General features: G+C 70.2%; 67 protein-coding genes. 54 read left to right on the forward strand and 13 right to left on the reverse strand.

Annotated features, from left to right (window positions below; all coding sequences use genetic code 11):
• Positions 1-93: 93 nt before the first annotated feature.
• The 33 genes from STRBO_RS43660 (at position 94) to truA (ending at position 18,653) form a co-directional block, all read left to right on the forward strand.
• Positions 94-240, forward strand: coding sequence for a hypothetical protein (locus STRBO_RS43660; protein WP_005481235.1), 147 nt, complete (start codon positions 94-96; stop codon positions 238-240).
• 40 nt (positions 241-280) lie between these two features.
• Positions 281-568, forward strand: a complete 288-nt coding sequence (locus STRBO_RS43380; RefSeq protein ID WP_005481234.1) for a hypothetical protein — start codon at positions 281-283, stop codon at positions 566-568.
• Positions 569-977: 409 nt separating this feature from the next.
• Positions 978-1,286, forward strand: coding sequence for a 30S ribosomal protein S10 (gene rpsJ / locus STRBO_RS0104700; protein ID WP_003948644.1), 309 nt, complete (start codon positions 978-980; stop codon positions 1,284-1,286).
• A 17-nt stretch (positions 1,287-1,303) separates the two neighbouring features.
• Positions 1,304-1,948: a 50S ribosomal protein L3 gene (gene rplC / locus STRBO_RS0104705; RefSeq protein WP_005481233.1), complete on the forward strand. Its 645-nt coding sequence runs from the start codon at positions 1,304-1,306 to the stop codon at positions 1,946-1,948.
• Between the two features lie 7 nt (positions 1,949-1,955).
• A complete protein-coding gene (rplD, locus tag STRBO_RS0104710; RefSeq protein WP_005481232.1) occupies positions 1,956-2,615 on the forward strand; it encodes a 50S ribosomal protein L4 in 660 nt (219 codons plus the stop codon).
• Entirely contained in the window at positions 2,615-3,034 is a 420-nt protein-coding gene (gene rplW, locus STRBO_RS0104715) for a 50S ribosomal protein L23 (protein WP_005481228.1), read from the forward strand. Before rplD ends, rplW begins: the two co-directional genes overlap by 1 nt.
• A gap of 38 nt (positions 3,035-3,072) precedes the next feature.
• Positions 3,073-3,909 carry a 50S ribosomal protein L2 gene (gene rplB / locus STRBO_RS0104720; RefSeq protein ID WP_005481225.1) on the forward strand — a complete coding sequence of 279 codons (837 nt, stop codon included), beginning with the start codon at positions 3,073-3,075 and terminating at the stop codon, positions 3,907-3,909.
• Between the two features lie 12 nt (positions 3,910-3,921).
• Positions 3,922-4,203 (forward strand): 30S ribosomal protein S19, encoded by a 282-nt coding sequence (gene rpsS / locus STRBO_RS0104725; protein WP_005481224.1) that lies wholly within the window; start codon positions 3,922-3,924, stop codon positions 4,201-4,203.
• Positions 4,204-4,245: 42 nt separating this feature from the next.
• Positions 4,246-4,593, forward strand: a complete 348-nt coding sequence (gene rplV / locus STRBO_RS0104730; protein ID WP_004571827.1) for a 50S ribosomal protein L22 — start codon at positions 4,246-4,248, stop codon at positions 4,591-4,593.
• Positions 4,593-5,426: a 30S ribosomal protein S3 gene (gene rpsC / locus STRBO_RS0104735; protein WP_005481221.1), complete on the forward strand. Its 834-nt coding sequence runs from the start codon at positions 4,593-4,595 to the stop codon at positions 5,424-5,426. Before rplV ends, rpsC begins: the two co-directional genes overlap by 1 nt.
• 5 nt (positions 5,427-5,431) lie before the next feature.
• Positions 5,432-5,851: a 50S ribosomal protein L16 gene (rplP, locus tag STRBO_RS0104740; RefSeq protein WP_004927269.1), complete on the forward strand. Its 420-nt coding sequence runs from the start codon at positions 5,432-5,434 to the stop codon at positions 5,849-5,851.
• Entirely contained in the window at positions 5,851-6,075 is a 225-nt protein-coding gene (gene rpmC, locus STRBO_RS0104745) for a 50S ribosomal protein L29 (protein WP_005481220.1), read from the forward strand. The genes rplP and rpmC overlap by 1 nt, the downstream gene beginning before the upstream one ends.
• The gene (gene rpsQ, locus STRBO_RS0104750; RefSeq protein WP_005481219.1) at positions 6,075-6,362 is read left to right on the forward strand and encodes a 30S ribosomal protein S17; all 288 of its coding nucleotides are present in this window, start codon (positions 6,075-6,077) and stop codon (positions 6,360-6,362) included. Before rpmC ends, rpsQ begins: the two co-directional genes overlap by 1 nt.
• Positions 6,363-6,495: 133 nt before the next feature.
• A complete protein-coding gene (gene rplN, locus STRBO_RS0104755; protein ID WP_003992364.1) occupies positions 6,496-6,864 on the forward strand; it encodes a 50S ribosomal protein L14 in 369 nt (122 codons plus the stop codon).
• Between the two features lie 2 nt (positions 6,865-6,866).
• On the forward strand, positions 6,867-7,190 hold the full coding sequence (rplX, locus tag STRBO_RS0104760) for a 50S ribosomal protein L24 (RefSeq protein WP_005481217.1): 324 nt from the start codon (positions 6,867-6,869) through the stop codon (positions 7,188-7,190).
• Entirely contained in the window at positions 7,190-7,747 is a 558-nt protein-coding gene (gene rplE / locus STRBO_RS0104765) for a 50S ribosomal protein L5 (protein ID WP_005481216.1), read from the forward strand. The genes rplX and rplE overlap by 1 nt, the downstream gene beginning before the upstream one ends.
• Positions 7,748-7,752: 5 nt before the next feature.
• The gene (locus tag STRBO_RS0104770) at positions 7,753-7,938 is read left to right on the forward strand and encodes a type Z 30S ribosomal protein S14 (protein WP_003948630.1); all 186 of its coding nucleotides are present in this window, start codon (positions 7,753-7,755) and stop codon (positions 7,936-7,938) included.
• Between the two features lie 215 nt (positions 7,939-8,153).
• A complete protein-coding gene (gene rpsH, locus STRBO_RS0104775) occupies positions 8,154-8,552 on the forward strand; it encodes a 30S ribosomal protein S8 (protein WP_013001411.1) in 399 nt (132 codons plus the stop codon).
• Positions 8,553-8,576: 24 nt separating this feature from the next.
• Positions 8,577-9,116, forward strand: a complete 540-nt coding sequence (rplF, locus tag STRBO_RS0104780) for a 50S ribosomal protein L6 (RefSeq protein WP_020113855.1) — start codon at positions 8,577-8,579, stop codon at positions 9,114-9,116.
• A 3-nt stretch (positions 9,117-9,119) separates the two neighbouring features.
• Positions 9,120-9,503, forward strand: coding sequence for a 50S ribosomal protein L18 (rplR, locus tag STRBO_RS0104785; RefSeq protein WP_005481210.1), 384 nt, complete (start codon positions 9,120-9,122; stop codon positions 9,501-9,503).
• A gap of 39 nt (positions 9,504-9,542) precedes the next feature.
• Positions 9,543-10,151: a 30S ribosomal protein S5 gene (gene rpsE / locus STRBO_RS0104790; protein WP_005481208.1), complete on the forward strand. Its 609-nt coding sequence runs from the start codon at positions 9,543-9,545 to the stop codon at positions 10,149-10,151.
• Complete coding sequence (gene rpmD, locus STRBO_RS0104795; protein WP_005481207.1) at positions 10,151-10,333, forward strand: 50S ribosomal protein L30; 183 nt, start codon at positions 10,151-10,153, stop codon at positions 10,331-10,333. Before rpsE ends, rpmD begins: the two co-directional genes overlap by 1 nt.
• 2 nt (positions 10,334-10,335) lie before the next feature.
• The gene (gene rplO / locus STRBO_RS0104800; protein WP_005481206.1) at positions 10,336-10,791 is read left to right on the forward strand and encodes a 50S ribosomal protein L15; all 456 of its coding nucleotides are present in this window, start codon (positions 10,336-10,338) and stop codon (positions 10,789-10,791) included.
• Between the two features lie 243 nt (positions 10,792-11,034).
• Entirely contained in the window at positions 11,035-12,348 is a 1,314-nt protein-coding gene (gene secY, locus STRBO_RS0104805) for a preprotein translocase subunit SecY (protein ID WP_005481205.1), read from the forward strand.
• Positions 12,348-13,010: an adenylate kinase gene (locus STRBO_RS0104810; protein WP_005481204.1), complete on the forward strand. Its 663-nt coding sequence runs from the start codon at positions 12,348-12,350 to the stop codon at positions 13,008-13,010. The genes secY and STRBO_RS0104810 overlap by 1 nt, the downstream gene beginning before the upstream one ends.
• Positions 13,011-13,121: 111 nt before the next feature.
• On the forward strand, positions 13,122-13,958 hold the full coding sequence (gene map / locus STRBO_RS0104815) for a type I methionyl aminopeptidase (protein ID WP_005481203.1): 837 nt from the start codon (positions 13,122-13,124) through the stop codon (positions 13,956-13,958).
• 261 nt (positions 13,959-14,219) lie between these two features.
• Positions 14,220-14,441 (forward strand): translation initiation factor IF-1, encoded by a 222-nt coding sequence (gene infA, locus STRBO_RS0104820; protein ID WP_003948620.1) that lies wholly within the window; start codon positions 14,220-14,222, stop codon positions 14,439-14,441.
• Positions 14,442-14,511: 70 nt separating this feature from the next.
• Positions 14,512-14,625 carry a 50S ribosomal protein L36 gene (rpmJ, locus tag STRBO_RS0104825; RefSeq protein WP_003998809.1) on the forward strand — a complete coding sequence of 38 codons (114 nt, stop codon included), beginning with the start codon at positions 14,512-14,514 and terminating at the stop codon, positions 14,623-14,625.
• A 208-nt stretch (positions 14,626-14,833) separates the two neighbouring features.
• Positions 14,834-15,214, forward strand: a complete 381-nt coding sequence (rpsM, locus tag STRBO_RS0104830; protein ID WP_005481202.1) for a 30S ribosomal protein S13 — start codon at positions 14,834-14,836, stop codon at positions 15,212-15,214.
• 70 nt (positions 15,215-15,284) lie between these two features.
• The gene (rpsK, locus tag STRBO_RS0104835) at positions 15,285-15,689 is read left to right on the forward strand and encodes a 30S ribosomal protein S11 (RefSeq protein WP_003956432.1); all 405 of its coding nucleotides are present in this window, start codon (positions 15,285-15,287) and stop codon (positions 15,687-15,689) included.
• A gap of 238 nt (positions 15,690-15,927) precedes the next feature.
• Positions 15,928-16,950, forward strand: a complete 1,023-nt coding sequence (locus STRBO_RS0104840) for a DNA-directed RNA polymerase subunit alpha (RefSeq protein WP_003966937.1) — start codon at positions 15,928-15,930, stop codon at positions 16,948-16,950.
• A gap of 180 nt (positions 16,951-17,130) precedes the next feature.
• Entirely contained in the window at positions 17,131-17,637 is a 507-nt protein-coding gene (rplQ, locus tag STRBO_RS0104845; RefSeq protein WP_005481201.1) for a 50S ribosomal protein L17, read from the forward strand.
• A gap of 149 nt (positions 17,638-17,786) precedes the next feature.
• Entirely contained in the window at positions 17,787-18,653 is an 867-nt protein-coding gene (gene truA / locus STRBO_RS0104850; protein ID WP_005481200.1) for a tRNA pseudouridine(38-40) synthase TruA, read from the forward strand.
• A gap of 22 nt (positions 18,654-18,675) precedes the next feature.
• Here truA and STRBO_RS0104855 read toward each other — a convergent pair whose 3' ends face one another.
• Positions 18,676-19,410 (reverse strand): hypothetical protein, encoded by a 735-nt coding sequence (locus tag STRBO_RS0104855; protein ID WP_005481199.1) that lies wholly within the window; start codon positions 19,408-19,410, stop codon positions 18,676-18,678.
• A 454-nt stretch (positions 19,411-19,864) separates the two neighbouring features.
• On the opposite strand from STRBO_RS0104855, the gene rplM reads away from it, so the two are divergent.
• From rplM to glmM, 3 genes are all read left to right on the forward strand, one after another.
• Positions 19,865-20,308, forward strand: a complete 444-nt coding sequence (rplM, locus tag STRBO_RS0104860) for a 50S ribosomal protein L13 (protein WP_013001400.1) — start codon at positions 19,865-19,867, stop codon at positions 20,306-20,308.
• 41 nt (positions 20,309-20,349) lie between these two features.
• Complete coding sequence (gene rpsI / locus STRBO_RS0104865) at positions 20,350-20,877, forward strand: 30S ribosomal protein S9 (protein ID WP_005481197.1); 528 nt, start codon at positions 20,350-20,352, stop codon at positions 20,875-20,877.
• A gap of 284 nt (positions 20,878-21,161) precedes the next feature.
• The gene (gene glmM, locus STRBO_RS0104870) at positions 21,162-22,520 is read left to right on the forward strand and encodes a phosphoglucosamine mutase (protein ID WP_005481196.1); all 1,359 of its coding nucleotides are present in this window, start codon (positions 21,162-21,164) and stop codon (positions 22,518-22,520) included.
• A 131-nt stretch (positions 22,521-22,651) separates the two neighbouring features.
• Here glmM and STRBO_RS0104875 read toward each other — a convergent pair whose 3' ends face one another.
• Entirely contained in the window at positions 22,652-23,581 is a 930-nt protein-coding gene (locus tag STRBO_RS0104875) for a DUF389 domain-containing protein (RefSeq protein ID WP_005481195.1), read from the reverse strand.
• A 31-nt stretch (positions 23,582-23,612) separates the two neighbouring features.
• Positions 23,613-24,602, reverse strand: a complete 990-nt coding sequence (coaA, locus tag STRBO_RS0104880) for a type I pantothenate kinase (RefSeq protein WP_005481194.1) — start codon at positions 24,600-24,602, stop codon at positions 23,613-23,615.
• Between the two features lie 207 nt (positions 24,603-24,809).
• On the opposite strand from coaA, the gene STRBO_RS0104885 reads away from it, so the two are divergent.
• Positions 24,810-25,052: a hypothetical protein gene (locus STRBO_RS0104885; RefSeq protein WP_005481193.1), complete on the forward strand. Its 243-nt coding sequence runs from the start codon at positions 24,810-24,812 to the stop codon at positions 25,050-25,052.
• 51 nt (positions 25,053-25,103) lie between these two features.
• Here STRBO_RS0104885 and STRBO_RS0104890 read toward each other — a convergent pair whose 3' ends face one another.
• The 3 genes from STRBO_RS0104890 to glmS form a co-directional block, all read right to left on the reverse strand.
• Complete coding sequence (locus STRBO_RS0104890; protein ID WP_202499720.1) at positions 25,104-26,546, reverse strand: NAD(P)H-hydrate dehydratase; 1,443 nt, start codon at positions 26,544-26,546, stop codon at positions 25,104-25,106.
• 310 nt (positions 26,547-26,856) lie between these two features.
• Positions 26,857-27,228: a holo-ACP synthase gene (locus STRBO_RS0104895; protein WP_028796463.1), complete on the reverse strand. Its 372-nt coding sequence runs from the start codon at positions 27,226-27,228 to the stop codon at positions 26,857-26,859.
• A 29-nt stretch (positions 27,229-27,257) separates the two neighbouring features.
• Entirely contained in the window at positions 27,258-29,105 is a 1,848-nt protein-coding gene (gene glmS, locus STRBO_RS0104900) for a glutamine--fructose-6-phosphate transaminase (isomerizing) (RefSeq protein WP_005481187.1), read from the reverse strand.
• Positions 29,106-29,320: 215 nt separating this feature from the next.
• Here glmS and STRBO_RS0104905 point away from each other — a divergent pair, with 215 nt between their 5' ends.
• The 5 genes from STRBO_RS0104905 (at position 29,321) to STRBO_RS44410 (ending at position 33,794) form a co-directional block, all read left to right on the forward strand.
• On the forward strand, positions 29,321-30,226 hold the full coding sequence (locus STRBO_RS0104905) for a L,D-transpeptidase (protein WP_020113858.1): 906 nt from the start codon (positions 29,321-29,323) through the stop codon (positions 30,224-30,226).
• An 85-nt stretch (positions 30,227-30,311) separates the two neighbouring features.
• Positions 30,312-31,472, forward strand: a complete 1,161-nt coding sequence (gene alr, locus STRBO_RS0104910) for an alanine racemase (protein ID WP_005481185.1) — start codon at positions 30,312-30,314, stop codon at positions 31,470-31,472.
• Between the two features lie 227 nt (positions 31,473-31,699).
• On the forward strand, positions 31,700-32,947 hold the full coding sequence (locus tag STRBO_RS0104915) for an alpha/beta fold hydrolase (RefSeq protein WP_005481182.1): 1,248 nt from the start codon (positions 31,700-31,702) through the stop codon (positions 32,945-32,947).
• Positions 32,913-33,437, forward strand: a complete 525-nt coding sequence (tsaE, locus tag STRBO_RS0104920; protein WP_078531463.1) for a tRNA (adenosine(37)-N6)-threonylcarbamoyltransferase complex ATPase subunit type 1 TsaE — start codon at positions 32,913-32,915, stop codon at positions 33,435-33,437. Before STRBO_RS0104915 ends, tsaE begins: the two co-directional genes overlap by 35 nt.
• 162 nt (positions 33,438-33,599) lie before the next feature.
• On the forward strand, positions 33,600-33,794 hold the full coding sequence (locus STRBO_RS44410) for a hypothetical protein (RefSeq protein WP_078531462.1): 195 nt from the start codon (positions 33,600-33,602) through the stop codon (positions 33,792-33,794).
• A 124-nt stretch (positions 33,795-33,918) separates the two neighbouring features.
• Here STRBO_RS44410 and STRBO_RS0104925 read toward each other — a convergent pair whose 3' ends face one another.
• The gene (locus STRBO_RS0104925; protein WP_028796464.1) at positions 33,919-34,479 is read right to left on the reverse strand and encodes a hypothetical protein; all 561 of its coding nucleotides are present in this window, start codon (positions 34,477-34,479) and stop codon (positions 33,919-33,921) included.
• Between the two features lie 124 nt (positions 34,480-34,603).
• On the opposite strand from STRBO_RS0104925, the gene tsaB reads away from it, so the two are divergent.
• Genes tsaB through STRBO_RS0104945 form a run of 4 tightly spaced genes read left to right on the forward strand, consistent with a single transcriptional unit; the run spans position 34,604 to position 37,167 of the window.
• The gene (gene tsaB, locus STRBO_RS0104930) at positions 34,604-35,269 is read left to right on the forward strand and encodes a tRNA (adenosine(37)-N6)-threonylcarbamoyltransferase complex dimerization subunit type 1 TsaB (RefSeq protein ID WP_005481177.1); all 666 of its coding nucleotides are present in this window, start codon (positions 34,604-34,606) and stop codon (positions 35,267-35,269) included.
• A complete protein-coding gene (gene rimI / locus STRBO_RS0104935) occupies positions 35,266-35,766 on the forward strand; it encodes a ribosomal protein S18-alanine N-acetyltransferase (RefSeq protein ID WP_020113860.1) in 501 nt (166 codons plus the stop codon). Before tsaB ends, rimI begins: the two co-directional genes overlap by 4 nt.
• 4 nt (positions 35,767-35,770) lie before the next feature.
• Positions 35,771-36,916 carry a tRNA (adenosine(37)-N6)-threonylcarbamoyltransferase complex transferase subunit TsaD gene (tsaD, locus tag STRBO_RS0104940; RefSeq protein WP_005481174.1) on the forward strand — a complete coding sequence of 382 codons (1,146 nt, stop codon included), beginning with the start codon at positions 35,771-35,773 and terminating at the stop codon, positions 36,914-36,916.
• A complete protein-coding gene (locus STRBO_RS0104945) occupies positions 36,913-37,167 on the forward strand; it encodes a hypothetical protein (protein WP_005481173.1) in 255 nt (84 codons plus the stop codon). Before tsaD ends, STRBO_RS0104945 begins: the two co-directional genes overlap by 4 nt.
• Here STRBO_RS0104945 and STRBO_RS0104950 read toward each other — a convergent pair.
• The gene (locus STRBO_RS0104950) at positions 37,121-37,840 is read right to left on the reverse strand and encodes a PH domain-containing protein (RefSeq protein ID WP_005481172.1); all 720 of its coding nucleotides are present in this window, start codon (positions 37,838-37,840) and stop codon (positions 37,121-37,123) included. The genes STRBO_RS0104945 and STRBO_RS0104950 overlap by 47 nt on opposite strands.
• A 15-nt stretch (positions 37,841-37,855) precedes the next feature.
• Between STRBO_RS0104950 and STRBO_RS41370 the strand changes: the two genes are divergently transcribed.
• Positions 37,856-37,957, forward strand: coding sequence for a DUF397 domain-containing protein (locus STRBO_RS41370; RefSeq protein WP_078531480.1), 102 nt, complete (start codon positions 37,856-37,858; stop codon positions 37,955-37,957).
• 6 nt (positions 37,958-37,963) lie between these two features.
• Here the strand turns inward: STRBO_RS41370 and STRBO_RS0104955 are convergent, their stop codons facing one another.
• From STRBO_RS0104955 to STRBO_RS0104970, 4 genes are read right to left on the reverse strand one after another with little or no spacing between them, the layout of a single operon-like run.
• Positions 37,964-40,282, reverse strand: coding sequence for a beta-xylosidase/alpha-l-arabinosidase (locus tag STRBO_RS0104955; RefSeq protein WP_005481170.1), 2,319 nt, complete (start codon positions 40,280-40,282; stop codon positions 37,964-37,966).
• A 52-nt stretch (positions 40,283-40,334) separates the two neighbouring features.
• Positions 40,335-41,237, reverse strand: a complete 903-nt coding sequence (locus STRBO_RS0104960; RefSeq protein ID WP_028796466.1) for a carbohydrate ABC transporter permease — start codon at positions 41,235-41,237, stop codon at positions 40,335-40,337.
• A 4-nt stretch (positions 41,238-41,241) separates the two neighbouring features.
• Complete coding sequence (locus STRBO_RS0104965; protein WP_005481167.1) at positions 41,242-42,147, reverse strand: carbohydrate ABC transporter permease; 906 nt, start codon at positions 42,145-42,147, stop codon at positions 41,242-41,244.
• Positions 42,144-43,508 (reverse strand): ABC transporter substrate-binding protein, encoded by a 1,365-nt coding sequence (locus STRBO_RS0104970; protein WP_005481166.1) that lies wholly within the window; start codon positions 43,506-43,508, stop codon positions 42,144-42,146. Before STRBO_RS0104970 ends, STRBO_RS0104965 begins: the two co-directional genes overlap by 4 nt.
• A gap of 131 nt (positions 43,509-43,639) precedes the next feature.
• On the opposite strand from STRBO_RS0104970, the gene STRBO_RS0104975 reads away from it, so the two are divergent.
• The 5 genes from STRBO_RS0104975 to STRBO_RS0104995 all read left to right on the forward strand — a co-directional run bounded on the left by STRBO_RS0104975 (position 43,640) and on the right by STRBO_RS0104995 (position 49,517).
• Positions 43,640-44,704, forward strand: a complete 1,065-nt coding sequence (locus tag STRBO_RS0104975) for a LacI family DNA-binding transcriptional regulator (RefSeq protein WP_005481165.1) — start codon at positions 43,640-43,642, stop codon at positions 44,702-44,704.
• 418 nt (positions 44,705-45,122) lie between these two features.
• Positions 45,123-46,505 (forward strand): glycoside hydrolase family 10 protein, encoded by a 1,383-nt coding sequence (locus STRBO_RS0104980; protein ID WP_005481160.1) that lies wholly within the window; start codon positions 45,123-45,125, stop codon positions 46,503-46,505.
• 68 nt (positions 46,506-46,573) lie between these two features.
• Positions 46,574-47,662 (forward strand): LCP family protein, encoded by a 1,089-nt coding sequence (locus STRBO_RS0104985; protein ID WP_005481159.1) that lies wholly within the window; start codon positions 46,574-46,576, stop codon positions 47,660-47,662.
• A 138-nt stretch (positions 47,663-47,800) separates the two neighbouring features.
• Positions 47,801-48,157, forward strand: a complete 357-nt coding sequence (locus STRBO_RS0104990; RefSeq protein ID WP_005481157.1) for a YciI family protein — start codon at positions 47,801-47,803, stop codon at positions 48,155-48,157.
• Between the two features lie 43 nt (positions 48,158-48,200).
• Positions 48,201-49,517, forward strand: a complete 1,317-nt coding sequence (locus tag STRBO_RS0104995; protein ID WP_005481154.1) for an RNA polymerase sigma factor — start codon at positions 48,201-48,203, stop codon at positions 49,515-49,517.
• A 54-nt stretch (positions 49,518-49,571) separates the two neighbouring features.
• Here the strand turns inward: STRBO_RS0104995 and STRBO_RS0105000 are convergent, their stop codons facing one another.
• Positions 49,572-50,768: a class I SAM-dependent methyltransferase gene (locus tag STRBO_RS0105000; protein WP_005481152.1), complete on the reverse strand. Its 1,197-nt coding sequence runs from the start codon at positions 50,766-50,768 to the stop codon at positions 49,572-49,574.
• Positions 50,769-50,878: 110 nt separating this feature from the next.
• On the opposite strand from STRBO_RS0105000, the gene STRBO_RS0105005 reads away from it, so the two are divergent.
• Together STRBO_RS0105005 and STRBO_RS0105010 are read left to right on the forward strand one after the other, a co-directional pair.
• Entirely contained in the window at positions 50,879-51,886 is a 1,008-nt protein-coding gene (locus STRBO_RS0105005; protein ID WP_005481151.1) for a polysaccharide deacetylase family protein, read from the forward strand.
• 317 nt (positions 51,887-52,203) lie between these two features.
• Entirely contained in the window at positions 52,204-53,160 is a 957-nt protein-coding gene (locus STRBO_RS0105010) for a polysaccharide deacetylase family protein (protein ID WP_005481150.1), read from the forward strand.
• Positions 53,161-53,181: the final 21 nt, after the last annotated feature.

Consider the following 53,181-nt stretch of genomic DNA (forward strand, 5'->3'; position numbering starts at 1 on the left):
GCCCCTTGAGGCAGATTCCGGCAGTGCCGAGTCCCGTCTTGAGGCAGATTTCGGCTGTGGCGAGCCCTGCCGGCCCGCGCCTCGCTCGCCGCGATGTTCGCCGGCGGCCTGCTGGGCGCCTGGCTCCTGCACGGGACGGTCCCCCCGGCGCTGGTCCTGCTGCTGCCTGCGGCGCTGGTCCTGGTCCTGGGCGTGGTGCTCTGGGCGATACGGCGCCGGCATGCGCCGGAGCCCGGCTGAAACGGGCCGCTCCCGTGAAGGGACTGTGGATCATGGGTGCATGACTCTCGTAGCGAGCCGTTTCGTCGGCGCGGCCCTCGTGCTCACCGGAATCTGCGTCTGTCTCTGGCTGGCGCTCGGTGTACCTCAGGAATGGACCGGGGGAATGAGATGGTTACGCACCGCGCTGGCGCTGTCGTCCTTGGGCACGATCAGCCTCGGAGCCCGCTTCGTGTTTCCCGAGACGTCGGGTGACTCGCCGGACAGCGACCCGGCCGATGCCCCGCACGGCACCTCGTACGACACCACGGACAGCGCCCCGGACCGCGTCGACGGCTCCCGGGTTTGACGTGCGTCACTCTCGGGGTAATCTCTCCGGCTCGATTGGCGGAGCCGGTGGGCCGTATGGCAGACTAGCGGGGTTGCTCGGTCGAGTGTTGATGCTGCGCGCCTCCCGCCGGGAGGACCGGAAGCGAGTCCCACAGTACTCGTCGCCCCAACTGCCTTACGGCAGCGCTGGAGCGGACGTACGGGAATCTTTCGGGAAGTGTCAGTGCGGCGCCGGCCAGGCACCCGGTGGGCTTCTGCCCCCGGCCCACGGCTGAGGGAAGGGCCGTGTTTCCCGGACAAGGGATGCTCGAACAAGGGGCCTCCGTGTCGAAGGAAGCGCGACACACCCGACCGCGTGGGTCGGAGGATCAGGTGACGGAACACCGGGTTGCAGAGCGTTAAACGAGACAAAGGACTACTGAGTAGCCATGGCGGGACAGAAGATCCGCATCCGGCTCAAGGCCTACGACCACGAGGTCATCGACTCCTCGGCGAAGAAGATCGTCGAGACGGTGACGCGCACTGGTGCGTCGGTCGCGGGCCCGGTGCCGCTGCCCACTGAGAAGAACGTGTACTGCGTCATCAAGTCGCCGCACAAGTACAAGGACTCGCGCGAGCACTTCGAGATGCGCACGCACAAGCGCCTGATCGACATCCTCGACCCGACGCCCAAGACCGTTGACTCTCTGATGCGACTCGACCTCCCGGCCGGTGTCGACATCGAGATCAAGCTCTAGGGGTCGGTGATCTGAGAATGGCTAAGCAGATCAAGGGAATCCTGGGCGAGAAGCTCGGCATGACGCAGGTGTGGGACGAGAACAACCGTGTTGTTCCGGTCACCGTCGTCAAGGCCGGCCCCAACGTCGTGACCCAGGTCCGTACGAACGATGTCGACGGCTACGAGTCGGTCCAGATCGCCTTCGGCGAGATCGACCCGCGCAAGGTGAACAAGCCCCTCAAGGGCCACTTCGCCAAGGCCGACGTCACCCCCCGCCGTCACCTCGTCGAGATCCGCACCGCGGACGCCTCCGAGTACACGCTGGGCCAGGAGATCTCCGCCGAGGTCTTCGAGGCCGGCGTCAAGGTGGACGTGACCGGCAAGAGCAAGGGCAAGGGCTTCGCCGGTGTCATGAAGCGTCACAACTTCAAGGGCCTCGGCGCCGGTCACGGCACCCAGCGCAAGCACCGCTCTCCCGGCTCCATCGGTGGCTGCGCCACCCCGGGCCGCGTGTTCAAGGGCCTCCGCATGGCGGGCCGCATGGGCAACGAGCGGGTCACCACCCAGAACCTGACCGTCCACGCCGTTGACGCGGAGAAGGGTCTGCTGCTCATCAAGGGCGCTGTCCCGGGTCCGAACGGCGGCCTCGTCCTGGTCCGCACCGCGGCCAAGGGGGCCTGAGGTACCGATGAGCACTGTTGACATCCTTTCGCCTGCCGGCGAGAAGACCGGAAGCGTCGAGCTCCCCGCGGAGATCTTCGGCGTGGAGAAGATCAGCATCCCGCTGATCCACCAGGTCGTCGTCGCGCAGAACGCGGCTGCCCGTCAGGGCACCCACAAGACCAAGCGTCGCGGTGAAGTCCGTGGTGGCGGCAAGAAGCCGTACCGCCAGAAGGGCACCGGCCGCGCCCGTCAGGGCTCGACCCGTGCGCCGCAGTTCGCCGGTGGTGGCGTCGTCCACGGCCCGCAGCCGCGTGACTACTCGCAGCGGACCCCGAAGAAGATGAAGGCCGCGGCCCTGCGCCACGCCCTCACCGACCGGGCCCGTCACAACCGCATCCACGTCGTCTCCGGCGTGATCGAGGGCGAGAACCCCTCCACGAAGGCCGCCAAGACGCTGTTCGGCAAGATCTCGGAGCGCAAGAACCTGCTCCTGATCGTCGAGCGTGCCGACGAGGCCGCGTGGCTCTCCGCCCGCAACCTGCCCCAGGTGCACATCCTGGAGCCGGGCCAGCTGAACACGTACGACGTGATCGTCTCGGACGACGTGGTCTTCACCCAGGCCGCTCTGGAGTCCTTCGTGTCCGGCCCGAACACGGCCAACGACACCGAAGGGAGTGACGCCTGATGGCTACGCGTCACCCGAGCATCGCCTCGAAGGCGGCCAAGGCCGCCAAGGCCGCGCGCGTCGCCAAGGCGAAGCGCCACGAGGCCGAGGGCAAGAACACCGTCATCACCGCGCCCAGCAAGGCGTTCACGGACCCCCGTGACGTGCTGCTGAAGCCGGTCGTGTCGGAGAAGAGCTACGCGCTGCTCGACGAGGGCAAGTACACCTTCATCGTCGCGCCCGGCGCCAACAAGACCCAGATCAAGCAGGCCGTCCAGGCGGTCTTCTCGGTCAAGGTCACCGGGGTCAACACGATCAACCGCCAGGGCAAGCGCAAGCGGACCCGCACGGGCTTCGGCAAGCGTGCCGACAGCAAGCGCGCGATCGTGACCCTTGCCGAGGGCGACCGTATCGACATCTTCGGCGGTCCGACCGCGTAAGCGGGTCGGATCGTCCGATATCGGACGAGGACTGAGAAATGGGAATCCGCAAGTACAAGCCGACTACGCCGGGCCGTCGTGGCTCCAGCGTCGCCGACTTCGTCGAGATCACGCGGTCCACGCCGGAGAAGTCGCTGGTCCGCCCGCTGCACAGCAAGGGCGGCCGTAACAACGCCGGTCGTGTGACCGTTCGTCACCAGGGTGGCGGACACAAGCGCGCCTTCCGTGTCATCGACTTCCGTCGTCACGACAAGGACGGCGTGCCGGCGAAGGTCGCGCACATCGAGTACGACCCCAACCGCACCGCGCGCATCGCGCTGCTGCACTACGCGGACGGCGAGAAGCGCTACATCCTCGCCCCGCGCAACCTGCAGCAGGGCGACCGGGTGGAGAACGGTCCCGGGGCCGACATCAAGCCGGGCAACAACCTGGCGCTCCGCAACATCCCGGTCGGTACCACGATCCACGCGATCGAGCTCCGTCCCGGTGGCGGCGCCAAGTTCGCCCGCTCCGCCGGTACCTCCGTGCAGCTGCTCGCGAAGGAGGGCGCCTACGCCCACCTGCGCATGCCGTCCGGTGAGATCCGCCTGGTCGACGTGCGCTGCCGCGCCACCGTCGGCGAGGTCGGCAACGCCGAGCAGAGCAACATCAACTGGGGCAAGGCCGGCCGCAAGCGCTGGCTGGGCGTCCGCCCGACCGTCCGCGGTGTGGCGATGAACCCGGTTGACCACCCCCACGGTGGTGGTGAGGGCAAGACCTCCGGTGGTCGCCACCCGGTCAGCCCCTGGGGTCAGAAGGAGGGTCGTACTCGCTCGCCGAAGAAGGCTTCGAGCAAGTACATCGTCCGCCGCCGCAAGACGAACAAGAAGCGCTAGGAGCGGGTTTAGATGCCGCGCAGTCTCAAGAAGGGGCCCTTCGTCGACGACCACCTGATCAAGAAGGTGGACGTACAGAACGAAGCAGGCACCAAGAACGTCATCAAGACCTGGTCCCGTCGCTCGATGATCATCCCGGCCATGCTCGGCCACACGATCGCGGTGCACAACGGCAAGACCCACATTCCGGTGTTCGTCACCGAGTCGATGGTCGGCCACAAGCTCGGCGAGTTCTCGCCGACGCGCACCTTCCGGGGTCACGTCAAGGACGACCGGAAGTCGAAGCGCCGCTAACGCGGGGTGGAATCGACCATGACAGACACTGGAAGGACAACCATGGAAGCCAGGGCCCAGGCGCGGTACATCCGCGTCACGCCCATGAAGGCCCGCCGCGTGGTGGACCTCATCCGTGGCATGGACGCCACGGAGGCTCAGGCGGTCCTGCGTTTCGCCCCGCAGGCCGCGAGCGTGCCGGTCGGCAAGGTGCTGGACAGCGCCATTGCCAACGCCGCACACAACTACGACCACACGGACGCCTCTTCGCTGGTCATCAGCGAGGCGTACGTGGATGAGGGCCCGACCCTGAAGCGGTTCCGTCCGCGTGCCCAGGGCCGTGCCTACCGGATCCGCAAGCGGACCAGCCACATCACCGTGGTCGTCAGCAGCAAGGAAGGAACCCGGTAATGGGCCAGAAGGTAAACCCGCATGGGTTCCGGCTCGGTGTCACGACCGACTTCAAGTCGCGTTGGTACGCCGACAAGCTGTACAAGGACTACGTCAAGGAAGACGTCGCCATCCGTCGGATGATGACGTCCGGCATGGAGCGCGCCGGTATCTCGAAGGTGGAGATCGAGCGCACCCGTGACCGCGTCCGCGTGGACATCCACACCGCGCGTCCGGGCATCGTCATCGGCCGCCGTGGCGCCGAGGCCGACCGCATCCGCGGTGACCTCGAGAAGCTCACGGGCAAGCAGGTCCAGCTGAACATCCTCGAGGTCAAGAGCCCCGAGACCGATGCCCAGCTGGTCGCTCAGGCCGTCGCCGAGCAGCTCTCCTCCCGCGTCTCCTTCCGTCGCGCCATGCGTAAGAGCATGCAGGGCACGATGAAGGCCGGCGCCAAGGGCATCAAGATCCAGTGCGGTGGCCGCCTCGGTGGCGCCGAGATGTCCCGCTCGGAGTTCTACCGCGAGGGCCGTGTGCCCCTGCACACGCTCCGCGCGAACGTGGACTACGGCTTCTTCGAGGCCAAGACGACCTTCGGCCGCATCGGCGTGAAGGTCTGGATCTACAAGGGCGACGTCAAGAACATCGCCGAGGTCCGCGCCGAGAACGCCGCCGCCCGCGCCGGCAACCGTCCGGCCCGTGGCGGCGCTGACCGCCCGGCCGGCCGTGGTGGCCGCGGTGGCGAGCGTGGCGGTCGCGGTCGTAAGCCGCAGCAGGCTGCCGGCGCCGAGGCCCCCAAGGCCGAGGCTCCCGCCGCCGCCGCTCCGGCTGAGAGCACCGGAACGGAGGCCTGAGGGACATGCTGATCCCCCGTAGGGTCAAGCACCGCAAGCAGCACCACCCGAAGCGCCGTGGTCAGGCCAAGGGTGGTACGACGGTCGCGTTCGGCGAGTACGGCATTCAGGCCCTCACGCCGGCGTACGTGACCAACCGCCAGATCGAAGCGGCCCGTATTGCCATGACCCGCCACATCAAGCGTGGCGGCAAGGTCTGGATCAACATCTACCCGGACCGTCCGCTCACGAAGAAGCCTGCCGAGACCCGCATGGGTTCCGGTAAGGGTTCGCCGGAGTGGTGGATCGCGAACGTGCACCCGGGCCGGGTCATGTTCGAGCTGTCCTACCCCAACGAGAAGATCGCCCGTGAGGCCCTCACTCGCGCAGCCCACAAGCTGCCGATGAAGTGCCGGATCGTCAAGCGCGAGGCAGGTGAAGCGTGATGTCGGCCGGTACCAAGGCGTCCGAGCTGCGCGAACTGGGTGACGAGGAGCTTCTCAACAAGCTCCGCGAAGCCAAGGAAGAGCTGTTCAACCTCCGCTTCCAGGCGGCGACCGGTCAGCTCGAGAACCACGGTCGGCTCAAGGCCGTCCGTAAGGACATCGCGCGGATCTACACCCTGATGCGTGAGCGCGAGCTGGGCATCGAAACGGTGGAGAGCGCCTGATGAGCGAGAGCAACGTGACTGAGACGAACACCGAGGCTCGCGGATTCCGCAAGACCCGTGAGGGCATCGTCGTCAGCGACAAGATGGACAAGACCGTCGTCGTCGCCGTCGAGGACCGCAAGAAGCACGCCCTTTACGGCAAGGTCATCCGCAGCACGAGCAAGCTCAAGGCCCACGACGAGCAGAACGCCGCCGGCATCGGCGACCGTGTCCTCCTGATGGAGACCCGGCCGCTGTCCGCCACGAAGCACTGGCGTGTCGTCGAGATCCTCGAGAAGGCCAAGTAGGTAATTCGCGCAAGCGAATTCCCAAAGATCCGCCTGCGGCCAACCCCGCAGGTCAGTTCCGCCAGGCTCGGCAGGGGCTCTCTCGTGAAGAGGCGGCCCCTGCCGGGAACCGGCAGACAATCAGGAGATAGACGTGATCCAGCAGGAGTCGCGACTGCGTGTCGCCGACAACACTGGTGCGAAGGAAATCCTTTGCATCCGTGTGCTCGGTGGCTCCGGTCGCCGCTACGCGGGCATCGGTGACGTCATCGTCGCCACCGTCAAGGACGCGATCCCCGGCGGCAACGTGAAGAAGGGTGACGTCATCAAGGCGGTCATCGTTCGCACCGTCAAGGAGCGCCGCCGTCCGGACGGCTCGTACATCCGCTTCGACGAGAACGCCGCTGTCATTCTCAAGAACGACGGCGACCCTCGTGGCACCCGTATCTTCGGCCCGGTCGGCCGGGAGCTGCGCGAGAAGAAGTTCATGAAGATCATCTCGCTCGCGCCGGAGGTGCTGTAAGCATGAAGATCAAGAAGGGCGACCTGGTCCAGGTCATCACCGGTAAGGACAAGGGCAAGCAGGGCAAGGTCATCGCGGCCTTCCCCCGCGAGGACCGCGTCCTGGTCGAGGGTGTCAACCGGGTCAAGAAGCACACCAAGGCCGGCCCGACCGCCAAGGGTTCGCAGGCCGGTGGCATCATCACGACCGAGGCGCCGGTCCACGTCTCCAACGTCCAGCTGGTCGTTGAGAAGGACGGCAAGAAGGTCGTCACGCGTGTCGGTTACCGCTTCGACGACGAGGGCAACAAGGTTCGCGTTGCCAAGCGGACGGGTGAGGACATCTGATGGCTACCACCACGACTCCGCGTCTCAAGACGAAGTACCGCGAGGAGATCGCGGGCAAGCTGCAGGAAGAGTTCTCCTACGAGAACGTCATGCAGACCCCGGGCCTCGTCAAGATCGTGGTCAACATGGGTGTGGGCGACGCCGCCCGCGACTCCAAGCTGATCGAGGGCGCCATCCGCGACCTCACCACGATCACCGGGCAGAAGCCGGCCGTCACCAAGGCCCGCAAGTCCATCGCGCAGTTCAAGCTGCGTGAGGGCCAGCCGATCGGTGCCCACGTCACGCTCCGTGGCGACCGCATGTGGGAGTTCCTGGACCGCACCCTGTCGCTCGCGCTCCCGCGCATCCGCGACTTCCGTGGTCTGTCCCCCAAGCAGTTCGACGGCCGTGGCAACTACACCTTCGGTCTCACCGAGCAGGTCATGTTCCACGAGATCGACCAGGACAAGATCGACCGTACCCGGGGTATGGACATCACCGTGGTGACCACGGCGACCAACGACGCTGAGGGCCGCGCCCTCCTTCGTCACCTCGGCTTCCCCTTCAAGGAGGCGTGAGCGAGATGGCGAAGAAGGCTCTGATCGCGAAGGCTGCTCGCAAGCCCAAGTTCGGCGTGCGTGGCTACACGCGCTGCCAGCGCTGCGGCCGTCCCCACTCCGTGTACCGCAAGTTCGGCCTGTGCCGCGTGTGCCTTCGTGAGATGGCTCACCGTGGCGAGCTGCCGGGCGTGACCAAGAGCTCCTGGTAGTCCCTGCTTTTCAGGGATTCCAGAAGCTCTCGGTAAGCACTGGGCGTGTCAGGCGCCCACCCTTCCATGGCTTAGGCTTGGAGGGTTGGGCGCCTGACGGTAGCCCGTACGACTTACTACGCCGTAGGTCCCCGCACCGCACCCGTCCCGCCACCGAGTGGGGAGAGGGATGGCGCATACAGGAAACCCCGGCGAGAGAGGCCGAAGGCCAATTCATGACCATGACTGATCCGATCGCAGACATGCTTACGCGTCTGCGGAACGCGAACTCGGCATACCACGACTCCGTGACGATGCCGGCATCGAAGATCAAGTCTCACATCGCGGAGATCCTCCAGCAGGAGGGCTTCATCACGGGCTGGAAGGTCGAGGACGCCGAGGTCGGCAAGAACCTCGTCCTCGAGCTGAAGTTCGGCCCGAACCGTGAGCGCTCCATCGCGGGCATCAAGCGGATCTCCAAGCCCGGTCTCCGGGTTTACGCGAAGTCCACCTCCCTGCCCAAGGTGCTGGGTGGCCTCGGCGTGGCGATCATCTCCACGTCCCACGGGCTCCTCACCGACAAGCAGGCCGGCAAGAAGGGCGTAGGCGGAGAAGTCCTCGCCTACGTCTGGTAGCGGAAGGGAACGGAGGAAACAGCTATGTCGCGTATTGGCAAGCTCCCCATCACGGTTCCCGCCGGCGTGGACGTCACCATCGACGGCCGTACGGTCTCGGTCAAGGGCCCCAAGGGCTCGCTGACCCACACCGTCGCTTCGCCGATCGACATCGCCAAGGGTGAGGACGGCGTTCTCAACGTCACCCGCCCCAACGACGAGCGTCAGAACAAGGCCCTGCACGGCCTGTCCCGCACGCTGGTGGCGAACATGATCACCGGCGTGACCCAGGGTTACGTGAAGAAGCTCGAAATCAGCGGTGTCGGTTACCGAGTGCAGGCCAAGGGCTCGAACCTCGAGTTCGCGCTCGGCTACAGCCACCCGATCACCGTCGAGGCGCCCGAGGGCATCACCTTCAAGGTGGAGAACCCCACCCGGTTCTCGGTCGAGGGCATCGACAAGCAGAAGGTCGGCGAGGTTGCGGCCAACATCCGCAAGCTGCGCAAGCCCGACCCGTACAAGGCCAAGGGCGTCAAGTACGAGGGCGAAGTCATCCGCCGCAAGGTCGGAAAGGCGGGTAAGTAAGCCATGGCATACGGTACGAAGATCGCTAAGGGCGACGCTTACAAGCGTGCAGCCATCAAGCGGCGCCACATCCGGATCCGTAAGAAGGTCAACGGTACGGCTGAGCGTCCCCGCCTGGTCGTGACCCGCTCGAACCGCCACATCGTGGCCCAGGTGATCGACGACCTCAAGGGGCACACCCTTGCGTCGGCGTCCACCCTGGACTCGTCGATCCGTGGTGCGTCGGAGGACAAGTCGGCTCAGGCCGGCAAGGTCGGCGCCCTGGTCGCCGAGCGTGCCAAGGCCGCCGGTGTCGAGGCAGTCGTGTTCGACCGTGGTGGTAACCGGTACGCGGGTCGCATCGCGGCCCTGGCCGACGCCGCCCGCGAGGCCGGGCTCAAGTTCTGAGCTCGCTGCGTAGCTAGCGGAAAGAGAGAGGTAAATCCAATGGCTGGACCCCAGCGCCGCGGAAGCGGTGCCGGTGGCGGCGAGCGGCGGGACCGGAAGGGCCGTGACGGCGGCGCTGCTGCCGCCGAGAAGACCGCGTACGTTGAGCGCGTCGTCGCGATCAACCGCGTCGCCAAGGTTGTGAAGGGTGGTCGTCGCTTCAGCTTCACTGCGCTCGTCGTAGTGGGCGATGGCGATGGCACCGTCGGTGTCGGTTACGGCAAGGCCAAGGAGGTGCCGGCCGCGATCGCCAAGGGTGTTGAAGAGGCCAAGAAGCACTTCTTCAAGGTCCCCCGCATCCAGGGCACCATCCCGCACCCGATCACGGGCGAGAAGGCCGCGGGCGTTGTCCTGCTCAAGCCTGCTTCCCCCGGTACCGGCGTTATCGCCGGTGGCCCGGTGCGTGCTGTCCTCGAGTGCGCCGGCGTTCACGACATCCTGTCGAAGTCGCTCGGCTCGTCCAACGCGATCAACATCGTGCACGCGACCGTGGCGGCCCTCAAGGGCCTGCAGCGTCCCGAGGAGATCGCGGCTCGCCGTGGTCTGCCCCTCGAGGACGTCGCTCCCGCGGCTCTGCTGCGTGCGCGTGCCGGGGCCGGTGCTGCGTAATGGCACAGCTCAAGATCACGCAGACGAAGTCGTACATCGGCAGCAAGCAGAACCACCGTGACACCCTGCGTTCCCTTGGTCTCAAGGGCATCAACACGCAGGTCGTCAAGGAGGACCGCCCCGAGTTCCGCGGCATGGTGCACACCGTCCGCCACCTCGTGACGGTCGAGGAGGTCGACTGATCATGGCGGAGAACAACCCGCTCAAGATCCACAACCTCCGTCCCGCCCCCGGTGCCAAGACCGCGAAGACCCGTGTCGGTCGTGGTGAGGCGTCGAAGGGTAAGACGGCCGGTCGTGGTACCAAGGGCACGAAGGCCCGCTACCAGGTTCCGGAGCGCTTCGAGGGTGGCCAGATGCCCCTCCACATGCGTCTTCCGAAGCTGAAGGGCTTCAAGAACCCGTTCAAGACGGAGTTCCAGGTCGTGAACCTGGACAAGCTCGCCGCCCTCTACCCCGAGGGTGGGGAGGTCACCGTTGCCGACCTGGTCGACAAGGGTGCCGTCCGCAAGAACAGCCTCGTCAAGGTCCTCGGCCAGGGTGAGATCTCCGTGGCGCTGCAGGTGACGGTCGACGCCGTCTCCGGCTCCGCCAAGGAGAAGATCACCGCCGCCGGCGGTACCGTCACCGAGCTCGTCTGAACACATCAGGCGTCTCGATGACTTGAGCGATCCCGACCGGGGATACCCTACAAATGGGGTATCCCCGGTTGGTCGTTCCTAGGGAGGCAGTCCCGCCGGTAAGGTGGCCTGCGCTGTCCGTTTTTCACAGGGGACCCCTCACCGGGCACTCGTCGCGGCAGTTAAACGTTACGTAAGTCGTCCTCATCAGAATCTCAATACCGTCACCCTTGACGCAGTAGCGCGGGGGTCGCAGGAGGCACCGTGCTCACCGCGTTCGCCCGGGCGTTCAAGACGCCCGACCTGCGCAAGAAGCTGCTCTTTTCGCTCGGCATCATCGTGATCTACCGGATCGGCACGCACATCCCGATCCCGGGTGTCGACTACACCGTCGTCCAGTACTGCATCGACCAGACCAAGAGCAACTCCGGTCTCTTCGGACTGGTCAACATGTTCAGCGGTGGCGCGCTGCTGCAGATCACGATCTTCGCGCTTGGCATCATGCCGTACATTACGGCGAGCATCATTCTGCAGCTGCTGACCGTGGTGATCCCGCGTCTGGAAGCCCTGAAGAAGGAGGGGCAGGCCGGTACGTCGAAGATCACGCAGTACACGCGTTATCTGACGGTCGCCCTCGCCATTCTCCAGGGCACCGGCCTCGTCGCCACCGCTCGCAGCGGCGCGCTGTTCAGTAGCTGCCCGCAGGGCTCCCAGATCGTTCCTGACCAGTCGATCTTCGCCACCATCGTCATGGTCGTCACCATGACCGCCGGCACGGCCGTCGTCATGTGGCTCGGTGAGCTGATCACCGACCGCGGCATCGGCAACGGCATGTCGATCCTGATGTTCATCTCGATCGCCGCCACCTTCCCGTCCTCGCTGTGGGCGATCAAGGAGCAGGGCGACCTGGCGGACGGCTGGATCGAGTTCGCCGTCGTCATCGCCGTCGGTCTGGTCATGGTCGCGCTCGTGGTCTTCGTCGAGCAGGCCCAGCGCCGGATCCCGGTGCAGTACGCGAAGCGCATGATCGGCCGTCGGTCCTACGGCGGTACGTCGACGTACATTCCGCTCAAGGTCAACCAGGCGGGCATCATCCCTGTGATCTTTGCCTCGTCGCTTCTCTACATCCCGGCGCTGGTCGCCCAGTTCGCCGGTGGAACTTCCGGTTGGAAGACCTGGATCGAGAAGAATCTTGCGCAACCGGACGCTCCGGCGCACATCACGCTCTACTTCTTCCTGATCATCTTCTTCGCCTTCTTCTACGTGGCCATCTCGTTCAACCCCGAGGAAGTCGCGGACAACATGAAGAAGTATGGTGGCTTCATCCCGGGCATCCGGGCTGGCCGACCGACCGCTGAGTACCTGAGCTTCGTACTCAACCGGATCACCTGGCCGGGTTCGCTGTACCTGGCTCTGATCGCTCTCGTGCCGACAATGGCGTTGGCACCCCTCGGCGCCAACCAGAACTTCGTGTTCGGCGGTACCAGCATCCTGATCATCGTGGGTGTGGGTCTGGAGACCGTGAAGCAGATCGAGAGCCAGCTCCAGCAGCGCAATTACGAAGGGTTCCTCCGCTGATGCGAATCGTCCTCGTCGGGCCGCCGGGTGCGGGTAAGGGAACGCAGGCCGCGTTCCTGGCCGGGAACCTGTCGATCCCGCACATCTCCACGGGCGACCTGTTCCGGGCCAACATCAGCAAGCAGACGGAGCTGGGCAAGCTCGCCAAGTCCTACATGGACAAGGGCGAGCTGGTGCCGGACGAGGTCACCATCGCCATGGCGAAGGACCGGATGGAGCAGCCGGACGCCGTGAACGGCTTCCTGCTCGACGGCTTCCCGCGCAACGTCTCGCAGGCCGAGGCGCTCGACGTGACCCTCCAGGACGAGTCCATGAACCTGGACGCGGTGCTGGACCTGGAGGTCCCCGAGGAGGAGGTCGTGAAGCGGATCGCCGGCCGGCGCATCTGCCGCAACGACTCCGCGCACGTCTTCCACGTCACGTACAAGAAGCCGAAGCAGGACGGCGTGTGCGACGCCTGTGGCGGCGAGCTGTACCAGCGTGACGACGACTCCGAGGAGACCGTCCGCAAGCGCCTGGAGGTCTACCACACCCAGACCGAGCCGATCATCGACTACTACAAGGCCCAGGGCCTCGTGGTGACGATCACGGCGCTCGGCCCGGTGGAGGATGTCACCAAGCGCGCCATGGAAGCGCTCAAGCGCGAGGACGACGGCCAGTAGGCCGTCGGTCGGTACGTCGGCCGCGGTGCCCGAGGAGGGCGCCGCGGCCGTACTGTTGTGTAGGCACACCCAAGACGTCCAATTCGCGGAAGACGGAGAGCGCAGGCCCTCATGGTGCAGATCAAGAGCCCCGAGCAGATCGCCAAGATGCGCGAGGCGGGGCTGGTCGTCGCGGCCATCCACGCGGCCACCCGCGAGGCCGCCGTGCCGGGGGCCTCCACGAAGGATCTGGACGAGGTGGCCCGCAAGGTGCTCGCGGAGCACGGCGCCAAGTCGAACTTCCTCGGGTACGGCGGCTTCCCGGCGACGATCTGCACGTCGGTGAACGAGGTCGTGGTCCACGGGATCCCGAGCGACGAGGTCGTCCTGAAGGACGGCGACATCATCTCCATCGACTGCGGCGCGATCGTCGACGGCTGGCACGGTGACGCGGCCTACACCGCGTTCGTGGGATCCGGCCACGCCCCGGAGCTGATCGAGCTGTCCCGGGTGACCGAGGAATCCATGTGGGCCGGGATCGCCGCCATGAAGGTGGGCAACCGGCTCGTGGACGTCTCCCGGGCCATCGAGACGTACATCCGCCGGCAGCCGAAGCCGGGCGGGGGCAAGTACGGCATCGTCGAGGACTACGGCGGCCACGGCATCGGGACCGAGATGCACATGGATCCGCACCTGCTGAACTACGTCGAGCGGCGGCGGGGCAAGGGACCCAAGCTCGTCCCCGGGTTCTGCCTCGCGATCGAGCCGATGGTGGCCCTGGGCACCCCGAAGACCGAGGTCCTCGCGGACGACTGGACCGTGGTGAGCACGGACGGCACGTGGTCCTCGCACTGGGAGCACTCGGTGGCGCTGACCGAGGCGGGGCCGCTGGTGCTGACCGCCCCCGACGGCGGCAGGGCCAAGCTGGCGGAGCACGGCATCGTCGCGGCTCCCGATCCGCTGGGCTGAGTCCTCGTCGCCGAGCGCGTGACCGGTGGGGCCTGTGGTGCCCACGCGGCGGAGCCGCTCGGTGCCACCGCCCCGCGCCCCTGAAGGCCGGCCCGTCGCTTCCGGGGCGCGTGGCATAAGGATCACCGGCTCTGGGCATCCTTACCCGAATTCGTGTTTCCGGGGGCCCTGGCGTAGACTGACTCGTCGGCTCTCGTGTTTCCGTGTGTCCTCATTCGGTTACGCCGAGTCGATCAAGGTAGTCGATTCGAAGGGCGAAGCGTGGCCAAGAAGCAAGGTGCCATCGAGATCGAGGGCACTGTCGTCGAGTCTCTTCCGAACGCCATGTTCAAGGTCGAGCTCCAGAACGGCCACCAGGTCCTGGCACACATCAGCGGCAAGATGCGTATGCACTACATCCGTATCCTCCCTGACGACCGGGTCGTGGTGGAGTTGTCTCCGTACGACCTGACGCGTGGCCGGATCGTCTACCGCTACAAGTAGATCTTGCCCCCGCTCTCCGTGCCCGGTCTCCCGGGACGCGGGTGGTGGCACTGACCCGGAGAACCTCACCATGAAGGTCAAGCCGAGCGTCAAGAAGATCTGCGACAAGTGCAGGGTGATCCGCCGTCACGGTCGGGTCATGGTCATCTGCGAGAACCCGCGCCACAAGCAGCGCCAGGGCTGACGCACGACCGATCCCTCTGCTCGATTCGCAGAGATTCGCGCGACGCAAGCTGAATTTGTTCATACGCAGGACCCAGGCGAGCTGCTGGCCTGACACCCCCGGCTCGGAGGCCGGGGACCCGAGCCGTACCTACTCTTCGCCATGGAAGAGGCCGGCGGCCGGGGCCCGGTTCTGTGGAAGACCTCCGACAATCACCAGGAGCCATTGAATGGCACGCGTTTCCGGTGTTGACATCCCGCGCGACAAGCGTGTGGAGGTCGCCCTCACCTATGTGTTCGGCATCGGCCGGACCCTCTCCCAGGAGACGCTGGCAGCGACCGGCGTCAACCCCGACACCCGCGTCCGCGACCTCTCCGAGGAGCAGCTCGTCGCGATCCGCGAGTACGTGGACAACAACATCAAGACCGAGGGTGACCTCCGTCGCGAGGTCCAGGCCGACATCCGCCGCAAGGTGGAGATCGGCTGCTACCAGGGCCTCCGTCACCGTCGTGGTCTGCCCGTCCGCGGTCAGCGCACCAGCACCAACGCCCGCACCCGCAAGGGCCCGCGTCGCGCCATCGCCGGTAAGAAGAAGCCGGGCAAGAAGTAGTCCTCAGCGGACAACGCTTCATCAGCGGTCTTCGCTGTAGGACCGACCACCTCCCCGTAGGAGTTTGTAGATGCCCCCCAAGGGTCGTCAGGGCGCTGCCAAGAAGGTGCGCCGCAAGGAAAAGAAGAACGTCGCTCACGGCCACGCGCACATCAAGAGCACGTTCAACAACACGATCGTCTCCATCACGGACCCCTCGGGCAACGTGATCTCCTGGGCCTCCGCCGGCCACGTCGGCTTCAAGGGCTCCCGGAAGTCCACGCCGTTCGCCGCGCAGATGGCCGCCGAGTCGGCCGCCCGTCGCGCGCAGGAGCACGGCATGCGCAAGGTCGACGTGTTCGTCAAGGGCCCGGGTTCGGGTCGTGAGACGGCCATCCGTTCGCTGCAGGCGACCGGTCTCGAGGTCGGCTCCATCCAGGACGTCACGCCCACCCCGCACAACGGCTGCCGTCCGCCCAAGCGCCGCCGCGTCTGACGCACCGGCTCCGGGCGGCTCGGCTTCCGGCTGAGGGCGTGGGGGTTGTCCCCCGCAACGTCGCAGCACGGCTGCCGTCCGTCCAGGCGCCGCCGCGTCCGATCTTCCGCAGATCTTCGACGCAGGCTGCTTGGTCTGAGGTTTTCGGGCGGTACGGCTCCTTCGGGTCGTATCGCCCGTACCCTTGTTACACCTCAGGGCGTCAAATAGCGGGCGCCCCTGACAGAAGGATCTCCCTATGCTGATCGCTCAGCGTCCCTCGCTGACCGAAGAGGTCGTCGACGAATTCCGCTCCCGGTTCGTGATCGAGCCGCTGGAGCCGGGCTTCGGCTACACCCTCGGCAACAGCCTCCGCCGCACGCTCCTCTCCTCGATCCCGGGTGCGGCGGTCACGTCCATCCGTATCGACGGTGTCCTGCACGAGTTCACCACCGTGCCGGGCGTCAAGGAGGACGTCACCGACCTGATCCTCAACATCAAGCAGCTGGTCGTCTCCTCGGAGCACGACGAGCCGGTCGTGATGTACCTGCGCAAGCAGGGCCCGGGTCTGGTCACCGCCGCCGACATCGCGCCCCCGGCCGGTGTCGAGGTGCACAACCCCGACCTCGTCCTCGCCACGCTCAACGGCAAGGGCAAGCTGGAGATGGAGCTGACGGTCGAGCGTGGCCGCGGTTACGTCTCCGCCGTGCAGAACAAGCAGGTGGGCCAGGAGATCGGCCGTATCCCGGTCGACTCCATCTACTCGCCGGTCCTCAAGGTCACGTACAAGGTCGAGGCGACTCGTGTCGAGCAGCGCACCGACTTCGACAAGCTGATCGTCGACGTCGAGACCAAGCAGGCCATGCGTCCCCGTGACGCCATGGCGTCGGCCGGTAAGACCCTGGTCGAGCTGTTCGGTCTGGCCCGTGAGCTGAACATCGACGCCGAGGGCATCGACATGGGTCCGTCCCCGACGGACGCCGCGCTCGCCGCCGATCTGGCGCTGCCGATCGAGGAGCTGGAGCTCACCGTTCGGTCGTACAACTGCCTCAAGCGTGAGGGCATCCACTCCGTGGGTGAGCTGGTCGCGCGCTCCGAGGCCGACCTGCTCGACATCCGCAACTTCGGTGCGAAGTCGATCGACGAGGTCAAGGCCAAGCTGGCGGGTATGGGCCTGGCGCTCAAGGACTCGCCTCCCGGCTTCGACCCCACCGCCGCGGCGGACGCGTTCGGCGCGGACGACGACGCGGACGCGGGCTTCGTGGAGACCGAGCAGTACTAAGAGCTCGGGCCATCGGGTCCGTACTCGGGCGCGGGTGCGCTGTGCTTGATCGCGCAGTTCCCCGCGCCGCTTCCGGGCAGGCCCTTCGGGGCCTCGCCCGGATCTCTGACAGGCGACCGTCTGCTCAGATACTGACTCCGGTACCTAGTACGGCCGGGGCAGACACCTAGGAGAAACACCATGCCGAAGCCCACCAAGGGTGCCCGTCTGGGCGGCAGCGCCGCGCACGAGAAGCTGCTCCTCGCGAACCTCGCGAAGAGCCTCTTCGAGCACGGCCGCATCACCACCACCGAGGCGAAGGCCCGCCGTCTGCGGCCGTACGCCGAGCGTCTGGTCACCAAGGCGAAGAAGGGCGACCTTCACAACCGCCGTCAGGTGCTCCAGGTCATCACGGACAAGAGCATCGTGCACACGCTCTTCACCGAGATCGGCCCGCGGTACGAGAACCGTCCCGGTGGCTACACCCGCATCACCAAGATCGGTAACCGTCGTGGCGACAACGCGCCCATGGCTGTCATCGAGCTGGTCGAGGCGCTGACGGTCGCGCAGCAGGCCACCGGTGAGGCCGAGGCCGCCACCAAGCGTGCCGCGAAGGACGCGGAGGCGCCGGCCGCCGAGGCCAAGGTGGACACCACCAAGGCTGACGAGGCTGCCGACGAGGCTGCCGAGGAGTCGAAGGACGCGTAAGCGTTCCGCGGGGGACTGTGCGAGGGCGGCCTCGGGTTCGTCGTGGTCGTTCGCGCAGTTCCCCGCGCCCCTGAAAGACGGGGCGCAGTGTGAGCGGGCCCGTTCCTCAGGGAGCGGGCCCGCTTTTCTGTACCTGAGAGGATCTTCGTGTGAGTGATGAGGCGGCGCCCGGTCATGTCCGTGTCCGGCTGGACCTGTCGTACGACGGGAGTGAGTTCTCCGGGTGGGCCAAGCAGGCCGGGGGGCGGCGGACCGTGCAGGGGGAGATCGAGGACGCGCTGCGGACCGTGACGCGGTCCCGGGAGGCCTTCGAGCTGACCGTGGCCGGGCGGACGGATGCCGGGGTGCACGCGCGCGGACAGGTGGCGCACGTGGACCTGCCCGAGACGGTTTGGCGTGAGCACCACGAGAAGCTGTTGAAGCGGCTCGCGGGTCGGCTGCCGAGGGATGTGCGGGTGTGGGCGCTCAGGGAGGCTCCCAGCGGCTTCAACGCGCGTTTCTCGGCCGTCTGGCGGCGCTACGCCTATCGCGTCACCGACAATCCCGGCGGTGTCGACCCGCTGCTGCGCAGCCATGTGCTGTGGCACGACTGGGCGCTCGACGTGGACGCCATGAACGAGGCGGCCCGGCTGCTGCTCGGGGAGCACGACTTCGCCGCCTACTGCAAGCGGCGCGAGGGGGCCACCACCATTCGCACGCTCCAGGAGCTGAGCCTGGTGCGGGGGGACGACGGGATCATCACCGCCACCGTGCGGGCCGACGCGTTCTGCCACAACATGGTGCGGTCGCTGATCGGGGCGCTGCTGTTCGTGGGGGACGGGCACCGGGGGACCGACTGGCCGGGGAAGGTGCTGGCCGCCGGTGTGCGGGACTCCGCCGTCCACGTCGTACGGCCGCACGGGCTGACCCTGGAGGAGGTCGGCTACCCGGCCGACGAGCTGCTGGCCGCGCGGAGCAGGGAGGCGCGCAACCGGCGGACCCTGCCGGGGGCGCCCGGGGCCGCCGGCTGCTGCTGACCCCGGGGCGGCTTCGCTCGGGCTACTGCCCGCCTGCCGCGGCGGCTGCCTGGGTCTCGCCCCGGCGGTGGATCTGCTCGTAGGCGGACTGGCTGAGGTCGTCGCCGGCGGCGAAGACGGCCTTGTCCTTCTCCGTGACGTCCTTGCCGTCGGTGAAGCCGGACAGGGTGAAGTAGGCGTAGCGGCCGTAGGAGTTGGCGGTCGTGCGGCAGAAGGTCGTGCGGCAGAAGGTGGCGACGCCTTCGCCGGGCAGGGAGACGATGGTGCTCTTCTTGTCCCAGTCCTTCTTGACCTCGGTCGCCTTGGCCTCGGTGTCGAACAGGGCGACGCCGATCGTGACCGCGATCTTGTCCCTGACGTAGGTCACGCGCAGGAAGCGCGTGCAGTCGTTGCCGGTCAGAAGGGTGTCCAGGCTGCCCTGGACGGCCGACGCGCAGTTCGTCGTCGAGGCCGTGGCGCCCTTGCGGTAGACCACGCCGTCGCGCTTGGTCAGCTGGGAGCCCGGGAAGAGGATGTCCGGGCTGATCGGCGCCTTGTCCTTGCCCGAACTGGAGATGAACTCCTTCGGGTCCAGGGGCGGTGGGGCCGAGGTCGGCGCGAACGACGGGTCCGCCTTGGCGCTGGCGCTCGGGATGTCCGCGGCGGTCGGCAGGTCGTTCGGGCCGTTCGCCGTGGTGCTGCCGCTGTCGTTGTTGACGACGGCGACGGCCACGGCGACACCTATGCCGACCGTGGCGAGTGCGCCGCCCACGATCATCAGGAGTCTGCGGCGTCTGTTGCGTATCTCGGACTGTTCGGCGAGTGACGCCCAGTCCGGGGTCCGGTTACTGGTGGAACTGTACTGATCGTCCCACGGATTGTGGGAACCCCCGGGGCTCCACTGAGACCCCCCCTGCCCAAAGCTCATGGGCCGCAGTTTAGACGGACGAAGGCATACCTCACTCGATTACGGGTGAGGCCCTCTCCCACCGGTGGTCCGGGGCGTGGCCGGGGGCCGTTTTGACCCGTCCGGGGCAGCGCGAGTACTCTTGCCGATTGTTATGCGTATTGGCTTGGCCTCTCTCAGGCGAGAAGTCCCTACGTAGGTTCCCTGGAGCAGTTACCAGTGGGCGGCATACGGGCAGCGTTCCCGGCACTGTCGTCCCCAGCTGCACGATCGCTTCAGTGATGCCATGTCTCAGCACCCATCCACTGAAGAAGAAGGCTGCGAAGTGCGTACGTACAGCCCTAAGCCCGGCGATGTGACTCGCCAGTGGCACGTCATTGACGCTCAGGACATCGTCCTGGGCCGTCTGGCTACCACTGCCGCGAACCTCCTCCGCGGCAAGCACAAGCCGACCTATGCCCCGCACATGGACATGGGCGACTTCGTCATCATCATCAACGCCGACAAGGTTCACCTGTCCGGCAACAAGAAGACCCAGAAGCTGGCGTACCGCCACTCCGGCTACCCGGGTGGTCTGCGCTCCGTCCGTTACGACGAGCTGCTGGCGAAGAACCCCGAGAAGGCCGTCGAGAAGGCCATCAAGGGCATGATCCCCAAGAACACCCTGGGCCGTCAGATGATCAGCAAGCTGAAGGTCTACTCGGGCGACCAGCACCCGCACGCTGCCCAGCAGCCGGTGCCGTTCGAGATCACCCAGGTCGCGCAGTAGTTCCGGCCACACCCCAAACAGAAAAGAATCTGAGGAGAACCGTGGCCGAGACCACCGTTGAGCAGCCGGTCGAAGAGACCGAGACCGAGCTCGTCGACATGGAGAGCTACACCACCGAGTCCGAGGTCCCCGTCGAGGGTGAGTACACCTCGGAGTCGCTCGCCGGCCGCTTCGGCGACCCGCAGCCGGCCGCCGGCCTGGGCCGTCGCAAGAACGCCATCGCCCGCGTCCGGATCGTCCCGGGCACCGGCAAGTGGAAGATCAACGGTCGCACCCTTGAGGACTACTTCCCCAACAAGGTGCACCAGCAGGAAGTCAACGAGCCCTTCAAGGTGCTCGAGCTCGAGGGCCGCTACGACGTCATCGCCCGCATCGCGGGTGGCGGTGTCTCCGGCCAGGCCGGCGCCCTGCGCCTCGGCGTGGCCCGCGCGCTGAACGAGGCCGACGTGGACAACAACCGCGGCGCCCTCAAGAAGGCCGGCTTCCTCCGTCGCGACGACCGTGCGGTCGAGCGCAAGAAGGCCGGTCTGAAGAAGGCCCGCAAGGCTCCGCAGTACAGCAAGCGCTAGATCGCGCTCGCGCCCGGCGCGCGTCTCGCGCGCCGCGCAGCTGCGCGTATCGCCCCGGTGGCACGTACTCGTGCCGCCGGGGCGGTTTGCGTAGCAGGGCCGACCGTTCGTACGGGGGCTTACACGCAGACTGTCGGTACAACCCCGATAGGGGGAGGACAGTCTCAGGGGATGTACTTGGTCCGGCGAATGCCGGGACACTCGGGGACAGCCGGTGCGGGACCGCCCGGTAGGGGACCATCAGGTACGAGCCGCACATTCTCAGCAATTCGGAGGACACCACTGTGGGACGACTCTTCGGCACGGACGGCGTGCGCGGTGTCGCCAACGCGGATCTGACGGCCGAGCTCGCGCTCGGACTCTCCGTCGCGGCGGCACACGTACTCGCCGAGGCGGGAACGTTCGAGGGCCACAAGCCGGTGGCGGTGGTCGGGCGGGATCCGCGGGCGTCCGGAGAGTTCCTGGAGGCGGCCGTCGTGGCCGGCCTCGCCAGTGCGGGCGTCGACGTCCTGCGCGTCGGCGTACTGCCCACTCCCGCTGTGGCGTTCCTCACCGGTGAGCTGGGCGCCGACCTCGGCGTGATGCTCTCCGCCAGCCACAACGCCATGCCCGACAACGGCATCAAGTTCTTCGCCCGCGGCGGCCACAAGCTCGCCGACGACCTGGAGAACCGCATCGAGGGCGTGTACGAGGAGCACCGCACCGGGGCGCCCTGGGACCGGCCGACGGGCGCGGGTGTCGGGCGCATCCGGTCCTACGACGAGGGCTTCGAGCGGTACGTCGCGCATCTGCTCTCCGCTCTGCCCAACCGTCTGGAGGGGCTGAAGATCGTCCTCGACGAGGCGCACGGCGCCGCCGCCGGGGTCTCGCCGGAGGTGTTCACCCGGGCCGGTGCCGAGATCGTCACCATCGGGGCCGAGCCGGACGGGCTCAACATCAACGACGGCTGCGGGTCGACGCACCTCGGGAAGCTGCGGGCCGCCGTCGTCGAGCACGGGGCGCACCTCGGCATCGCGCACGACGGGGACGCGGACCGGTGCCTGGCCGTGGACCACGAGGGCGACGAGGTCGACGGGGACCAGATCCTCGCGGTGCTCGCCATGGACATGCGGGAGCGGGGGAAGCTGCGCTCGGACACCGTGGTCGCGACCGTGATGTCCAACCTCGGGTTCAAGCTGGCGCTGGAGCGGGAGGGGCTGCGGCTGGTGCAGGCCGCGGTCGGGGACCGTTATGTGCTGGAGGAGATGAAGGAGCACGGGTACACGCTCGGGGGCGAGCAGTCCGGGCACGTGATCATCTCCGACCACGCGACCACGGGTGACGGCACGCTGACGGGGCTGCTGCTGGCGGCCCGGGTCGCGCAGACCGGACGGACGCTGCGGGAGCTCGCGGGTGTGATGGAGCGGCTGCCGCAGGTGCTCGTCAATGTGCCGGACGTGGACCGGTCGCGGGTGGGGTCGTCGGCGGAGCTGGCCGCGGCCGTGGCCGAGGCGGAGTCGGAACTGGGGGCCACCGGGCGGGTGTTGTTGCGGCCGTCCGGGACCGAGCCGCTGGTTCGGGTGATGGTGGAGGCCGCGGACATCGAGCAGGCGCGAGCCGTGGCGGGGCGGTTGGCGGATGTGGTGAAGTCCGCGCTCGGGTAGGTCCGGGGGGTACGAGGGCTACGGGGTTCTGCGCGTTCCGGGCAGGGGCGTGGGGTTCTGTGTGGTGCGGGCTGCGGGTTCGTCGTGGCTTGTCGCGCAGTTCCTCGCGCCCCTTCGGCGTGCGGCCCCGGCTATGAGGCGCTGCGTTGTCTTGACCACAGCCACTTCTGGAGCAGCAGGGTCAGGGTGCCGGCCAGGACGATGCCCAGGAGGTTCAGGAGCAGTTGCTCCGAGGAGCCCACGGTCTGCTTCGTGTCGCCGTAGGCCAGGGCCACCGCCGCGTTGGCCGCCGCCGGAACCGTGGTGACCGAGATGGCGACGCCCACCAGGGCGCCCGACTTGGCCGAGGTGAGGGAGAGGGTGCCGGCGATGCCGGCGAGGACGGCCACGATGAAGGAGAAGGCGTCGGGGGCGTAGACGAAGGCGGTGTTGGGGCGCTCGGCCTCCAGTTTGGCCTCGGTGAAGTAGCCGAGGGCGTCCATGAAGAAGGTGAAGCCCACCGTCACCGCCATCGCCGCGGCGAAGCCCACCAGCAGGGCGACGAACGAGCGGACGGCCAGGCGTGGTTGGCGTTGGACGAGCGAGGTGCTGATGCCGGCCAGGGGGCCGAACTCGGGGCCCACCGCCATCGCGCCGACGATCAGGACCGCGTTGTCCAGGACCACTCCGCAGGCCGCGATCATCGTGGCCAGCGTGATGAAGGCGACGTAGGTGACGGAGAGCGTCGACTCCTCGTGGGTCGCGTCCGTCAGGTGCTCCCACAGGACCGCGTCCGCGCTCTCTCCAGGCGCGTCCTTCTCCGCCTGGTCGGCGCGCTCGGAGAGCGACAGGTCGATGTTCTCCACGGCGATGGAGCCGGTCCTGTCGAGGTCCAACGACCGGAGCACGCCGATCAGTTCGTCGCCCGCCTCGCGCGCCACGTCGCACGTCACGACGTCGCCGGCGGGGTCGCGGGCGGCTCCCTCCATGACGACGAGGTGGGTGGTGCCGACCGTGTCCTCGATCAGGCGGACCACCTCGTCGGTCCGGTCGGACGGGGTGATCAGGCGCAGATGCAGCATGCCCGCAGGGTAGCGGGGCGCGCGTGCGGGCCTACAGCTTGCGCAGGCTGAGGCGGCGCACCTTGTGGTCGGCGCCCTTGCGGATGATGAGGGTGGCGCGGCCCCGGGTGGGGGCGATGTTCTCGACCAGGTTGGGCTTGTTGATGGTGCGCCAGAGGGTGCGGGCGTAGTCGAGGGCGTCGTCCTCGGAGACCTGGGTGTACTTGCGGAAGTACGAGCCGGGGTTCTGGAAGGCGGTCTGACGGAGCTTCTTGAAACGGTTGAGGTACCAGCGCTCGATGTCGTCGGCGCCGGCGTCGACGTACACGCTGAAGTCGAAGTAGTCGGCGAGACCGACACGGGTGCGGCCGTCGCTGCCGGGGAGAGCGGGCTGCAGGACGTTGAGGCCCTCGACGATGAGGATGTCGGGGCGGCGGACCGTGAGCCGCTGGTCGGGGACGATGTCGTAGATGAGGTGGGAGTAGACGGGGGCCGTCACCTCGCCCTTGCCGGCCTTGATGTCGGCGACGAAACGGGTCAGGGCCCGGCGGTCGTAGGACTCGGGGAAGCCCTTGCGGGAGACCAGGCCGCGTTCCTGGAGGTCCTTCATGGGGAGCAGGAAGCCGTCGGTGGTGACCAGCTCCACGCGCGGGTGTTCGGGCCAGCGGGCGAGGAGGGCCTGGAGGAGGCGGGCGACGGTGGACTTGCCGACGGCCACGGAGCCGGCGACGCCTATGACGAACGGGGTGCCCGACTGGGAGCCCTGCTCGCCGAGGAACGTGTTCAGGGCGCCGCGCAGGCCGTCGGTGGCGCCCACGTAGAGGTTGAGGAGCCGGGACAGCGGCAGATAGATGTCCCGTACCTCGTCGAGGTCGATGACATCGCCCAGGCCGCGCAGCTTCTCGACCTCCTCGGCGTTCAGCGGGAGCGGCGTTTTTTCGCGCAGCGCGCTCCATTCGGCACGGGTGAGGTCGACGTAGGGAGTCGCCTCCGGCCTGGGCCGGTGGGCGCTCCGCGGCAACGGGGAGACCGGTGAGATCACAGTCCATTGTTAACGGAGTTTGAACAGGGTGACGGGGTGGGGTCCGTCACGCCGGGGCGCACGATAGCGGATCCGCCCCTCACTGTGCGTGAACTGTGACGAAGGTATGGACCTGGAATGGAGGGAGGACTAGCGTCCGGGCGGCCGGGAGGGAGCCGCCTCCCGGCCGATCCGGGGCTGCGGGCCCGGGGGAATCGAGGTTGTCTGATGCCTTTTGGTGTACCTCTGCGCGTACGGGACGCCGTCCGGCGGGACACTACGCGCGGTGACGCGGAGCTGGCCGGGCGGGTGTGCAGCGAGCTTTCGGCGGATCTTCCGGACGAGGATCTGGGCGAGTGTCCCTCCGACGCGATGGACATGTACCGGATGGGGAGCAAGCCCCGGTGCGAGGAAGCCGAGTATCTGGGGATGGTGCGGGAGGCGATCGAGCGGATCGAGGAGGGAAGTTGAGCGGAGTGGGGGGAACGGGGCGGGACGGCATGGGACGGAACGGGACGGCCCTCAGGCGGTGATGTCCCGCCAGGCCGCCGGGATCGACTCCGCCACGTCGTGGGCGCCCGCCGGGGCGCCGTCGGCGGCGTAGCGGCCCGCCAGGCCGTGGACGTACGCCGCCACGCTCGCCGCGTCCAGGGGGGAGAGGCCGGCTGCCAGGAGCGAGCCCGCCAGGCCCGAAAGGACGTCACCGCTGCCGGCGGTGGCGAGCCAGGGGGTGCCGGTGGCGTTGACGCGGACCGGGACGCCTGGGTCCGGGGCCGCGACCAGGGTGGTGGAGCCCTTGAGGAGGACCGTCGCGTCGTAGGCGCGGGCCAGGTCGCGTACGGCGGTGAGGCGGGAGGCCTCGACCTCCTCACGGGAGATGCCGAGGAGCGCCGCGGCCTCGCCCGCGTGCGGGGTCAGCAGGGTGGGGGCCGTGCGGCCGCGGACCGTCTCGCGGTCGGTGAGACGGAGGCCGTCGGCGTCGAGGAGGACGGGGACGTCGGTGGAGAGCGCCTCGGCGACGGGGGCCGGGTCGTCGGCGGCTCCGGGGCCGGCGACCCAGGCCTGGACCCGGCCCGCCTTCTTCGGGCCCGTGTTCGACACCAGGGTCTCCGGGAAGCGGGCGAGGACCACGTCGCCGGCCGCGCCGACGTAGCGGACCGCGCCCGCGCCGCCGCGCAGGGCACCGGCGACCGCGAGGACCGCCGCGCCCGGGTAGCGGGCCGAGCCCGCCGCGATCCCGACGACCCCGCGGCGGTACTTGTCGCTCTCCTGGGACGGGTGGGGCAGGAGGGCGGCCACATCGGTGTGCTGGAGGGACTCCAGGGCGGGGGCGGCCGGGAGGGTGTCCGCCAGGCCGATGTCGATCAGGCGGACCGAGCCGGCGTGCTCGCGCGCCGGGTCGATGAGGAGGCCCGGCTTGTGGGTACCGAAGGTGACGGTCAGGTCGGCGCGGACGGCTGCGCCGTGGATCTCGCCGGTGTCCGGTTCGATGCCGCTCGGGAGGTCCACGGCGACGACGATGGCGGGGGAGGCGGCGGCCAGGTCGGCCAGGCGGGCGGCTTCGGGGCGCAGGCCGCCCTTGCCGCCGATGCCGACGATGCCGTCCAGGACGAGGTCGGCGCGGCCGATGAGGGCGGGGGCGGACGTGGGGGCGGCGGTGGTGCCGCCTGCCCGGAGGAGGGCGTCGAGGGCGGCGGGGTGGGTGCGGTCCGGGGCGAGGAGTACGGCGGTCACGCCCGCGCCTCGCCTCGCCAGGCGGGCGCCGGCGTACAGCGTGTCGCCGCCGTTGTCCCCGCTGCCGGTGAGGAGGACGACGCGGCTGCCGTAGACGCGGCGGGGGAGGACGTCGGCGCAGGCCGCGGCCAGGCCTGCGGCCGCGCGTTGCATCAGGGCGCCGGTGGGGAGGCCGGCCATGAGGGTGCGTTCGGCTGTGCGGACGGTTTCTACGCGGTGGGCTGAGCGCATGGGATGAGTCTGCCTTGTGTGGGGGCGGGGTGGGGTGGGGCGTTGTCGGGTGCGGGGCCGGTGGGGCTTCTCGCGCCCCTGGAGGGCGAGGGTGGCGCCCTGCGCTTTTCGGTTCGCAGGGGCTCTGGCTCGTGTGGTGTCGGGTGCGGGTGGGTGGGGGCTTCTCGCGCAGTTCCCCGCGCCCCTGGAAAAGCACGGGCTGCGCCCTGTGTTTTCCGAGCGTGGCGGAGCCCTCGGTTGTCGGGTGCGGGGCCACGTCCGGCCCGCGGTCGCCCCGTGGTGCGTACCCCCGAGTTGTGGCGCGCACCCCTCAGCCCTCCGCGATCACCACCGCCGACGCCACCCCCGCGTCGTGGCTCAACGAGATGTGCCAGGACTTGACGCCGAGCGCGGAGGCGCGGGACGCGACCGTGCCGGTCACTCGGAGGCGGGGCTGGCCGGAGGGCTCGACGTAGACCTCGGCGTCGGTCCAGCGCAGGCCGCTGGGGGCGCCGAGGGCCTTCGCGAGGGCCTCCTTCGCGGCGAAGCGGGCCGCGAGGGAGGCGGGCCCCCGGCGTTCCCCGCTGGGCAGCAGGAGTTCGCTCGGGAGGAAGAGACGGTCGGCCAGGCTGGGCGTGCGCTCCAGCGAGGCGCGGAAACGGTCGATCTCGGCGACGTCGATGCCGACTCCGATGATGGGCATGATCCGCACCCTACGGTGCCCCCGAGGCCTCACTCCACGGTCACGGACTTCGCCAGGTTCCGCGGCTGGTCCACCTCGTTCCCCCGCGCCGTGGCCAGTTCGCACGCGAAGACCTGGAGGGGAACCGTGGCGACCAGCGGCTGGAGCAGGGTCGGGGTCACCGGGATGCGGATCAGATGGTCGGCGTACGGGACGACCGCCTCGTCGCCCTCCTCCGCGATGACGATCGTGCGGGCGCCGCGCGCGCGGATCTCCTGGATGTTGGAGACGATCTTGTCGTGGAGCAGGGAGCGGCCCGCCGGGGAGGGGACCACGACGACCACCGGCAGGTCCTCCTCGATCAGGGCGATCGGCCCGTGCTTCAGCTCGCCCGCCGCGAAGCCCTCCGCGTGCATGTAGGCCAGCTCCTTCAGCTTCAGGGCGCCTTCCAGGGCCACCGGATAGCCCACGTGCCGCCCCAGGAACAGCACCGTGTCCTTGTCGGCGAGGGTGCGCGCCAACTCCCGTACCGGTTCCATCGTTTCGAGGACCCGCTCCACCTCGCGGGAGATGCGGGACAGGTCGCGGACCACCGCCCGGATCTCGTCGCCCCACTTGGTGCCGCGCACCTGGCCGAGGTAGAGGGCGACGAGGTAGCAGGCCACCAGCTGGGTCAGGAACGCCTTGGTGGAGGCGACGGCCACCTCCGGGCCGGCGTGGGTGTAGAGGACCGCGTCGGACTCGCGGGGGATCGTCGAGCCGTTGGTGTTGCAGATGGCGAGGACACGGGCGCCCTGCTCGCGGGCGTGCCGCAGCGCCATCAGCGTGTCCATGGTCTCGCCGGACTGGGAGATGGCGATGACCAGGGTGTGGGGGCCGAGGATCGGGTCCCGGTAGCGGAACTCGCTGGCCAGCTCCACCTCGCAGGGGATACGGGTCCAGTGCTCGATGGCGTACTTGGCGATGAGGCCCGCGTGGAACGCCGTACCGCACGCGACGATGACCACCTTGTCCAGCTCGCGCAGCTCCGCGTCGCGGATGCGGACCTCGTCCAGACTCAGGGCGCCCGCCGCGTCGATCCGGCCGAGGAGCGTGTCCGCGACCGCCTTGGGCTGCTCGGCGATCTCCTTGAGCATGAAGTAGTCGTAGCCGCCCTTCTCGGCCGCCGACGCGTCCCAGTCGACGTGGTACGAGCGGACCTCGGCGGGGCGGCCGTCGAACGTCGTCACCGTCACGCCGTCGCGGCGCAGCTCGACCACCTGGTCCTGGCCCAGCTCGATCGCCGAGCGCGTGTGGGCGATGAACGCGGCCACGTCGGAGGCGAGGAAGGCCTCGCCCTCGCCGACCCCGACCACCAGCGGTGAGTTCCGGCGGGCGCCCACGACCACGTCCGGCGCGTCCGCGTGCACCGCGACCAGCGTGAACGCCCCCTCCAGGCGGCGGCACACCAGCCGCATCGCCTCCGCGAGGTCGTCGCACGAGGAGAACGCCTCGGCGAGCAGGTGGGCGACGACCTCGGTGTCCGTCTCGGAGACCAGCTCGTGGCCACGCTCGGTGAGTTCGGCGCGCAGCGCGGCGAAGTTCTCGATGATGCCGTTGTGGACGACGGCCACCCGGCCCGCGTTGTCGAGGTGCGGGTGGGCGTTGGCGTCCGTGGGACCGCCGTGGGTGGCCCAGCGGGTGTGGCCGAGGCCGGTCGAACCGGTCGGCAGCGGCCGTCCGACCAGCTCCTTCTCCAGATTGACCAGCTTCCCGGCCTTCTTCGCGGCGGCCAGGCCCCCGTCGGCCAGGACCGCCACGCCCGCGGAGTCGTACCCCCGGTACTCCAGCCGCTTCAGCCCGGCCAGGACCACGTCGAGCGCGGACTGCGCGCCGACGTATCCCACGATTCCGCACATATCAACCCCTGTGTCGTACCGTTCGCGACCTGTCGTGTGCCCTGTGTGACTCTACGTGACGCCGGTGACGTCCGGTCAGCCCGCATATCGGGTGACTTCGCACGCGCATATCGGGTGACCGTACGCGCGGCGCCCCCTCTCGCGCGAGTACGGCACGTATCGCTGATCGCATGACGAGCCGACAAATGACGAACGGGTCCATGAGGTTCGGACCCATGAGATTCCGCGCCCTCGCCGTGTTACTGGCGGCCCTGGTGACCGCCCTTCCCGTCGGCGCCGTCGACGCCGCCGCGGCCGGACGCGTCGCGCGCGAGCCGGCCGCCCCCTCCGGCGACGGTCCCCTCGTCCCGGGCGTGCCGCCCGGCCCGCACCAGCCCTGGCAGATCGACACGCCGGACCAGGCGTTGCCGCCGCGGGTGTACGCGCCCGGCGCGGCGGAGGAGGCGGTGGAGCCGAGGCGCGCGGCGGCCGGGACGTACGACCTCATCGAGTACGTGCCGCTGAGCGAGGCCCAGGCGTTCGCCGGGGCCGAGGTGACCTGCACGAAGCTGACGGGCCCGTACCAGCGGCAGGTCGAGCGGTATCTGCGGCGGAAGGTGGACGGGAAGCAGTCGCGGGCCGACTGTCTGGCGATCCGGGCGTTCCAGATCAAGCAGCGCATCAAGCCGGCGATCGGCTTCGCGGGGCCGGTGACCTGGGCGCGGATGCAGTTGCTCGCCGCCCGCAAGAACCCCAACGCGGCCGGGAAGTGCCCGGTGCGGACGTACCGCGTGGCGTGTGTGGATCTGTCGCGGCAGCTGACGTGGGTGCAGAAGGGGAAGAAGGTGGTGTTCGGGCCGGTGCCGATGCGCAGCGGGCGGAAGGCGTACCCGACCCGTGCGGGGTGGCACAAGGTCTACTGGAAGCACAAGAACCACTGGTCGACGCTCTACAACACGCCTATGCCGTACAGCCAGTTCTTCAGCGGCGGCCAGGCGTTCCACGCGGTGTACGGGTCCATCTACACGGAGATCGGGTCCATGGGGTGCGTGAACCTGCGGCTGGCGGACGCCCGGGCCCTGTGGGGGGTGCTGAAGACGAAGGACCGGGTCTTCGTGTGGGGGAAGCGGCCGGGGAAGTGAGGCGGGTGGGGGCGGGGTCGTTCGTACGTCATGGGCCGCGCCCGTTCGAAGGGGACTTCCGTGGCTCTGAGACACTGGGGCCGACATGAGTGAGACAGCACCTGCGCGGAGCGCGCCCCTGCGGGCCCGTGCCGAGATCGATCTGGATGCCCTGCGGGCCAATGTGCGCACGTTGCGTGCGCGGGCCGCGGGTGCCGAACTGATGGCCGTGGTCAAGTCGGACGCGTACGGCCACGGTGCGGTGCGGTGTGCCCGGGCGGCCGTCGAGGCGGGGGCGACCTGGCTGGGGACGGCCACACCGGAGGAGGCGCTGGCGCTGCGGGCGGCGGGTCTGTCCGGGCGGCTGATGTGCTGGCTGTGGGCGCCCGGCGGGCCCTGGCGCGAGGCGGTCGAGGCGGATCTCGACGTCGCGGTCAGCGGGATGTGGGCGCTGCGGGAGGTCACCGACGCCGCCCGTGCCGCGGGTCTGCGCGCGCGGGTGCAGCTCAAGGCCGACACCGGGCTCGGCCGCAACGGCTGCGCGCCCGGCGACTGGCCGGAACTCGTCGCCGAGGCGCTGCGGGCCGAGGCCGAGGGACTGGTGAAGGTCACCGGACTCTGGTCGCACTTCGCCTGCGCCGACGAGCCGGGGCACCCCTCCATCGAGGCCCAGCTCACCCGCTTTCGCGACATGGTCGCCCACGCCGAGGAGCAGGGCGTCCGCCCCGAGGTGCGGCACATCGCCAACTCGCCGGCCACGCTCACCCGCCCGGACGCGCGCTTCGACCTCGTACGGACGGGCATCGCGGTGTACGGCATCTCGCCCAGCCCGGAACTGGGCAGCGCGGCCGATCTGGGCCTGCGTCCCGTCATGCGGCTCAGCGCCTCGCTCGCGCTGGTCAAGCACGTCCCCGGCGGCCACGGCGTCAGCTACGGACACCACTACGTCACCCCGGGCGCCACCACCCTCGGCCTGGTCCCCGTCGGCTACGCGGACGGCATCCCCCGGCACGCCTCCGGCGCCGGGCCGGTGCTCGTCGGCGGCAAGTGGCGGACGGTCGCGGGCCGCGTCGCCATGGACCAGTTCGTCGTCGATCTCGGCGGGGACGAACCCGTCGCCGGGGACGAGGTCGTGCTGTTCGGGGCCGGTGACAAGGGTGAGCCGACCGCCGAGGACTGGGCGCAGGCGGCCGGAACCATCGCCTACGAGATCGTGACGCGCATCGGAACCCGCGTCCCGCGCGTCTACGTCGATACGGGTGATTGAGCGGGCACGTGCGGCCACGCGTGCGGCCCCCGAGTATGTGATCACGGGTGTCCGGCGCGGGTGCGCCGGAGTGTGATCCGGGGCACGTCCGGGTGCGGGCATGAGCGGTCGGTGCCCGAACACGAGTAAGTGAAAGACGAAGGACTGGAAACTCCGTACACATGCGCGGAGCGCCAGCGGTAGCGGGATCGACAGCAGGACCGGACGTCGGCGAAGAGGAGCGGGACGTGAGCGAGAGCAGCGCGGAGGCCGTGGAGGCCGTCGCGAGCGCGGCCGCCGCCTCGGCCGCGTCCGGCGACGGGATCTGGCGCAGAGCGGGTGTCGCCGGGGCGGCGATAGGCGTGGTCGCGGCGGGCGCGGCGGCCGGCGTCGCCATAGAGCGGCTCACCGTCGGGCGCGGGATGCGCCGCAGGGCCCAGCTCGCGCTCGACTCCACCGGCCCGTACGGGGGGCTGCGCGGCACCCCCGGCAAGGCGTACGCCGACGACGGCACCGAGCTGTACTACGAGGTCGACGACGTCGAGCCCGAGGCCGGGCTCTCGCCCCGCAGGCGTCGGCTGTTCGGCCGCAAGGCCCCGGCCCCGGTCACCGTCGTCTTCAGCCACGGCTACTGCCTCAACCAGGACTCCTGGCACTTCCAGCGGGCCGCGCTGCGCGGTGTCGTGCGGACCGTGCACTGGGACCAGCGCAGCCACGGCCGCTCCGGCCGGGGCGCGGCCCAGGTGCAGGACGGGCAGCCGGTCACCATCGACCAGTTGGGGCGCGACCTCAGGGCGGTCATCGACGCGGCGGTGCCCGAGGGGCCCATCGTGCTCGTCGGCCACTCCATGGGCGGCATGACCGTCATGGCGCTGGCCGCGCACTGCCCGGAGCTGATCCGCGAGCGGGTCGTCGCCGTCGCCCTGGTCGGGACGTCGTCGGGGCGGCTCGGCGAGGTCAACTTCGGGCTGCCGGTCGCGGGCGTGAACGTGGTGCGGCGGGTGCTGCCGGGGGTGCTGAAGGCGCTGGGGCAGCAGGCCGCGCTGGTGGAGCGGGGGCGGCGGGCGACCGCCGATCTGTTCGCCGGGATCATCAAGCGGTACTCGTTCGCCTCGCGGGACGTCGACCCGGCGGTGGCGCGCTTCGCCGAACGGATGATCGAGGGCACGCCGATCGACGTGGTCGCCGAGTTCTATCCGGCGTTCACCGAGCACGACAAGACCGAGGCGCTCGCGGCCTTCGCGGAGCTGCCGGTGCTCGTGCTGGCCGGGGTCAAGGATCTCGTCACGCCGAGCGAGCACAGTGAGGCGATCGCCGATCTGCTGCCGGACGCGGAGCTGGTGCTCGTCCCCGACGCGGGGCATCTGGTGATGCTGGAGCACCCGGAGGTGGTGACCGACCGGCTCGCGGACCTGCTCACCCGTGCGGGGGCCGTGCCGGCGGGGGCTACGGTAAGTGGCTATGGAAGCGCCAGCAGCACCGCACGTCCCGGGTGAGTCCGGGCCTTCTCTGCGGATCACCGTACATTCTCCCGACCGGATGCTGGAGCTGGGCCGTCGCCTGGCCGAGCTCCTGCGCGCGGGCGATCTCGTGATGCTCAACGGGGAGTTGGGCGCCGGGAAGACGACACTGACCCGGGGGCTCGGGGAGGGGCTCGGGGTGCGGGGTGCGGTCACCTCGCCGACGTTCGTCATCGCCCGGGTGCATCCGTCGCTGGTGGAGGGGCCGCCGCTCGTCCATGTCGACGCGTACCGCCTGGGCGGCGGGCTGGACGAGATGGAGGACCTCGATCTCGACGTCTCGCTGCCGGATTCGGTGATCGTGGTCGAGTGGGGCGAGGGCAAGGTCGAGGAGCTGGCGGACGACCGGCTGCATGTCGTCATCCACCGGGCCGTCGGCGACACCACGGACGAGGTACGGCATGTGACCGTCACCGGACTGGGTGAACGGTGGGGGGCCGTGGAGCTGGGCGTGCTCGCGGCGTGACGCTCCGCCGAGGCGGGGCGTGGTCCCGCGCTGTGCTCCCGCCGCGGGTTCCGACGGGGTGTCGGTAAGTGTTGCGCAGGTCGTCCTCGGCGTGGTCACATGGTGACCAGTCCTTGGTTAGGTCTACCTAACTTGGTTCGCCGGTTGCACCAGGAGGCGTCCATGTCGACAGCGGAACGTAGGCCGAGGCCCTCCGGGGTGGGCGGAGTGTCGATGCGGGACCTTCTGGCTTCCTGTGCGGCGGCGAGGGCGGTTTCGACCCCGCCGCCTGCTCCGCCGGTGGCTCCGCCTGTGACTCCACCGGTCAAGGGTGAGGGGCGGCGGGGCGGGCAGAATCGGTGCCGCGAGGCTGCTTAGCGCTCCGGGAAGGGGTGGTTTCGGGCGATTCGCGGCTGCGGGTGGGTGGGGGCTGGTCGCGCGGTTCCCCGCGCCCCCGAACGGGCCGGCGATCCCCTGACCGGTGACCAGGACGGCCGCCGGGCTACTCGACCACGACCACCTTGGTGCCGATGCCTGCGAACTGCCACATCGCCTTGCCGTCCTTGCGGGCCTCCCGGATGCCGCCCGTCCTGGTGGTGGGGTCCGGTTCGGGGGTGGAGCCGTCCACCGCCGCGCTGAAGCCGATGGAGACGCCGTCGACCGTGGCGAAGCGGACGACGTTCTCGATGGGAGTGCCGTCGGAGCCGGTGACGGCGGCCGAGCGGGACGTGACCGTGTAGGTCGCGGGGGTGGGGTCGACCGTGCTGGGGGTGACCTCGAAGGTGCGGGTGACCTTCTCGTTCGCGCCGACCAGCCAGACGCGGTCGCCGTCCAGGGAGTAGACGACGCGTTCGCCGCTGCCCGAGTCGTCGGGCAGGATCTTCCGCGTGTCCTTCTTCTCCTCGCCGGGGGTCTTGGACTTCGGAAGCGCCGAGGACTTGGAGGGGGACGGTTTCCCGAGGTCGTCGGGCACGTGCGCCGACGCCTGATAGGCGAGGAAACCGACTGCGGCGACGGCCGCCGCGGTGAGCCCGGCCACGAATACCGAGCTGCTACTGGCCACCTTCTGCGTCCACCTCTCGTACCCACGTACGCCCTTGAAGCACGTCTGTGCTGTGACGGTAGCAGCAGAGGGGACGTGTACCGGGTCGGCCGTGGCCCGGCCCGAAGCGCCGTAGGCTGTTTGCGTGCTCTTGCTCGCTCTGGATACCGCCACCCCCGCCGTCACCGTCGCGCTGCACGACGGGACGGACGTCGTCGCCGCGTCGAGTCAGGTGGACGCCCGGCGCCACGGGGAACTGCTGCTGCCCGCCGTCGACCGGGTTCTCGCCGAGGCGGGCACCCGCCTCGACGCCGTCACCGGCATCGTCGTGGGCATCGGCCCCGGCCCGTACACCGGGCTGCGCGTCGGCCTCATGACCGCCGACACCTTCGGCCTCGCCCTCGGAGTCCCCGTCCACGGCCTGTGCACCCTCGACGGGCTCGCGTACGCGGCCGGCGCCGAGGGGACGGTCGAGGGACCGTTCGTGGTGGCGACGGACGCCCGGCGCAAGGAGGTGTACTGGGCGCGGTACGCGGACGCGCGCACGAGAACCACCGAGCCGGCCGTCGACCGGCCCGCCGACATCGCCGGCACGGTCGCCGGACTGCCCGCCGTCGGCGCCGGGGCGGTCCTCTACCCCGACACCTTCCCGGACGCCCGCGCGCCCGAGCACGTCTGCGCCGCCGCCCTCGCGGCCCTGGCCGCCGAGCGGCTCGCGGCGGGCGGGGAACTGGAGGCGCCCCGGCCGCTGTACCTGCGCCGACCCGACGCCCAGGTGCCCAAGAACTACAAGGTGGTCACCCCCAAGTGACGACTCCGGTGCTGCGCGAGATGCGCTGGTGGGACATCGAGCCCGTCCTGGAGCTGGAGAAGGACCTCTTCCCCGAGGACGCCTGGTCCCGCGGCATGTTCTGGTCGGACCTCGCCCACGCGCGCGGACCCCACGCGACCCGGCGGTACTACGTCGCCGAGGACGCCGACGGCCGGATCATCGGCTACGGGGGCCTGGCCTCCGCCGGGGACACCGCCGACGTACAGACCATCGCCGTCGCCCGGGAACACTGGGGCACCGGCCTCGGCGCGCTGATCCTCACCGAGCTGCTGCGGGCCGCCACCACGTTCGAGTGCGCCCAGGTGATGCTCGAATGCCGGGTCGACAACGTCCGGGCCCAGAAGCTCTACGAACGCTTCGGCTTCGAGGCGATCGGCTTCCGCCGCGGCTACTACCAGCCGGGGAACGTGGACGCCCTCGTCATGCGCCTCAACGACCCTTCCGCATCCGTACAAGGAACCGAGATCAATGGCTAGGTCCATGGCTGACGAACCGCTGGTTCTGGGGATCGAGACCTCCTGCGACGAGACCGGTGTCGGTGTCGTGCGCGGGACGACCCTGCTGGCCGACGCGATCGCGTCGAGCGTCGACGAGCACGCCCGCTTCGGCGGGGTGGTGCCCGAGGTCGCCTCCCGCGCGCACCTGGAGGCGATGGTCCCGACGATCGACCGCGCGCTGAAGGAAGCGGGGGTGAGCCCGAAGGACCTCGACGGCATCGCGGTCACCGCCGGGCCGGGCCTCGCGGGCGCCCTGCTGGTGGGCGTCTCGGCGGCCAAGGCGTACGCGTACGCGCTCGGCAAGCCGCTGTACGGCGTCAACCACCTCGCCTCCCACATCTGCGTCGACCAGCTGGAGCACGGGGCGCTGCCCGAGCCGACGATGGCGCTGCTGGTGTCGGGCGGACACTCGTCGCTGCTGTTGTCCACCGACATCACCTCGGACGTACGGCCGATGGGCGCGACGATCGACGACGCGGCCGGCGAGGCCTTCGACAAGATCGCCCGCGTGCTCGACCTCGGCTTCCCCGGCGGCCCGGTCATCGACCGGTACGCCAAGGAGGGCGACCCGACCGCGATCGCCTTCCCGCGCGGCCTCACCGGTCCCCGCGACCCCGCCTACGACTTCTCCTTCTCCGGCCTGAAGACCGCCGTGGCCCGCTGGATCGAGGCCAAGCGGGCGGCCGGCGAGGAGGTGCCGGTGCGGGACGTGTCGGCGTCCTTCCAGGAGGCCGTCGTGGACGTGCTGACCCGCAAGGCCGTGCGCGCGTGCAAGGACGAGGGCGTCGACCACCTGATGATCGGCGGCGGGGTGGCCGCCAACTCCCGGCTGCGGGCGCTGGCGCTGGAGCGCTGCGAGGCGGCCGGGATCCGACTCCGGGTGCCCCGGCCCAAGTTGTGCACCGACAACGGGGCGATGGTGGCCGCGCTGGGCGCCGAGATGGTCGCCCGCGGGCGGGCCGCCTCCGACTGGGACCTGTCGGCGGACTCGTCGCTGCCGGTGACCGATCCGCATGTGCCCGGACGCTCCGCCGGACACGGACACGGACACGGACACGGACGCGGACACGGTCACGACCACGGCCACGACCATGTGCACGAGGTCAGCAAGGAGAACCTCTACTCGTGACCGTCGCGCTGATGTGGGAGGCCCGGGCGGCGGAGGGCCGCGGCGGGGAACTCCTCGCCTGGGCGCGGGCCCAGGAGCTTCCCGTGCGGCCACTGCGGCGCGAGACCCTGCGCGCGCCCGGTGAGCGGGTGCTCGTCATCACCTGGTGGGACGCGGACTACGACACCGAACTGCCGGAACTGCCCGAGCCGGGCGGGGAGTTGGTCAGTCGGGCGGTCCACCGGTGGAGGTTCGAGTCGCTGGACGGGTGAGGCGGCGGTACCGGCGTTCCCCGAGGCCGTCCAGGGCGGGGAGGGCGAGCGCGAGAAAGAGCAGCGGGACGCCCCCGACCAGCAGCACCGTGTGTGTCGGCCGGTCGGTGAGGACCATCCCCAGGTCGAGGACGAACATGACGGCCGCGACGACCAGGCTCGCGACACCCGCCCGCCGCGCCGCCGTGCGCCGCCGCGCCCCCCGCTCGATGCGCGCCTCCACCTCCGGCCGCGTCTCCGGTGAGGTGAGCCCGAGCCGCAGGGCGGTGGCGCACAGGTCGGCGACCTCGGCGATCGGGTCGGCCGGCCGGTACTCGTCGAGGTGCGGGAGGCGGGCCCGGCGCCCGTCGGAGGCGTAGAGGTACCCCGACCAGCGGGGGACGCCGCCTCTGTTGTCCTCGACCCGGATGCCGTAGATGTCCGGCCACGCCCAGCGGCGCGTGCGGAGCGGTCCCCGTACGGTGACCCCGTCGGCCGTGACCGACGTCCGCGCCCGCCACTGCTCCAGCACGACCCGGCTCACCGTGGCCACCCAGGCGGCCACGGCCAACACGTTCCAGCCCGACGGGCCGAGCGTCGCCATCGCGTGCAGCGCGCTCGCGATGACCAGTACCCCCGCGACCAGCGTGGTGAGGAAGGTGTTCGGTGGACAGTGCCGTGACCGGGCGGTCATGCTGACCCCCACCCCATCCACGTCCGGGACTCCAAGGACACCACCCGCCCCCACCTCGGCCCCGCCCCCTCCGCCTGGGCCACCTTCGTCGCGTTCGCGGCGGCCCGGGCGGACTGAGCACCCTCAGTTCTGCACGGCCTGGACCTCCGTCTCGCAGTGCAGCCGGCGGTCCGGGCCGACTTCATGGACCGGGCCCGTCAGGGTCAGCCGTGCCCGGTGGCGGATGTCCACGCTCGACGCGCCCAACCGCAGTTCCAGGTCGCCCGGTTCGACCACGCGCCGTCCCGAGCGGGCCGCGAAGGACGACACGTCGGGGTGGAAGCGGAACGTGACCCGGCGGGCGGCACCCGGCTCCAACTCCACACGCCGGTAGGCGATCAGACGGACGTCGGGGCGGGTCACGGAGGCCACCGGGTCGTGCAGGTACAGCTGGACGACCTCCGCGCCCGCCCGCTCACCGGTGTTGCGGACGGTCAGCGACACGTCGTACGCGCCGTTCCCGTCCGTGGTCATCCCGGTGCCCTCCTCCGCGAAGTCCGTCCACGCGAACGTCGTGTACGAACCGCCGTGCCCGAAGGGGTAGAGCGGGGTCGGGTCGATGCTGCTCGCTCCGCCCAGCAGGCCCATCGGCGGCTGGAGGTACGTCCACGGCTGGCCCCCCGGCCGTTGCGGGACGCTCACCGGTAGACGGCCGGACGGGGAGACACGGCCCGACAGCACGCCCGCCACCGCCGGGCCGCCCTCCTCCCCGGGGAAGAACGCCTGCACCACGCCCGCCAGTTGACCGTGCCAGCGGCCGAGCGCGTACGGGCGCCCGGTGAGCAGGAGCGCCACCACCGGCGTACCCGTGGCGAGCAGCGCGTCCAGCAGTTCGGACTGGACGCCCGGGAGCCGTAGATCCTCCGCGTCGCAGCCCTCACCGGAGGTACCCCGGCCGAAGAGGCCCGCCCGGTCGCCGAGGACCGCCACACAGACGTCCGCCTCCGACGCGCGGGCGACCGCCTCGGCGAAACCGCCGGTGTCGTCGCCGTCCACGTCGCTGCCCGCCGCGTACGTGATCTTCGCGTCCGGGAGTTCGGTGCGCAGCGAGGCGAGGACGGTGGGGATCTCGATGCCCAGAGGGGTGCCGGGGTGGGCGGGCAGGACGTGGGAGGGGAAGGAGTAGCAGCCGAGCATGGCGAGGGGGTCGTCGGCGCGGGGGCCGACCACGGCGATACGGATGTCGGGGGCCAGGGGGAGGACGGCGTCGGGGTTGTCCAGCAGGACCACCGACTCCTCGGCCAGACGGCGGGCCAGGGCGCGGTTCGCCGTGGAGTCGAGCCTGATCCGGTCCTCGGCGGGCTCCGGCGTCCAGTCCTCGTCCAGCATGCCCAGCTCGCACTTCTGGAGCAGGACCCGGTGGGCGGCCCGGTCGACCAGCGCCTCCGGGATCTCGCCCGCGCGGACCGCCTCCAGCAGGGGCTCGCCGAAGCAGCGCAGGGACGGCAGTTCCACGTCGAGGCCGGCCGCCAGCGCCGCGTGCGCGGCCTCCGCGCGGCTTCCCGCCACGCGGTGGTTCGTCTCCAGGAAGCCGACGGCGAAGTAGTCGGAGACGACCGTGCCGGTGAAGCCCCAGGTGTCGCGCAGGAGTTCGGTGAGCAGCTCGGGGTCCGCCGAGACCGGGACGCCGTCCGTCTCCGTGTACGCGGCCATCACCGAGCGGGCACCGCCCTCGCGCACCGCCATCTCGAACGGGGGCAGGGTCACGTCCGCGAACTCCCGTACCCCCGCGCGTACGGGCGCGTGGTTGCGGGCGCCTACGGACGCGGCGTACCCGGCGAAGTGCTTCAGCGTGGCCACGATCCCGGCCGACTCCAGGCCACGGACATAGGCCGTGCCGACCGTGCTCACGAGGTACGGGTCCTCGCCGATCGTCTCCTCGACCCGCCCCCAGCGCGGGTCGCGGACGACGTCCAGGACGGGGGACAGACCCTGGTGGACGCCGACGGCGGCCAGGTCGTGGCCGATGTGCCGGGCCATCTCCTCCACCAGCGCCGGGTCGAAGGTCGCGCCCCAGGCCAGGGGGACCGGGTAGGCGGTGGCGTGCCAGGCCGTGAAACCGGCCAGGCACTCCTCGTGGGCGACGGCGGGGATGCCGAAGCGGTTCGCGGCCATGATGCGGCGCTGGGCGCGGGCCAGTGCCACCGCGCCCAGCGCCGGGTCCACAGGGGCCGTGCCGAAGACCCGCGTGAGCTGGCCGAGACCCCGGGTGATCAGCTCGTCGAAGTCGAACGCCTCCGTCATGCCCTGCTCGTCGGGGGCGATGTCCTCGCCGGTCGAATCGCTTTTCACCCACACGCCGTACAGCTGGGCGGTCTTCTCCTCCAGGGTCATCCGGGAGAGAAGGTCGTCGACCCGGGCCGCTGCGGGCAGGGCGGGGTCGCGCCAAGGGGCCGTGGTCATGAAACTCCTTTGGTGGGTTGGCGAGTTTCAGTCGCGACGCTGCGATGAGGGGTCACTTGCCGCCCACTCCCATCAGCCCGCCGACCAGCGCCCGTCGCGCCACCAGGTACACGGCGAAGATCGGGATGCCGGACAGGACGACCGAGGCGAGCAGGGCGGGGATGTTGACGCCGAACTGGCTGACGTAGTTGAACAGGCCGAGGGTGAGCACGCGCGGGCCGTCGGACTGCGTGAAGATCAGCGGGAAGAGGAAGCCGTTCCAGGCCTGGAGCGCCGAGAAGATGACGACCGTGCTGATGCCGCCCTTGGCCAGCGGGATCGTCAGCTGGAAGAGCGTCCGCAGGGGCGAGGCGCCGTCCAGGGCCATCGCCTCGTACAGGTCCTCCGAGACGTCGCGCAGGGTGCCGACCAGGACCAGGACCGAGACGGGCATCGCGAAGGCGGCCGTCGGCAGGATGACGGCCAGGAGGGTGTCGTAGAGGTCGAGCTTCGCGATGAGCAGATACAACGGCACCACCACGGCCTGCGCCGGGATCGCCACGCCCAGGAGGAACAGGCGGAAGGCGGCGTTCGACCAGCGGTCACGGGTGCGGACGGTGACGTAGGCGAGAGGGATGGACAGGGTCAGGACGATGCCCACCACCGAGACCGCGACGATCGCCGTATTGCTCAGCAGATGACCGAAGCCGCTGGTGAGGACGGTGTTGTAGTTGTCGAGGGTCGGGTTCGTGGGGGGCTTGAGGGGGTTGCCGGTCAGGGCCTTGTCCGCGCCGGTGAGGGACGCCGACAGCATCGCGTAGATCGGGACCAGGACGATGACCAGCCAGACGAAGGCGCCGAGACCCGCGACCGGGTTGGCGCGCCTCGTCCAGTGACGCCGGCGGCGGGGGGTGTTCACGCGCTCGCGCGAGGGCTCGTCGGTCCTCGCGGGGCGTGCCAACGTGTCGTGTGACACTGCGTCACATCCCTTCGCGGGTGCTGCGCATGGCGCCGAAGCCCGACAGCCGGACCAGGACCAGCGAGAGGCCCGTCGCGGCGATGACGAGGAACGACGCGATGGCGCTCGCGTAGCCGAAGTCGTACGTCTTGAAGCCCGCCTCGTACATCAGGTACGGCAGGATCGCGGTGTCCGTGCCGGGGCCGCCCTTGGTGAGGATCAGGACCGTCTCGAAGTAGGTCAGGGAGCCGACGACCATCAGGACCGTGGACGTGGTGATCGTGTGCCGCAGCTGCGGCAGTGTGATCGAGAAGAACTGGCGGTAGCGGCCGGCGCCGTCGATGGCGGCGGCCTGGTAGAGGACCTCGGGGATCTGGCGGGCCCCGCCCTGGTAGATCAGGGTGTGGAAGGGGATGAACTGCCAGCCGCCGACGAACACGATCGCGAGGAACGCGCCGCTCTGCGAGCCCAGGGTGTCCGCCTGGATGATGCCGAAGTTCGGGTCGAGGAGGGCGTAGAAGAGGATCGCGATGGCGGTGGAGGAGAGCAGGAACGGCACGAAGAACACCGCGGAGAGGATCGCGCGGTTGCGCTGCCGGCCCGCGGCCCAGACCCCGAGCAGCAGGGCGACGACCGTCTGGAAGACCCAGCTGGCGACCGTCAGGACGACGGTCAGCCACAGGGACTGACCCATCCGGGGGTCGTCGAAGAGTTTCCGCCAGTTGTCGAGACCGACCGGCCGCGGGTCGCCGAGGCCGTCCCAGCTGGTGAAGGAGAGGTAGAGCGCCAGGGCCATCGGGACGACCGCGAAGAACGTGAAGAAGAGGACACCGGGGAGGGCCCAGGCGGCGTGCGGACGGCCGGCGCGGCTCGCACGGTGTACCGGCCCCTTCCGCGCCGCCGGGGCCTTCTCGACCGTGACGGTCACTTCAGCCCCTTGCACGCCGTCACGAACTCGCTGGGCGAGGACTTGCCCGCGAACAGCTTGCCGATCTCCGTGTGCATCTTGGTGCCGAGGCCGTCGCCGAGCGCCTGGTCCCAGGAGAGCGTGAAGGCGGGGGCCTTCTGCACCATGTCGTACTGGAACTTCGCGTACTCGGGGTTCGGCGCGGAGGCGAGGAGGGCGGCCGCGTTCGAGGTGGTCGGCACGTCTCCGTTGTCGATCAGCGCCTTCGCGTACGCCTCCGAGGCGCAGTCCTTCAGGAAGCCGACGGCCAGGTCCTTGTTCTTCGTACGGGCGTTGACGGACCAGTAGTTGGTGGGGTTGCCGACGACGTTGCGGACGTCGCCCGTGCCGCCCTCGACGGTCGGGAAGGGGGCCCAGCCGAGGTCGCTCTTGGCGAAGTCGGGGAACTTGCCGAGCTGGGTCGAGTACTCCCAGGAGCCCATCAGGTGCATGGCGGCCTTGCCGCGCGCGAAGACCGCGGGGGCGCCGCCGTTGACGTACGACACCGAGGTGAACTTGGAGCCGAAGGCACCGTCGTCGATGAGTTCCCTGACCAGTTCGGCGGCCTTGAGGATCGTGGGGTTGCCCCAGCCGTCGGCGTCGCCGTCCTGGATGCGCTTGAAGACCTGAGGGCCGCCGAGACGGTCGACCAGGTACTCCAGCCACATCAGGTTGGGCCAGAGGTCGGAGCCGCCGAGGGCGAAGGGGGTGATCCTCGCCTTCTTGAGCTTGGCGTTGTTGTCGAGCAACTGGTCCCAGGTGGTGGGGGGTTGGAGCTTGTGCTCGGCGAAGACCGCCTTGTTGTAGAACAGGATCACCGGCTGCATGCCGCGCATCGGGATGCCGTAGTGGCGGCCCCCCAGGTCGCCGGCGGACAGGACCGAGGGCAGGAAGCCGTCCTTGAGGACCGGGTCGCCCTCGATGATGTCGGTGAGGTCGACGAGCTTGCCCGCGTCCTCGTACGGCTTGATCGAGCCGCCGCCCCAGTTGAAGAAGATGTCCGGGGAGCTGGGCGAGCCCATCGCCGTGCGGAGCTTGGGGGAGTAGTCGGAGCCGGGGACCTTCTGCAGCTTGATGGTGCCGCCGGCCTTCTTCGCCGCGGCCGACTTGTTGAACCGGTCGACGCTCGCCTGCTGGACCTTCACCGCGTCGTCGCCGTACACGAACGCGGTGAGCGTCTTGCCGTCCCCGCCGCCCGCTCCGCCGCCGGAGCCGCAGGCGGTGAGGCCGGTGCCCAGTCCCGCGGTGAGCAACGAGGCGGAACCGGCGCCGAGGAACCAGCGCCTGCTGAACGGCCTGGTGGCCGCACTGTCGCCGGTGACCTGGCCTCTACTCGACTCCATGAGAGCACCCTTCGCGCATGGTCGGACGTATGAATCTCTGCGAATGTTTCGGCTGGTACTTCGAATGTTCCGGGAACGTATGGCCGTCGAAAGGGTTCGTCAAGAGGTCGCGCAGGGATACGATCCCGCTCATGAAGCCCGCGAAGCCTGAGGAAATCCAGACAAGAGCGCGTGCGTCCCAGTCCACGCAGACCGCGACGCTCGCCGAGATCGCCCGGCAGGCCGGCGTCTCGGCTCCGACTGTTTCGAAGGTGCTCAACGGCCGCGCGGACGTCGCGCCCGCGACCCGCACCCGCGTCGAGGAGCTGCTGCGCGAGTACGGCTACCGCCGCCGGCGTGCCGAGGCGAGCCGGTCCCCCCTCATCGACCTGGTCTTCCACGAGCTGGAGAGCGCGTGGGCGATGGAGGTCATCCGGGGCGTCGAGAACATCGCGCGGGAGGAGGGCCTGAGCGTGGTCCTCTCCGAGAGCGCGGGCCGTCTCACCCCCGGCCGCACCTGGGCCGACCAGGTCGCCGCGCGCCGCCCGCACGGGGTCGTCCTCGTGCTGTCCGGGCTCGACGAGTCCCAGCGGGCGCTGCTGACCAGCCGCTCCATCCCGTTCGTGGTGATGGACCCGGCGGGCGACCCCGGCGACGACGTGCCCTCGATCGGCGCCACGAACTGGCAGGGCGGCCTCGCCGCCACGCGCCATCTGATCGAACTCGGCCACCGGCGCATCGGTGCCATCAGCGGGCCCTCACGGATGATGTGCAGCCGCGCCCGGGTCGACGGCTACCGGGCCGCGCTGGAGACCGCCGGGCTGCCGGTCGCCGCGGATCTCATCAAGGCCGGGGACTTCCATCACGAGACCGGCTACCGGCTGGGCCTGGACCTGCTGCGCCGCCCCGACCGCCCCACGGCCGTCTTCGCCGGCAACGACCTTCAGGCCCTCGGCCTCTACGAGGCCGCCCGCGAACTGGGCCTGCGCATCCCGGAGGACCTCAGCGTGGTCGGCTTCGACGACCTCCCGGTCGCCCGCTGGGTGGGCCCTCCTCTGACGACGGTCCGCCAGCCCCTGATGAAGATGGCCGAAGCAGCCGCCCGCCTGGTCCTGGACCTGGGCCGGCAGGACACCTCGTCCACAGCGACCCGGGTCGAACTGGCAACAAGCCTGGTCATACGAAGCAGCACGGCAGCACCACCACCGGCACCCTGAAGGGGGCGCGGGGAACGGCGCGACGAGCGACTTTCTGGGGGCGCGGGGAACTACGAGATCAGCCACGACGGAGAACCTGATGTGGCAGACGCGCACCCGCCGCCGCGCAAGCGGCCTCCAGGGGCGCGGGGAACGGCGCGACAAGCCACAACGACGCGGCACCCGGCCACGAACCCGATCGGGCAGACGCGACCCCGTTTGCCGCGCGAGCGGCTTCTCAGGGGCGCGGGGAACGGCGCGACAAGCCACAACGACGCGGCACCCGACCACGCCCCGCACCCGGCACACGCCCACCCCGCCCCCGGCGACGCGCAAAGCGTCCTGGCCGGAAGTTGATGTATTGACGAGTGACGCAACCCGCTCCACACTCCTCCGCAGTCAATCGGATGCACAACCGAAACTTTCGGAGGCACCCGCAATGAGAACCCCCCATACCCCCAGAACCCCCCTGCGCGCCCGTCTCACCGCCCTGCTCACCAGCCTCACCGCTCTCACCGCCGCCGCCCTGCTCACCACCGCCCCCACCGCCCACGCCGCCGACCCGTCCCTGCGGGACCTCGCCGCCGCCAAGGGCAAGGGCATCGGCACCGCGGTGACCGGCTCCAAGCTCACCGGCACCTACGGCGAGATCGCGGCCCGGGAGTTCAACTGGCTCACCCCCGGCAACGCCATGAAATGGGCCTCGGTGGAGCCCACCCGGGGCAACTTCGACTGGACCGAGGCCGACCGGATCGTCGACTTCGCCGAAGCCCACGACCAGGACGTACGCGGCCACACCCTGGTCTGGCACAACCAGAACCCGAACTGGCTGGCGAACGGCACCTGGACACCCGCACAGCTCGGCCAGCTGATGAAGGACCACATCGCCCTGGAGGTCGGCCGCTACAAGGGCCGCCTCGCCGCCTGGGACGTGGTGAACGAGCCCTTCAACGAGGACGGCACCTACCGCCAGACCCTCTGGTACGACGGCCTCGGCACCGACTACATCGCCCAGGCCCTCACCGCCGCCCGCGCCGCCGACCCGGCCGCCAAGCTCTACATCAACGACTACAACGTCGAGGGCGTCAACGCGAAGAGCACGGCCCTCTACAACCTGGTCCGGGACCTGAAGGCACGCGGCGTCCCCATCGACGGCGTCGGTCTCCAGGCCCACCTGATCCTCGGCCAGGTCCCCGCCACCCTCCAGCAGAACATCCAGCGCTTCGCCGACCTGGGCGTGGACGTGGCCATCACGGAACTCGACATCCGCATGCAACTCCCGGCCACCCAGGCCAAGCTGGCCCAGCAGCGCACCGAGTACGAGACCGTGGTGAAGGCCTGTGTGGCCGTGACCCGCTGCACCGCCCTCACCGTCTGGGGCTTCACCGACTCCGACTCCTGGATCCCGGACACCTTCCCCGGAGAGGGCGCGGCGACCCCGTACGACGAGAACTACGCACCGAAACCCGCCTACCAGGGCATCGTGACGGCGCTCGGCGGCACGGTGACCGAGCCCCCAGTCCCGGCCGGCTGCTCGGCGGCGTACACGGTCGCCAACCAGTGGAGCACCGGCTTCACCGGCAACGTGACGATCCGCTGCGCCGCCGGCTCCTCGCTCTCCTCCTGGCGGCTCAACTGGACCTTCGGGGCCGGACAACAGCTCTCCCAGGCCTGGAACGCGATCTGCACCCAGACCGGCGCGGCCGTCAGCTGCTCCAACGCCTCCTGGAACGGCGGCGTACCGAGCGGCGGTTCGGTGAGCTTCGGCTTCAACGGCACCTGGAGCGGCACCAATCCGGTGCCGACCGTGACCCTGGGCTGAGAAATCTGAGAATTTCCGAAGGAAAAGCGGCGGGTAGTTTCTCGCCGTAACAATTCGGACGTACGTTCATGTGTGTGACTGGTGAAGGAAACGAGCGCGGAACCGAGGACGGCGGGGACGAGAACGGCGGGGACGCGGTCAGACGGCGGCGCCGGCTGAGGTTCGCCGGTCTCGCCCTCGCCGGCGTCCTCGTCCTCGGTGCGAGCGGGGCCGGCTGGGCGTTCTGGCGGCTCAACGACAACATCACCGGCGTCGACATCAACAGCGCGCTCGGCGACGACCGTCCCGCGAGGATCGGACCGACGGCGTCACCCGAGGCGTCGGCCACCGCTGCCGAGCCCCTGCCGAGCGGCGCGCTGAACATCCTCGTCCTCGGCTCCGACTCCCGCAGCGGCAAGGAGAACGCCGCGCTCGGCGGCGGCGACGAGGGCGCGGGCGCCCGCTCGGACACGGCGATGGTCGTCCACATCGACGAGGGCCGCACCGGGGCGACCGTCGTCAGCATCCCCCGCGACACCCTGGTCACCCGCCCGTCCTGCCCGCTGGAGTCGGGCGGTTCGATGGCGGTGGCGTCCCACGTGATGTTCAACAGCGCGTACGCGGTCGGCGGCCCGGTCTGCGCGGTCAAGACCGTCGAGTCGATGACGGACGTCCGCATGGACCACTACATGGAGATCGACTTCGCCGGCTTCGCGAAGCTCGTCGACGCCCTCGGCGGGGTCACCGTCACGACGGACGAGGACATCGACGACGAGGACAGCCACCTGGAGCTGGCCGCCGGCACCCACCATCTCGACGGCGAGCAGGCCCTCGCCCTCGCCCGCACCCGCCACGGCATCGGCGACGGCAGCGACCTCGGCCGTATCGGCCTCCAGCAGATGCTGGTGAAGGCCCTGCTGGACCAGATCTCCTCGACCGACCTCCTGACGAACCCCGCCCGGCTCTACCGGGCCGCCGACGCGGTCACCGCGAGCCTGACGACGGACACCGGCCTCGACTCGCTCACGGAGCTGGTGCGCCTCGGCCAGAGCCTCAAGGGACTGTCCTCCGCCGCCACCACGACCGTGATGATGCCGGTCGCGCCGGCCCCCTACGACGGCAACCGGGTGGTGGCGCGGGAGCCGGACGCGGGCAAGCTGTGGGAGTCGCTGAAGTAGCGGCCTGAGCGCGGCCCGAGCGCGGCGAACAAACTTCTCCGGGAAATTCCGGCGGTCGTGTCGATCCGGGGTGCGACCGTTCGACGCATGGGTGAGAGTCGGGGAGAAGCCCCGGCCGCCGACGCACCTGGAGTCACCATGCCGCGCTATCTGTCGATGGTCCGGATCGACGAGACGACCGCCCCCGCCGAGGGCCCGAGCCCCGAGCTGATGCAGCGCATGGGGGACCTGATCGAGGAGATGACCAAGGCCGGGGTGCTGCTGGACACCGCGGGTCTGTCCCCGACCGCGCAGGGCACGCGGGTGCACTGGGAGAGCGGGAAGCTCTCCGTCACCGACGGGCCGTTCACCGAGTCCAAGGAGGTCGTGGGCGGGTACGCGATCGTCCAGGCCAAGGACATGGCCGAGGCGATCGAGTGGACCAAGCGGTTCCTGAAGGTGCACGAGGAGCACTGGACGGTCACCTGCGAGGTGCGGGAGATCATGGAGGCCTGAGCCCGCTTGGCCGGGGCGCCGTCCGGGTGTCTGATGGTGGGCTGTGACCTCACAGCCCACCGCCGCGTCCGGTCCCGCGTCCGGTCCCGCGTCCGGTCCCGCGTCCGGTCCCGCCCCCGACCCCCGCGTCGCCATCGAGACCGTCTTCCGCATGGAGTCGCCCCGGCTCATCGCCGGGGTCACGCGCATCGTGCGGGACGTCGGGATCGCGGAGGAACTGGCACAGGACGCGTTGGTCGCGGCCCTGGAGCAGTGGCCGCGCGACGGTGTGCCCGACAATCCCGGCGCGTGGCTGACGGCCACCGCCAAGCACCGGGCGATCGACCTCGTGCGCCGCCGGGAGCGGTACGCGCGCAAGCTCGCCGAGGTGGGCCGGGACCAGGAGGCGGCGGGACCGTACCTCGACCGGCCGTCCGACCCGGACGACATCGACGACGACCTGCTCCGCCTCGTCTTCACGACCTGCCACCCCGTGCTCTCCGCCGAGGCCCGCATCGCCCTCACCCTCCGCCTCCTCGGCGGCCTGACCACGCCCGAGATCGCCCGAGCCTTCCTGGTCCCCGAGCCGACGATCGCCCAGCGCGTCGTCCGCGCCAAGCGCACCCTGGCCACGCGCAACATCGCCTTCGAAGTGCCGTACGGCCCCGACCGCGAGGCCCGCCTCGACTCCGTGCTGGAGGTCATCTACCTGATCTTCAACGAGGGGTACGCGGCCACCGCCGGCGACGACCTGCTGCGCCCGGCCCTGTGCGAGGACGCCCTCCGACTGGCCCGCGTGCTGGCCCAGTTGATGCCCAAGGAACCCGAGGTGCACGGCCTCGCCGCGCTGCTGGAGCTCCAGGCGTCACGGGCCGCCGCCCGCACGGGACCCTCCGGGGCGCCGGTCCTGCTCGCCGACCAGGACCGCCGCCGCTGGAACCGCCCGCTCATCGCCCGGGGCTTCACCGCCCTGGGCCGCGCCACCGCCGCCGCGCCGGGCGCGCCGGGTCCGTACGCCCTCCAGGCCGCCATCGCCGCCTGCCACGCCCAGGCGTACACCTACGCGGAGACGGACTGGCCGAAGATCGCCATCCTGTACGCCCTGCTGGCCGCCCGCGCCCCGTCCCCCGTGGTGGAGCTGAACCGCGCGGTGGCCGTCTCCATGGCCGAGGGCCCCGGCCCCGCCCTGGAGATCGTGGACGGTCTCGCCGCCGAACCCGTGCTGCGCGACTACCACCTGCTGCCCAGCGTGCGCGGGGATCTGCTGCGGCGGCTCGGCCGCACGGAGGAGGCGCGCGCCGAGTTCGCACGGGCGGCCGGGCTGGCGCGCAACGAGCGGGAGCGGGCGTTGCTGCTGGCGCGGGCGGAGGAGGGCGCGTGAGGGGAGTCGCCCGAGATGGGTCGCCCGAGGAGGGTCGCCCGGGGTGCGCGGGGGTCAGGCGGGGTGGCCGATCAGCATCGTCGGCGCTCCCGCGACCCGGGTCAGGAAGACCGTCGCCGAGTTGCGTCCCCGCGGCTTGACCATCTTGCGCAGTTCCTCCGGCTCGACGGCCGACCCCCGCTTCTTCACCGTCAGGACGCCGACCTCGCGCTCCCGCAGCAGGGCCTTCAGCTTCTTCACGCCGAAGGGGAGCCGGTCGGTGATCTCGTAGGCGGTGGCATACGGGGTGACGTGGTGCTCGTCGGCGGTGACGTAGGCGATCGTGGGGTCGATCAGCCCGCCCCCGAGGTCCCGCGCGACCTCGGCGACCAGGTGGGCGCGGATGACGGCGCCGTCCGGCTCGTACAGGTACCGGCCGACCGGACGGACCGGGGGGTCGGGCAGCATCGTGTCGGGGGAGGCGCGGATACCGGCCTCCGAGGGCAGCAGCATCGCGCGCCGCGCCCCCGGTGTGCCGTCCGCACGGAACCAGAGCACGGCCTCCTTCACATCACCGCCGTCCGAGATCCACTCGGCCTCGGCGGCCGGGGGGATCGCCTCGTGCGGGATGCCGGGCGCGATCTTCAGCGCGCCCAGCGGGGCCCTGAGCGCGGCCGCCACGGCCCAGGACAGGGGCGGGGAGTAGGCCTCCGGGTCGAAGATCCGGCCGCGCCTGGACGAACGCCGGGCAGGGTCGACGAACACGGCGTCGTACCCGGCGGTGTCCACCTCCGTCACATCCGCCTCGCGCACCTCGATCAGCTCGGCGAGGCCGAGGGCGTCGGCATTGGCGCGGGCGACCGCCGCCGTCAGCGGATCGCGGTCGACGGCCAGGACCCGGATCCCGGCGCGTGCCAGGGCGATCGCGTCCCCGCCGATGCCGCAGCACAGATCGGCGACCGAGCGCACGCCGAGCGCCCGGAAGCACTCGGCCCGGTAGGTCGCCACGGTGGTCCTGGTGGACTGCTCGACGCCGTTCGGCGTGAAGAACATCCGCCCCGCGTCCGCCGCGCCGAACTTCACGGCCGCCCGCTGCCGCAGCCGTGCCTGGGCAAGGGCCGCCGACACGAGCGCCGCCGGGTGGTCACGGCGCAGCCGGGTCGCCACGGCCAGCTCCCGCGCCGGTTCGGTGTCGCGCACCTCGTCGAGGAGGGCACGGCCCTCGGGGGTGAGGAGGGGGGCGAGGAAGGCGGCGGGGTCCAGGTCGTTCACCGGGCCATTGTCGGTCAGGGGGAGGGGGCGTGGGCCAGTCGGTGGATGGTGGGGACCGGTTGGCGGTGTCGGGGCCGTGGGAAGGGGCCGTCCTGCGAGGATGCGGCGCCATGCGACTCGTACGACAAAATGATGTAAAGAGTGCGAAGCGGGCGAGTTTCTGGAAGGGGGCGGCGAGGGGGAGCGGCGGGGTCCGGGGCGGCATCGCCGTGCTCGCCGCCGCGGTCATCGTGTCGGGGTGCGCCGGGGGTGGCTCGCAGGAGGGTCCGGAGGGGGACCCGGCCGGGTGGTGGGACACCGCGGGGCCCGCCCATGGCCAGGAGCGCGGGCAGCGGCCCTTCGAGGCGCCGGGCGCCCGTGCCCTCGACGCGTACGCCGGGAAGCTGCGCCGGGCGCACGCCGCGCGGGTCGCCGCCGCGAAACGCTGGGGACTGGCCGAGGTCCCCCTGCTCGCGCCGGCGCCCCCGGTCCGCAAGCCGGTGCTCAGGACGCGCGAGGGGTTCGAGGTCGACGGCCACGAGGAGGACGGTCTCCCCCCGGTCCTCACGACCGTCCCCACCCGCGACAAGGTTCTCTTCCTCACGATCGACGACGGCGCCGAGAAGGACCCCGAGTTCCTGCGGATGACGAGCGAACTGCGCATCCCGTACACCGCCTTCCTCAGCGACTACCTGATCAAGGAGGACTACGGCTACTTCGCGCGGATGCGGGACCGGGGCGTCGCCCTCGACAACCACACCCTCCACCACCGCCACCTGCCCGCCCTCTCCTACGCCGCCCAGAAGCGCGAGATCTGCGGCATACAGGACGTGATCGAGAAGCGGTACGGCAAGCGGCCCACGCTGTTCCGGCCGCCGTACGGCAGCTACGACCGGGACACCCTCCGCGCCGCCGGGTCCTGCGGCATCGAGGCCGTCCCCCTCTGGAACGAGGAGGTCTTCGTCGACCGCTGGGACTACCGCGAAGCGGACCGCGAGCTCCGCCCCGGCGACATCGTCCTCACCCACTTCCGGGGCAGGTCCGACTGGAACGGCACCATGCCCGACATGATGCGCCGCTTCCTGAACCTGGTCACCGCCGAGGGCTACGCGGTTGCGAGGCTGGAGGACTACCTGTGAGGGGCGCCGGACGGCATCGGAGGGGAGGGCGCCGGGCGTGGAGCGGGGGCGCGGCGGGAGGGGAGGCCGCGCGTGATGCCTCGGAGAACCGTGTGGGGCGGGGGAATCGCGGGGCGCGGGTGGCGCGACCGGCGTGGAGCGGGGGCGCGGCGGGAGGGGGCGCCGGCGGTGAGACCTCGGGGGTCCTCGCGGGGCAGGGAGGGCGCCGGACGCGTGCGGCGCGGGAGGCACGCCGGGAGGGGCGAGCGCGCGGGGCCCTACCGGCGTGCGCGGCGGCACCCCGTGCGCCGGTCGCCCGCGCCCTGGCCGCCCTCTCCGTGCTCCTGGCCCTCGCCGCCCTGCTCCTCGCCGGATGCGCGGCCCGTCCCGTCGACCCCGCGGCCCGTGACGAGGGGCCCGGAGCCGAAGCGACGGCGAACGGCCGCCTGCCGACGCGGGGGACGAGCCCGCCCTCCGCCCCGGCGGCCGTCCGGACACCGGCCTCGGCCACCGCGTCCCCGGACGGCCGTGCCCCGGTCCCGGCCCCTCCCCGCCCCCGCGCGGACGGCGCGTCGCCCCGCATCCCGGCCGCCTCCCACGCTCCCGGGCAGACGCCCCCGTACCGCCGCTGGGGCCTCACCGCCCCCCTCGCTCCGCCGCCCGCGCGTCCCGACCGGCCTTCCCGGCTCCGCGCGGCGGGCCCGGGGCTGCCGCCCGTCGTCGACCGGGTGCCGACCCGGGACAAGGTGGTCTTCCTGACCTACGACGACGGGGCCGAGAAGGACCCGGCGTTCGTCGACATGGTCCGCGAGCTGCGGCTGCCGGTGAGCATGTTCCTGACGGACAGTGTCGTGGGGCCGGGATACGGCCACTTCGCGCGGCTGCGGGCCGTCGGGGCGACCGTGCAGAACCACACCCTCGACCACACCGCCCTGCGCGGCCTGCCGTACGCCGGACAGCGCGCCGAGATCTGCGGCCAGCAGCACAAGCTCAGGCAGCGCTTCGGCGCCCGGCCGACCCTCTTCCGGCCGCCCTACGGCGTCCACGACGCCACCACGCTCCGCGCCGCCGCCGACTGCGGCATCGCGGCCGTCGTCCTGTGGCGGGCGTCCATGCAGATCAACGACCTCCGCTACGCCGTCGGCGACCGCCTGCGCCCGGGCGACATCGTCCTGGCCCAGTTCCGGGGCCCGGACCAGCTCCGGGGCGCCACCCTCACGGAGATGACGGCACGGCTGCTGCGCCGGATCCAGGCCCAGGGCCTGACGGTCGGACGTCTGGAGGACTACCTCTGAGGCACCCTCGCCGACCCGCCG

It is taken from the genome of Streptomyces bottropensis ATCC 25435 (assembly GCF_000383595.1).
Taxonomy (GTDB): Bacteria; Actinomycetota; Actinomycetes; order Streptomycetales; family Streptomycetaceae; genus Streptomyces; species Streptomyces bottropensis.

Bases quoted from the DNA above. Each gene is read 5' to 3' on its own strand.
- STRBO_RS0104895 (WP_028796463.1), bottom strand. From the start codon at position 27,228: ATGCCCATCATCGGAGTCGGCATCGACGTCGCCGAGATCGACCGTTTC.
- rplP (WP_004927269.1), top strand. From the start codon at position 5,432: ATGCTGATCCCCCGTAGGGTCAAGCACCGCAAGCAGCACCACCCGAAG.
- rplV (WP_004571827.1), top strand. From the start codon at position 4,246: ATGGAAGCCAGGGCCCAGGCGCGGTACATCCGCGTCACGCCCATGAAG.
- STRBO_RS0104985 (WP_005481159.1), top strand. From the start codon at position 46,574: ATGTGTGTGACTGGTGAAGGAAACGAGCGCGGAACCGAGGACGGCGGG.
- rpsQ (WP_005481219.1), top strand. From the start codon at position 6,075: ATGAGCGAGAGCAACGTGACTGAGACGAACACCGAGGCTCGCGGATTC.
- STRBO_RS0104890 (WP_202499720.1), bottom strand. From the start codon at position 26,546: ATGCGCTCAGCCCACCGCGTAGAAACCGTCCGCACAGCCGAACGCACC.
- STRBO_RS0104855 (WP_005481199.1), bottom strand. From the start codon at position 19,410: ATGATCGTGGGCGGCGCACTCGCCACGGTCGGCATAGGTGTCGCCGTG.
- STRBO_RS0104955 (WP_005481170.1), bottom strand. From the start codon at position 40,282: ATGACCACGGCCCCTTGGCGCGACCCCGCCCTGCCCGCAGCGGCCCGG.
- STRBO_RS0104840 (WP_003966937.1), top strand. From the start codon at position 15,928: ATGCTGATCGCTCAGCGTCCCTCGCTGACCGAAGAGGTCGTCGACGAA.
- rpsS (WP_005481224.1), top strand. From the start codon at position 3,922: ATGCCGCGCAGTCTCAAGAAGGGGCCCTTCGTCGACGACCACCTGATC.
- rplC (WP_005481233.1), top strand. From the start codon at position 1,304: ATGGCTAAGCAGATCAAGGGAATCCTGGGCGAGAAGCTCGGCATGACG.
- rpmC (WP_005481220.1), top strand. From the start codon at position 5,851: ATGTCGGCCGGTACCAAGGCGTCCGAGCTGCGCGAACTGGGTGACGAG.
- STRBO_RS0104950 (WP_005481172.1), bottom strand. From the start codon at position 37,840: ATGACCGCCCGGTCACGGCACTGTCCACCGAACACCTTCCTCACCACG.
- rpsJ (WP_003948644.1), top strand. From the start codon at position 978: ATGGCGGGACAGAAGATCCGCATCCGGCTCAAGGCCTACGACCACGAG.
- STRBO_RS43380 (WP_005481234.1), top strand. From the start codon at position 281: ATGACTCTCGTAGCGAGCCGTTTCGTCGGCGCGGCCCTCGTGCTCACC.
- rplW (WP_005481228.1), top strand. From the start codon at position 2,615: ATGGCTACGCGTCACCCGAGCATCGCCTCGAAGGCGGCCAAGGCCGCC.
- rpsK (WP_003956432.1), top strand. From the start codon at position 15,285: ATGCCCCCCAAGGGTCGTCAGGGCGCTGCCAAGAAGGTGCGCCGCAAG.
- STRBO_RS0104875 (WP_005481195.1), bottom strand. From the start codon at position 23,581: ATGCTGCATCTGCGCCTGATCACCCCGTCCGACCGGACCGACGAGGTG.
- rpmJ (WP_003998809.1), top strand. From the start codon at position 14,512: ATGAAGGTCAAGCCGAGCGTCAAGAAGATCTGCGACAAGTGCAGGGTG.
- STRBO_RS0104885 (WP_005481193.1), top strand. From the start codon at position 24,810: ATGCCTTTTGGTGTACCTCTGCGCGTACGGGACGCCGTCCGGCGGGAC.
- rpsE (WP_005481208.1), top strand. From the start codon at position 9,543: ATGGCTGGACCCCAGCGCCGCGGAAGCGGTGCCGGTGGCGGCGAGCGG.
- tsaD (WP_005481174.1), top strand. From the start codon at position 35,771: ATGGCTGACGAACCGCTGGTTCTGGGGATCGAGACCTCCTGCGACGAG.
- STRBO_RS0104905 (WP_020113858.1), top strand. From the start codon at position 29,321: ATGAGATTCCGCGCCCTCGCCGTGTTACTGGCGGCCCTGGTGACCGCC.
- rpsM (WP_005481202.1), top strand. From the start codon at position 14,834: ATGGCACGCGTTTCCGGTGTTGACATCCCGCGCGACAAGCGTGTGGAG.
- STRBO_RS0104810 (WP_005481204.1), top strand. From the start codon at position 12,348: ATGCGAATCGTCCTCGTCGGGCCGCCGGGTGCGGGTAAGGGAACGCAG.
- alr (WP_005481185.1), top strand. From the start codon at position 30,312: ATGAGTGAGACAGCACCTGCGCGGAGCGCGCCCCTGCGGGCCCGTGCC.
- STRBO_RS0105005 (WP_005481151.1), top strand. From the start codon at position 50,879: ATGCGACTCGTACGACAAAATGATGTAAAGAGTGCGAAGCGGGCGAGT.
- tsaE (WP_078531463.1), top strand. From the start codon at position 32,913: ATGGAAGCGCCAGCAGCACCGCACGTCCCGGGTGAGTCCGGGCCTTCT.
- rplB (WP_005481225.1), top strand. From the start codon at position 3,073: ATGGGAATCCGCAAGTACAAGCCGACTACGCCGGGCCGTCGTGGCTCC.
- rplD (WP_005481232.1), top strand. From the start codon at position 1,956: ATGAGCACTGTTGACATCCTTTCGCCTGCCGGCGAGAAGACCGGAAGC.
- rplX (WP_005481217.1), top strand. From the start codon at position 6,867: ATGAAGATCAAGAAGGGCGACCTGGTCCAGGTCATCACCGGTAAGGAC.
- STRBO_RS44410 (WP_078531462.1), top strand. From the start codon at position 33,600: ATGTCGACAGCGGAACGTAGGCCGAGGCCCTCCGGGGTGGGCGGAGTG.
- rplR (WP_005481210.1), top strand. From the start codon at position 9,120: ATGGCATACGGTACGAAGATCGCTAAGGGCGACGCTTACAAGCGTGCA.
- STRBO_RS0104975 (WP_005481165.1), top strand. From the start codon at position 43,640: ATGAAGCCCGCGAAGCCTGAGGAAATCCAGACAAGAGCGCGTGCGTCC.
- rplQ (WP_005481201.1), top strand. From the start codon at position 17,131: ATGCCGAAGCCCACCAAGGGTGCCCGTCTGGGCGGCAGCGCCGCGCAC.
- map (WP_005481203.1), top strand. From the start codon at position 13,122: ATGGTGCAGATCAAGAGCCCCGAGCAGATCGCCAAGATGCGCGAGGCG.
- rpmD (WP_005481207.1), top strand. From the start codon at position 10,151: ATGGCACAGCTCAAGATCACGCAGACGAAGTCGTACATCGGCAGCAAG.
- STRBO_RS43660 (WP_005481235.1), top strand. From the start codon at position 94: ATGTTCGCCGGCGGCCTGCTGGGCGCCTGGCTCCTGCACGGGACGGTC.
- STRBO_RS0104980 (WP_005481160.1), top strand. From the start codon at position 45,123: ATGAGAACCCCCCATACCCCCAGAACCCCCCTGCGCGCCCGTCTCACC.
- rplE (WP_005481216.1), top strand. From the start codon at position 7,190: ATGGCTACCACCACGACTCCGCGTCTCAAGACGAAGTACCGCGAGGAG.
- rpsC (WP_005481221.1), top strand. From the start codon at position 4,593: ATGGGCCAGAAGGTAAACCCGCATGGGTTCCGGCTCGGTGTCACGACC.
- glmS (WP_005481187.1), bottom strand. From the start codon at position 29,105: ATGTGCGGAATCGTGGGATACGTCGGCGCGCAGTCCGCGCTCGACGTG.
- STRBO_RS0104990 (WP_005481157.1), top strand. From the start codon at position 47,801: ATGCCGCGCTATCTGTCGATGGTCCGGATCGACGAGACGACCGCCCCC.
- rpsH (WP_013001411.1), top strand. From the start codon at position 8,154: ATGACCATGACTGATCCGATCGCAGACATGCTTACGCGTCTGCGGAAC.
- rplO (WP_005481206.1), top strand. From the start codon at position 10,336: ATGGCGGAGAACAACCCGCTCAAGATCCACAACCTCCGTCCCGCCCCC.
- STRBO_RS0104970 (WP_005481166.1), bottom strand. From the start codon at position 43,508: ATGGAGTCGAGTAGAGGCCAGGTCACCGGCGACAGTGCGGCCACCAGG.
- STRBO_RS0104770 (WP_003948630.1), top strand. From the start codon at position 7,753: ATGGCGAAGAAGGCTCTGATCGCGAAGGCTGCTCGCAAGCCCAAGTTC.
- rplF (WP_020113855.1), top strand. From the start codon at position 8,577: ATGTCGCGTATTGGCAAGCTCCCCATCACGGTTCCCGCCGGCGTGGAC.